53 protein-coding genes (2 of these 53 running past the window's edge) are annotated in these 56802 nt (G+C 67.4%); 34 read left to right on the top strand and 19 right to left on the bottom strand.

Features of this window, described 5'->3' with window-relative positions:
* Positions 1 to 1427 carry the 3' portion of an ABC transporter permease/substrate-binding protein gene (locus FHY06_RS29415; protein WP_184607205.1) on the top strand. 136 nt of this gene lie to the left of the window's left edge, so only the last 1427 of its 1563 coding nucleotides appear in the window; its start codon lies beyond the left edge, outside the window; its stop codon occupies positions 1425 to 1427.
* A 102-nt stretch (positions 1428 to 1529) separates the two neighbouring features.
* Here the strand turns inward: FHY06_RS29415 and FHY06_RS29410 are convergent, their stop codons facing one another.
* From FHY06_RS29410 to FHY06_RS29380, 7 genes are all read right to left on the bottom strand, one after another.
* Complete coding sequence (locus FHY06_RS29410) at positions 1530 to 2966, bottom strand: aldehyde dehydrogenase family protein (RefSeq protein WP_184607204.1); 1437 nt, start codon at positions 2964 to 2966, stop codon at positions 1530 to 1532.
* 143 nt (positions 2967 to 3109) lie between these two features.
* Positions 3110 to 4465: a glucarate dehydratase gene (gene gudD / locus FHY06_RS29405; protein ID WP_184607203.1), complete on the bottom strand. Its 1356-nt coding sequence runs from the start codon at positions 4463 to 4465 to the stop codon at positions 3110 to 3112.
* 135 nt (positions 4466 to 4600) lie between these two features.
* The gene (locus FHY06_RS29400) at positions 4601 to 5587 is read right to left on the bottom strand and encodes a Bug family tripartite tricarboxylate transporter substrate binding protein (protein ID WP_184607272.1); all 987 of its coding nucleotides are present in this window, start codon (positions 5585 to 5587) and stop codon (positions 4601 to 4603) included.
* Positions 5588 to 5600: 13 nt separating this feature from the next.
* Positions 5601 to 6050, bottom strand: coding sequence for a nuclear transport factor 2 family protein (locus tag FHY06_RS29395; protein WP_019655831.1), 450 nt, complete (start codon positions 6048 to 6050; stop codon positions 5601 to 5603).
* A gap of 47 nt (positions 6051 to 6097) precedes the next feature.
* A complete protein-coding gene (gene kdgD, locus FHY06_RS29390) occupies positions 6098 to 7009 on the bottom strand; it encodes a 5-dehydro-4-deoxyglucarate dehydratase (protein WP_019655830.1) in 912 nt (303 codons plus the stop codon).
* A 154-nt stretch (positions 7010 to 7163) separates the two neighbouring features.
* On the bottom strand, positions 7164 to 8171 hold the full coding sequence (locus FHY06_RS29385) for a Bug family tripartite tricarboxylate transporter substrate binding protein (protein WP_126185014.1): 1008 nt from the start codon (positions 8169 to 8171) through the stop codon (positions 7164 to 7166).
* 115 nt (positions 8172 to 8286) lie between these two features.
* Positions 8287 to 9156, bottom strand: coding sequence for a FadR/GntR family transcriptional regulator (locus tag FHY06_RS29380; RefSeq protein WP_184607202.1), 870 nt, complete (start codon positions 9154 to 9156; stop codon positions 8287 to 8289).
* Between the two features lie 236 nt (positions 9157 to 9392).
* On the opposite strand from FHY06_RS29380, the gene FHY06_RS29375 reads away from it, so the two are divergent.
* The 15 genes from FHY06_RS29375 to dnaJ all read left to right on the top strand — a co-directional run bounded on the left by FHY06_RS29375 (position 9393) and on the right by dnaJ (position 24745).
* Complete coding sequence (locus tag FHY06_RS29375; RefSeq protein WP_184607201.1) at positions 9393 to 10220, top strand: NAD-dependent epimerase/dehydratase family protein; 828 nt, start codon at positions 9393 to 9395, stop codon at positions 10218 to 10220.
* Positions 10210 to 11100, top strand: a complete 891-nt coding sequence (locus tag FHY06_RS29370; RefSeq protein ID WP_145758932.1) for an SMP-30/gluconolactonase/LRE family protein — start codon at positions 10210 to 10212, stop codon at positions 11098 to 11100. The genes FHY06_RS29375 and FHY06_RS29370 overlap by 11 nt, the downstream gene beginning before the upstream one ends.
* Before the next feature lie 38 nt (positions 11101 to 11138).
* A complete protein-coding gene (locus FHY06_RS29365; protein WP_184607200.1) occupies positions 11139 to 12119 on the top strand; it encodes a TRAP transporter substrate-binding protein in 981 nt (326 codons plus the stop codon).
* A 141-nt stretch (positions 12120 to 12260) separates the two neighbouring features.
* The gene (locus tag FHY06_RS29360) at positions 12261 to 12749 is read left to right on the top strand and encodes a TRAP transporter small permease (RefSeq protein WP_019655824.1); all 489 of its coding nucleotides are present in this window, start codon (positions 12261 to 12263) and stop codon (positions 12747 to 12749) included.
* Between the two features lie 8 nt (positions 12750 to 12757).
* Positions 12758 to 14053, top strand: coding sequence for a TRAP transporter large permease (locus FHY06_RS29355; RefSeq protein WP_132800486.1), 1296 nt, complete (start codon positions 12758 to 12760; stop codon positions 14051 to 14053).
* Positions 14054 to 14192: 139 nt separating this feature from the next.
* Positions 14193 to 15767: a galactarate dehydratase gene (gene garD, locus FHY06_RS29350; protein ID WP_184607199.1), complete on the top strand. Its 1575-nt coding sequence runs from the start codon at positions 14193 to 14195 to the stop codon at positions 15765 to 15767.
* An 83-nt stretch (positions 15768 to 15850) separates the two neighbouring features.
* Positions 15851 to 16615 (top strand): SDR family NAD(P)-dependent oxidoreductase, encoded by a 765-nt coding sequence (locus tag FHY06_RS29345; RefSeq protein WP_126185018.1) that lies wholly within the window; start codon positions 15851 to 15853, stop codon positions 16613 to 16615.
* Between the two features lie 58 nt (positions 16616 to 16673).
* On the top strand, positions 16674 to 17654 hold the full coding sequence (locus FHY06_RS29340) for a tripartite tricarboxylate transporter substrate binding protein (protein ID WP_126185019.1): 981 nt from the start codon (positions 16674 to 16676) through the stop codon (positions 17652 to 17654).
* Between the two features lie 12 nt (positions 17655 to 17666).
* A complete protein-coding gene (locus FHY06_RS29335) occupies positions 17667 to 18662 on the top strand; it encodes a Bug family tripartite tricarboxylate transporter substrate binding protein (RefSeq protein WP_184607198.1) in 996 nt (331 codons plus the stop codon).
* Positions 18663 to 18790: 128 nt separating this feature from the next.
* Positions 18791 to 19642: an archaetidylserine decarboxylase gene (gene asd / locus FHY06_RS29330; protein WP_019655818.1), complete on the top strand. Its 852-nt coding sequence runs from the start codon at positions 18791 to 18793 to the stop codon at positions 19640 to 19642.
* Positions 19643 to 19821: 179 nt separating this feature from the next.
* Positions 19822 to 20286, top strand: coding sequence for a winged helix-turn-helix transcriptional regulator (locus FHY06_RS29325; protein WP_184607197.1), 465 nt, complete (start codon positions 19822 to 19824; stop codon positions 20284 to 20286).
* 86 nt (positions 20287 to 20372) lie between these two features.
* Entirely contained in the window at positions 20373 to 20723 is a 351-nt protein-coding gene (locus FHY06_RS29320) for an FKBP-type peptidyl-prolyl cis-trans isomerase (protein ID WP_019655816.1), read from the top strand.
* Between the two features lie 152 nt (positions 20724 to 20875).
* Entirely contained in the window at positions 20876 to 21448 is a 573-nt protein-coding gene (gene grpE, locus FHY06_RS29315; RefSeq protein WP_080647872.1) for a nucleotide exchange factor GrpE, read from the top strand.
* Positions 21449 to 21568: 120 nt separating this feature from the next.
* A complete protein-coding gene (dnaK, locus tag FHY06_RS29310; RefSeq protein ID WP_019655814.1) occupies positions 21569 to 23506 on the top strand; it encodes a molecular chaperone DnaK in 1938 nt (645 codons plus the stop codon).
* Between the two features lie 108 nt (positions 23507 to 23614).
* A complete protein-coding gene (dnaJ, locus tag FHY06_RS29305; RefSeq protein WP_019655813.1) occupies positions 23615 to 24745 on the top strand; it encodes a molecular chaperone DnaJ in 1131 nt (376 codons plus the stop codon).
* A 348-nt stretch (positions 24746 to 25093) separates the two neighbouring features.
* Here dnaJ and FHY06_RS29300 read toward each other — a convergent pair whose 3' ends face one another.
* A complete protein-coding gene (locus FHY06_RS29300) occupies positions 25094 to 25456 on the bottom strand; it encodes a hypothetical protein (RefSeq protein WP_221404434.1) in 363 nt (120 codons plus the stop codon).
* Positions 25457 to 25530: 74 nt separating this feature from the next.
* Here FHY06_RS29300 and FHY06_RS29295 point away from each other — a divergent pair, with 74 nt between their 5' ends.
* The 3 genes from FHY06_RS29295 (at position 25531) to FHY06_RS29285 (ending at position 30441) form a co-directional block, all read left to right on the top strand.
* The gene (locus FHY06_RS29295; RefSeq protein ID WP_020723179.1) at positions 25531 to 27453 is read left to right on the top strand and encodes a PrkA family serine protein kinase; all 1923 of its coding nucleotides are present in this window, start codon (positions 25531 to 25533) and stop codon (positions 27451 to 27453) included.
* A 145-nt stretch (positions 27454 to 27598) separates the two neighbouring features.
* The gene (locus tag FHY06_RS29290) at positions 27599 to 28891 is read left to right on the top strand and encodes a YeaH/YhbH family protein (protein WP_019655811.1); all 1293 of its coding nucleotides are present in this window, start codon (positions 27599 to 27601) and stop codon (positions 28889 to 28891) included.
* Positions 28888 to 30441 carry a SpoVR family protein gene (locus FHY06_RS29285; RefSeq protein ID WP_019655810.1) on the top strand — a complete coding sequence of 518 codons (1554 nt, stop codon included), beginning with the start codon at positions 28888 to 28890 and terminating at the stop codon, positions 30439 to 30441. Before FHY06_RS29290 ends, FHY06_RS29285 begins: the two co-directional genes overlap by 4 nt.
* Positions 30442 to 30556: 115 nt before the next feature.
* On the opposite strand, the gene aroQ is transcribed toward FHY06_RS29285, so the two are convergent.
* Together aroQ and FHY06_RS29275 are read right to left on the bottom strand one after the other, a co-directional pair.
* Positions 30557 to 30997 carry a type II 3-dehydroquinate dehydratase gene (gene aroQ, locus FHY06_RS29280; RefSeq protein ID WP_019655809.1) on the bottom strand — a complete coding sequence of 147 codons (441 nt, stop codon included), beginning with the start codon at positions 30995 to 30997 and terminating at the stop codon, positions 30557 to 30559.
* A 33-nt stretch (positions 30998 to 31030) separates the two neighbouring features.
* On the bottom strand, positions 31031 to 31999 hold the full coding sequence (locus FHY06_RS29275) for a LysR family transcriptional regulator (protein ID WP_184607195.1): 969 nt from the start codon (positions 31997 to 31999) through the stop codon (positions 31031 to 31033).
* Positions 32000 to 32110: 111 nt separating this feature from the next.
* Here FHY06_RS29275 and FHY06_RS29270 point away from each other — a divergent pair, with 111 nt between their 5' ends.
* The 10 genes from FHY06_RS29270 (at position 32111) to FHY06_RS29225 (ending at position 39480) form a co-directional block, all read left to right on the top strand.
* On the top strand, positions 32111 to 32785 hold the full coding sequence (locus FHY06_RS29270) for a Rieske 2Fe-2S domain-containing protein (protein ID WP_184607194.1): 675 nt from the start codon (positions 32111 to 32113) through the stop codon (positions 32783 to 32785).
* A 14-nt stretch (positions 32786 to 32799) separates the two neighbouring features.
* A complete protein-coding gene (locus tag FHY06_RS29265) occupies positions 32800 to 33651 on the top strand; it encodes an aromatic ring-hydroxylating oxygenase subunit alpha (protein ID WP_184607193.1) in 852 nt (283 codons plus the stop codon).
* Positions 33648 to 34301, top strand: coding sequence for a glutathione S-transferase family protein (locus FHY06_RS29260; protein WP_184607192.1), 654 nt, complete (start codon positions 33648 to 33650; stop codon positions 34299 to 34301). Before FHY06_RS29265 ends, FHY06_RS29260 begins: the two co-directional genes overlap by 4 nt.
* A 39-nt stretch (positions 34302 to 34340) precedes the next feature.
* Complete coding sequence (locus FHY06_RS29255; protein WP_019655804.1) at positions 34341 to 35447, top strand: S-(hydroxymethyl)glutathione dehydrogenase/class III alcohol dehydrogenase; 1107 nt, start codon at positions 34341 to 34343, stop codon at positions 35445 to 35447.
* 140 nt (positions 35448 to 35587) lie between these two features.
* On the top strand, positions 35588 to 36508 hold the full coding sequence (locus tag FHY06_RS29250) for an alpha/beta fold hydrolase (protein WP_132751825.1): 921 nt from the start codon (positions 35588 to 35590) through the stop codon (positions 36506 to 36508).
* Complete coding sequence (fghA, locus tag FHY06_RS29245) at positions 36505 to 37383, top strand: S-formylglutathione hydrolase (protein WP_184607191.1); 879 nt, start codon at positions 36505 to 36507, stop codon at positions 37381 to 37383. The genes FHY06_RS29250 and fghA overlap by 4 nt, the downstream gene beginning before the upstream one ends.
* Positions 37384 to 37441: 58 nt before the next feature.
* Positions 37442 to 37936 (top strand): GNAT family N-acetyltransferase, encoded by a 495-nt coding sequence (locus FHY06_RS29240; RefSeq protein WP_260310758.1) that lies wholly within the window; start codon positions 37442 to 37444, stop codon positions 37934 to 37936.
* 38 nt (positions 37937 to 37974) lie between these two features.
* Positions 37975 to 38364 carry a VOC family protein gene (locus FHY06_RS29235; RefSeq protein ID WP_126185031.1) on the top strand — a complete coding sequence of 130 codons (390 nt, stop codon included), beginning with the start codon at positions 37975 to 37977 and terminating at the stop codon, positions 38362 to 38364.
* Between the two features lie 61 nt (positions 38365 to 38425).
* Positions 38426 to 38866, top strand: coding sequence for a TfoX/Sxy family protein (locus tag FHY06_RS29230; protein ID WP_019655799.1), 441 nt, complete (start codon positions 38426 to 38428; stop codon positions 38864 to 38866).
* Positions 38863 to 39480 carry a 3'-5' exonuclease gene (locus FHY06_RS29225; protein ID WP_184607189.1) on the top strand — a complete coding sequence of 206 codons (618 nt, stop codon included), beginning with the start codon at positions 38863 to 38865 and terminating at the stop codon, positions 39478 to 39480. The genes FHY06_RS29230 and FHY06_RS29225 overlap by 4 nt, the downstream gene beginning before the upstream one ends.
* Positions 39481 to 39490: 10 nt before the next feature.
* Here the strand turns inward: FHY06_RS29225 and FHY06_RS29220 are convergent, their stop codons facing one another.
* Positions 39491 to 40219, bottom strand: coding sequence for an alpha/beta fold hydrolase (locus tag FHY06_RS29220; RefSeq protein WP_184607188.1), 729 nt, complete (start codon positions 40217 to 40219; stop codon positions 39491 to 39493).
* A gap of 100 nt (positions 40220 to 40319) precedes the next feature.
* Positions 40320 to 41288, bottom strand: coding sequence for an AraC-like ligand-binding domain-containing protein (locus FHY06_RS29215; protein ID WP_019655796.1), 969 nt, complete (start codon positions 41286 to 41288; stop codon positions 40320 to 40322).
* 160 nt (positions 41289 to 41448) lie between these two features.
* Here FHY06_RS29215 and gnd point away from each other — a divergent pair, with 160 nt between their 5' ends.
* From gnd to FHY06_RS29190, 5 genes are all read left to right on the top strand, one after another.
* Positions 41449 to 42873 (top strand): decarboxylating NADP(+)-dependent phosphogluconate dehydrogenase, encoded by a 1425-nt coding sequence (gene gnd / locus FHY06_RS29210; protein WP_184607187.1) that lies wholly within the window; start codon positions 41449 to 41451, stop codon positions 42871 to 42873.
* Between the two features lie 15 nt (positions 42874 to 42888).
* Positions 42889 to 43440, top strand: a complete 552-nt coding sequence (locus FHY06_RS29205) for a GNAT family N-acetyltransferase (protein ID WP_184607186.1) — start codon at positions 42889 to 42891, stop codon at positions 43438 to 43440.
* A gap of 193 nt (positions 43441 to 43633) precedes the next feature.
* Positions 43634 to 46855 (top strand): efflux RND transporter permease subunit, encoded by a 3222-nt coding sequence (locus FHY06_RS29200; protein WP_184607185.1) that lies wholly within the window; start codon positions 43634 to 43636, stop codon positions 46853 to 46855.
* A gap of 179 nt (positions 46856 to 47034) precedes the next feature.
* Entirely contained in the window at positions 47035 to 48294 is a 1260-nt protein-coding gene (locus FHY06_RS29195) for an efflux RND transporter periplasmic adaptor subunit (RefSeq protein WP_184607184.1), read from the top strand.
* Between the two features lie 44 nt (positions 48295 to 48338).
* Positions 48339 to 49781, top strand: coding sequence for an efflux transporter outer membrane subunit (locus FHY06_RS29190; RefSeq protein WP_221404442.1), 1443 nt, complete (start codon positions 48339 to 48341; stop codon positions 49779 to 49781).
* Positions 49782 to 49799: 18 nt separating this feature from the next.
* Here the strand turns inward: FHY06_RS29190 and FHY06_RS29185 are convergent, their stop codons facing one another.
* The 7 genes from FHY06_RS29185 to FHY06_RS29155 all read right to left on the bottom strand — a co-directional run.
* Positions 49800 to 50732, bottom strand: coding sequence for a LysR family transcriptional regulator (locus FHY06_RS29185; RefSeq protein WP_019655790.1), 933 nt, complete (start codon positions 50730 to 50732; stop codon positions 49800 to 49802).
* Between the two features lie 21 nt (positions 50733 to 50753).
* Positions 50754 to 51113, bottom strand: coding sequence for a hypothetical protein (locus FHY06_RS29180; RefSeq protein WP_126185041.1), 360 nt, complete (start codon positions 51111 to 51113; stop codon positions 50754 to 50756).
* Positions 51114 to 51210: 97 nt separating this feature from the next.
* Positions 51211 to 51606, bottom strand: coding sequence for a roadblock/LC7 domain-containing protein (locus FHY06_RS29175; protein ID WP_019655788.1), 396 nt, complete (start codon positions 51604 to 51606; stop codon positions 51211 to 51213).
* Positions 51603 to 52145, bottom strand: a complete 543-nt coding sequence (locus FHY06_RS29170) for a GTP-binding protein (protein WP_132751731.1) — start codon at positions 52143 to 52145, stop codon at positions 51603 to 51605. Before FHY06_RS29170 ends, FHY06_RS29175 begins: the two co-directional genes overlap by 4 nt.
* The gene (locus FHY06_RS29165; protein ID WP_184607182.1) at positions 52142 to 52819 is read right to left on the bottom strand and encodes a hypothetical protein; all 678 of its coding nucleotides are present in this window, start codon (positions 52817 to 52819) and stop codon (positions 52142 to 52144) included. The genes FHY06_RS29170 and FHY06_RS29165 overlap by 4 nt, the downstream gene beginning before the upstream one ends.
* Positions 52820 to 52846: 27 nt before the next feature.
* Positions 52847 to 56494: a pilus assembly protein gene (locus FHY06_RS35110; RefSeq protein ID WP_221404433.1), complete on the bottom strand. Its 3648-nt coding sequence runs from the start codon at positions 56492 to 56494 to the stop codon at positions 52847 to 52849.
* 131 nt (positions 56495 to 56625) lie between these two features.
* On the bottom strand, positions 56626 to 56802 hold the 3' portion of the coding sequence (locus FHY06_RS29155) for a pilus assembly PilX family protein (RefSeq protein WP_184607180.1). It continues 423 nt past the right edge of the window; the window shows 177 of its 600 coding nt (coding positions 424–600); its start codon lies off the right edge, out of view; its stop codon occupies positions 56626 to 56628.

Here is a 56802-nt window from a genome sequence, read left to right as displayed (position 1 = left end):
ACATCCTGGCCGAGCTGCTGGCGCAGACTGCCGCACCGCACACGGCCACGCCGCCGGTGGTTCGCCAAGGGCTGGGCAACACGGCCATCGTCTACGAGGCCCTGCGCTCGGGCGCCATCGACCTCTACGCCGAATACACCGGCACCATCGCACAGGAAATCCTCAAGGGCGCGCCGGCAGGCACGCGTGAGGCGATGAACGCCGCACTCGCGCCGATGGGCCTGGGCGTTGCGATTCCGCTGGGCTTCAACGACGGCTACGCGCTCGCGGTGCGCGCCGCCGATGCCGACCGGCTGGGCCTGCGCACGCTGAGCGACCTGGCGAAGCACCCCGAGCTGAAGTTCGGCCTGTCGAACGAATTCATCGGCCGCGCCGACGGCTGGAAGGGCCTGGCCGGGCGCTACGGCTTCACGCAGGCGCCCACCGGCCTCGACCACGGCCTGGCCTACGACGCGGTGGCCGCCAAGCAGATCGACGTCATCGACATCTACACCACCGACGCCAAGATCGACCACCTGGGCCTGCGCGTGCTGGAGGACGACAGGAAGTACTTCCCGCGCTACGACGCCGTGGTGCTCTACAAGCTCGACCTGCCCAAACGGCTGCCCAAGGCCTGGGCCGCGCTGCAGGCGCTGGAGGGCAAGGTCGACGAGCACGCCATGATCGCGATGAATGCGCGCGCCGAGCTGCAAGGCGTGCCCTTCGACCAGATCGCACGCGACTTCATCGCCAGCACCTCCAGGGGCGCAGCGAATGCGCAGCCGCCGGAGGCACGCCGCGGCTTCGTCGCCAAGCTGTTCGGACCCGACCTGTGGAAGCTCGCGCGGCAGCACCTGCTGCTGGTGGCGCTGTCGGTGGGCATCGCGATCCTCGTGGGCGTGCCGATCGCGATCCTGGTGTTTCCGCACGTGCGGCTGCGTGCCGTGGTGCTGGGCTTCGCGAGCCTGCTGCAGACCGTACCCTCGCTGGCGCTGCTGGCCGTCCTGATCTCGATGCTGGGCGCCATCGGCGCGCTGCCGGCGCTGATCGCGCTCACCCTTTACTCGCTGCTGCCGATCATGCGCAACACGGTGACGGGCCTGGCCGAAGTGCCCAATGGCCTGCGCCTCGCCGGCACCGCCCTGGGCATGACCCCGCCGCAGAGCCTTCGCCTCGTGCTGCTGCCGCTCGCGCTGCCTACCCTGCTGGCGGGCGTGCGCACCGCCACCGCGATTGCCATCGGCACCGCCACGATCGCCGCCTTCATCGGCGCAGGCGGCTTCGGAGAACGCATCGTCACGGGCCTGGCCCTCAACGACCGCGAACTGCTGGTGGCAGGCGCACTGCCGGCCGCAGCTTTGGCCCTGTTGAGCGAAGGCGTCTTCGAACTCATCGAATACCTGATGCGCAGGCGCCGCCGGGCACCGCCCTCTTCATCGCCGCCTTGATGCGGGAGCGGACAGCCGAACGCAAAGGAACCCCGAAGCATCTCTTCGGGTATTCCTTCCGCGCCCTCTTCGTCCGGCAGCCCGTTACCGATACGCTGAAGCTCAGGCCAGCGTGTAGGCCGTCTTCACCGTCGTGAAGAACTCCTGCGCATAGCGGCCCTGCTCGCGCGGACCGTAGCTCGAGCCCTTGCGGCCGCCGAAAGGCACGTGGTAGTCCACACCCGCCGTCGGCAGGTTGACCATCACCATGCCGGCCTGGCTGTGGCGCTTGAAGTGCGTGGCGTACTTCAGCGAGGTGGTGGCGATGCCGGCCGATAGGCCGAACTCGGTGTCGTTGGCCGTGGCCAGTGCCTCCTCGTAGTTCTTCACGCGGATCACGCTGGCCACCGGGCCGAAGATCTCTTCCTTGTTGATGCGCATGGTGGCGGCCGATTCGCTGAAGAGGGCCGGCGACATGTAGTAGCCGTCGGTTTCCAGCTTCAGCAGCTCGCCGCCGGCCGCCAGCGTCGCGCCTTCGCTCTTGCCGATGGCGACGTATTCCATGTCCTGGTCGAGCTGCGACTTCGACGAGACCGGCCCCATGTCGGTGCCCTGCGCGAGCGCGTCACCCACCTTGATCTTCGCCATGCGTTCCTTCATGGCGTCGATGAACTTCGGATAGATGCCTTCGGTGACGATCAGCCGGCTCGACGCGGTGCAGCGCTGGCCGGTCGAGTAGAAGGCGCTCTGCACGCTCAGCTCCACGGCCTGTGCGAGGTCGGCATCGTCAAGAATCACCTGCGGGTTCTTGCCGCCCATCTCGAGCTGCACCTTCTTGTGGTTGGTGACGCACTGCACCGCGATGTTGCGGCCCACGCCCACCGAGCCGGTGAAGCTGATCGCGTGGATGCCCGGGTGGTTGACCAGCGCATTGCCGATCACGCTGCCGCGCCCCATCACCAGGTTGAACACGCCGGCCGGAATGCCCGAGCGGCTGATGATCTCCGCGATCGCCCAGGCGCTACCCGGCACGAGGTCGGCGGGCTTGAGCACTACGCAGCAGCCGTTGGCCAGCGCGGGCGCGATCTTCCAGGCCGGGATGGCGATCGGGAAGTTCCACGGCGTGATGAGACCGACCACGCCCACCGGCTCGCGCGTGATCTCCACGCCGATGTTCGGCCGCACCGAAGGCAGAACCTCGCCCGACAGGCGCAGGCACTCGCCCGCGAAGAACTTGAAGATGTAGCCCGCGCGCGCGGCCTCGCCAATGCCCTCGGCCTTGGTCTTGCCCTCTTCCCGCGAGAGCAGCGTGCCCAGTTCTTCCTTGCGCGCGAGGATCTCGTTGCCGATCTTGTCGAGCGCGTCAGAGCGCGCCTGCACGCTGCCGGTGGCCCAGGCGGGGAAGGCCGCGGTGGCGGCGGCCACGGCCGCATCGACGTGCGAGGCATCGCCCTGCGTGTACTGGCCGATCACGTCGGACAGGTTGCTCGGATTGACGTTGGGGCTGTAGCCGGCGCCTGCACGCCATTCGCCGCCGATGAGGTTGTCGAAGTTCTGCATGTTGGGTCCTTTTTCAATACGGTTCGAAGAATCGCCAGTCATTACGGGAATACCGCGGAACCGGCTTTGCCGGGCCGCAGGTATTGCCCCCTGCAAGGGGGGGTTGGCGGCCACACGAAGTGGGCAAGCCTGGGGGTGATTCTCTACCTCACCATGCAGGGCTTCTTGTTGTCGAAGGTCCACCCCGGGATGAGGTACTGCATGGCCTGCGCATCGTTGCGCGCGCCCAGTCCGTGCTTCAGGTACAGCTGGTGCGCCTTCTCGACCTCGTCCATGTCGAGTTCCACGCCCAGGCCGCCGCGCGTGGGCACCTTCACGAAGCCGTCCTCGATGCGCAGCGGCGCCTTCGTCAGGCGCTGGCCGTCCTGCCAGATCCAGTGCGTGTCGATGGCCGTCACTTTGCCGGGGGCCGCGGCGGCCACGTGGATGAACATCGCGAGCGACACGTCGAAGTGGTTGTTGGAGTGAGAACCCCAGGTCAGGCCCCAGGCCTGGCACAGCTGCGCCACGCGCACCGAGCCCTGCAAGGTCCAGAAATGCGGATCGGCCAGCGGAATGTCGACCGACTGCAGCGAGAGGCTGTGCACCATCTCGCGCCAGTCGGTGGCGACCATGTTGGTGGCGGTGGGCAGGCCGGTGGCGCGGCGGAACTCGGCCATCACCTCGCGGCCGGAGAACACGCCCTCGGCGCCGCACGGGTCCTCGGCGTAGGCCATCACGCCGTGCAGGTCGCGGCACAGGCGGATCGCGTCCTGCAGCAGCCAGCCGCCGTTGGGGTCGAGTGTGACGCGGGCCTTCGGAAAGCGCTCGTGCAGCGCACGGATCGCCTCGACCTCTTCCTCGCCGCGCAGCACGCCGCCCTTGAGCTTGAAGTCGGTGAAGCCGTAGCGCGCATGCGTGGCCTCGGCCAGGCGCACGATGGCCTCGGGCGTCATCGCCTCCTCGTGGCGCAGGCGGAACCAGTCGTTATCGGCGCCGGGGTCGCTTTCGTACGGCAGATCGGTCTTGCTGCGGTCGCCCACGTAGAAGAGGTAGCCGAGCATCTGCACCGCATCGCGCTGTTGGCCCTCGCCGAGCAGGGCCGCCACGGGCACTTCGAGGAACTGGCCCAGCAGGTCGAGCAGCGCGGCCTCGACGGCCGTGACCGCGTGGATGGTCACGCGCAGGTCGAAGGTCTGCAGGCCGCGCCCGCCGCTGTCGCGGCCGGCGAAGGCGCTGCGCATGCTGTTGAGGACCGCGTTGTGCCGGCCGATGGGCTGGCCGACGATGAGCTCGCGCGCGTCCTCCAGCGTCTGGCGGATCTTCTCGCCGCCGGGCACTTCGCCCACGCCGGTCTGGCCGGCGCTGTCGGTCAGGATCAGCAGGTTGCGCGTGAAGAACGGCCCGTGGGCGCCGCTCAGGTTCATCAGCATGCTGTCGTGGCCCGCGACCGGGACCACGCGCATGCCGGTGACGACGGGAGCGCCCGAAGGCGACGAATTGGAATCTGAAAGCGTCATCTTTTAATCAATCCAAAACCGGGCCGGTCCTTTCGGGGAACACCGAGGAACCGGCTTTGCCGGGCCTCAGGTGTTGCCCCCGGCGAGGGGGTTGGCGAAGCGACACGAAGTGCGCGAAGCCTGGGGGAGAGCCAGTTATTCAGCGGTGATGTGGCGGGCGTCGATCAATGTCTTCCAACGCGTCCATTCGCGCAACTGGAAGGCGGTGAATTCCTCGGGCGTGCTGGCGACGATCTCAAGGCCCTGGTCGAGCATGCGCTTCTTCGTCTCCGGGTCCTGCATGGCGGCGACGACCGCGTCGCTCAGCTTCTTCTTCACGGCGGGCGGCAGGCCCTTGGGCGCGGCCATGCCCTGCCACGAATAGACCTCGGCGCCCTTCACGCCGGCCTCGGCCAGCGTGGGCACGTCGGGCAGCACCGGCGAGCGCTTGTCGCCCGTGACGGCGATGGCGCGCAGCTTGCCGCCGCGGATGTGCGGCAGCACCGCATTGACGTTCTGGAACGAGAAGTCGACCTGGTTGCCCAGCAGGTCGTTGATCGCGGGCGCACCGCCCTTGTAGGGCACGTGCACGCCTTCGGTCTTCGTCTGCTGCCAGAAGAGCTCGGCCGAGAGATGGTCGGACGAGCCGTTGCCCGAGCTCGCGAACGAGACCTTGCCCGGCGTCTTGCGCAGCAGCGCCAGCACGTCGTCCACCGTGCGCTCCGGCCGCGCGACATTCGCGACGAGCACGTTGGGTGCCTGCACGGGCACGCTGATGTAGTCGAAGTCTTTCGTCGCGTCGTAGGACACGCTCTTCTGCAGGTGCGGCGTGACGACGAAGGCGCCGAGCGAGGACACCAGCAGCGTGTAGCCATCGGGCGCTGCGCGCTTCACCTGGCCGGTGCCGATGGTGCCGGTGGCGCCGGGCCGGTTGTCGACGACGAAGCTGCCGCCGAGCTTCGTCTGCAGCTGCAGCGCGATGGTGCGGGCGACCATGTCGGTGGAACCGCCGGCAGGGAACGGCACGATGATCGTCACTGGCCTCTGCTGGGGCCACGCATCCGCTTGCGCGACGGCGGCCTGGGGCAGCAGCACGGCCGAGGCGGACGCGAACGCCGCCGCAAGAAGGCTTCGCCTTTGCATGCGCGTCATCCGGTCAGATCCTCACGGCCTGCCGGGCCAGCAGCTTCCAGCTGCCGCCCTGCTTCTGCCAGACGCCGAGGATCTTCAGCGCCACCTTGCCGGGCTTGCCCGAGTCGTTGGTGTCGGCCGTGAGCGTGTGGCGCACGATGGCGGTGTTGCCGTCGACCACCTTGATGGTCTGGTCGGTGATGGCGATGGTCACGAAGTCGGACTTGCCATCGAGCAGGTCGGCGATGAAGCTGGCCTTGGTGTCGACCTTGCCGCCCGAATGGCCGTAGCTGAGGTCGTCGGCCACCAGCGCGCCCAGGGCCGGAGCGGTGGGATCGATCATCGCGATGCGCAGCCGCTCGGCGGCCGCGGCCACCTCGGGCGCTGCCGACGCGGCATTGCCCGCAGGCATCACCGAGCAGGCCGAGAAAAGGGCCGCCGAAGCGGCGATCAGGAAGAGCTTCTTGAGGAACATGGCGTCTTGTCTCCGTTGTTGTGATGGGTCTTGCGCCAGGAGCCGGCTTACTGAGGGCCGAGCGCGTCGATCAGCGCCTTGAGCTTTTCCATCTCCTCGGGCGTGAGGTCGGTGAGCGGTGCGCGCACAGGACCGGCGTCGTGGCCGACGATCCTTGCGCCGGCCTTCACGATGCTCACCGCGTAGCCCGGCACGCGGTTGCGCAGCTCGAGGTAGGGCATGAAGAAGTTCTTCAGCAGGCGGTGCTGCGTCGGCAGGTCGTCGGCGGCGACGGCCTTGTAGAAGTCCATGGCGGTCTTCGGAATGAAGTTGAAGACGGCCGACGAATACACCGGCGTGCCCATCGCCTTGTAGGCGGCGGCGTAGACCTCCGCGGTGGGCAGGCCGCCCAGGTAGGCGAAGCGGTCGCCCATCTTCTGGTAGATGGCGACCATGGCCTCGATGTCGCCCACGCCGTCCTTGAAGCCGACGAGGTTGGGGTTGCGTTCGGCCAGTGCGGCCAGCGTGTCGGGCTTGAGGCGGCTGGTGGCGCGGTTGTAGACGATCACACCGAACTTCACGCTCCTGCACACGGCCTCGACGTGCGCGGCCAGGCCTTCCTGGCCGGCTTCGGTGAGGTAGTGCGGCAGCAGCAGGATGCCGTGCGCGCCGGCCTTCTCGGCGGCCTGCGCGCACTGGATGGCGAAGCGCGTGGGGCCGCCGGCGCCCGCGATGATCGGCACCACGCCGCGGCAGGTGTCCACTGCCGTCTGGATGATTCCCGGGTACTCGTCGCCGGTCAGCGAGAAGAACTCACCGGTGCCGCCGGCCGCGAACAGCGCGCTCGCGCCGTAGGGGGCGAGCCATTCGAGGCGCTGCTGGTAGCCCTTCTTGTTGAAGTCGCCGTTGCTGTCGAAGTCGGTCAACGGGAACGAGAGCAGGCCGGAGCCCATGATGGTCTTGAGTTCTTGCGGGTTCATCGGGAAGAGTCCAGTGAAGATGAGGAAAAGGAGAAGGAAATGCTGCGGGCGATGCGGCCGCCGCCGGGCCGCCCCAAGGCGAGCCGAACCTCCCCCTCGGGGGGTGGCGAATTGCACGGAGCGCAGCGAGTGAAAAGCCGGGGGGCGGGCATGACTAGTCGAGCCTGACGTTGGCTTCCTTGATGACCTGGGCCCAGCGCGCTCGCTCCTTGGCGAAGAACTGGTCCTGTTCGGGCGCGGTCATGGTCACGACCTCGGCGCCCTGGCCGGCGAGGCGGGCGCGGATGTCGGCGGTGCGGATGATGCGCACCAGCTCGCGATTGAGCCGATTGACGATCGCGTCGGGCACGCCGCGCGCGGCGACCATGCCCTGCCAGGTGCCCGACTCGTAGCCGGGAGCGCCCTGCTCCGCAATGGTCGGCACGCTGCCGATCAGCGGCATGCGCGTGGCCTTGGACACTGCGATCAGCTTGAGCTTGCCGGCCTGCACCTGCGGGTAGGTGGCGAGCATGCCGTTCATCAGCACCTGAGTCTGGCCCGACACGGTGTCGAGCACGGCCTGCACGCCGCCCTTGTAGGGCACGTACTCCCACTTGGCGCCGATGCGGCGCTGCAGTTCGATGCCCGCGAGATGCGCGGTGCTGCCGCTGGCGGTGACGGCGAAGTTGAGATCACTTTTCTTCGAGAGCTCGACCAGCTCCTTCAGCGTGCTGGCCTGAACCGACGGGTGCACCACCAGCAGGTGCGGCGAGTAGGCCAGCATGGCCACGCTGCGCAGGTCCTTCGACGGGTCGAAAGGCAGCTTGGGATACAGCGACGGGCTGATGGCCAGCGCGCCGAGGTCGCACAGCATCAGCGTGTAGCCGTCGGCCGGCGCCTTGGCCAGCAGGTCGGCGCCGAGATTGCCGTTGGCGCCGGCCTTGTTGTCGATGACGACGGGCTGCCCGAGCGCCTCCGACAGCGGCTGGCTGATGGCGCGCGCAATGATGTCGGAAGAGCCGCCCGGCGGGTACGGAACGATGATGCGGATCGGCTTCGAGGGCCAGTTGCCTGTGCCGCCCTGCGCGCCTGCCGCGGCCTGCGCGAAGGAGCGCGCCGGCAGGCTGGCGGCCAGCGTGGTGGCGAGCGCGGCGCCGAGTGCGCCGCGTCGGGAGATGGTCATGCTGCCTCCTGTTGTTCGATGGTCGTCACTGCCTTGCGCGCAATGAGCCGCACAAGTTATCAGTCATCGTACAACTAGGCAGACGACTTGTCCAGCAGGCCGGACAAGAAAAATGTCAGTGGGAGGAGGCGCTGTCGGACGACGGCGGGGACGCATCGCCCCCAGCAGCGGCGGCGGCATCGGCCTTCGCCTTCTGCTGCGCGGCCTCCTGCGCCATGCGCAGCCGCTCGCGGCTGTTGGTCAGGTGGATGCGCATGGCGGCGCGCGCCGATTCGGCGTCGCGCCGCGCGATGGCAGCGTAGATCTCTTCGTGCTCGCGGTTGACGCGGCTCAGGTAAGGCGCCCCGCCCTCGTGCGTGCGGATGGCGCTGATGCGGGTGCGCGGGATGAGCGTGGTGCCCAGGTGCCGCATGATGTCCGCGAAGTAAGGATTGCCGGTCGACTCGGCGATCTGCAGGTGGAAGCGGAAGTCCGGCCCCACCGTGTCGCCGGCCACCACCACGTTGCGCTCGAAGTCGTCGAGCGCCTGCCGCATGGCGACCAGCTGTTCGTCGGTGCGGCGGCTGGCGGCGAGGCCGGCAGACTCGGTCTCCAGGCTGATGCGCAACTCCAGCACGGCGAGCACGTCGACGGAGGCGGCGATCTCGCCCGGATCGAGGCGGAACACCCCACCCGTTCGCGGCTGCAGCACGAAGGTGCCCACGCCGTGCAGCGTCTCGACCAGCCCCGCGGCCTGCAGCTTCGACAGCGCCTCGCGCACCACGGTGCGGCTCACGCCATAGGCCTGCATGATGGCCGACTCGGTCGGCAGCTTGTCGCCAGGGCGCAGCGCCTGGCTGCGGATCTTCTCGCCCAGGTCTTCCACCAGCCCGTGCGCGAGTCCGCGCGCACGCTGCCGCGGACGCCCCACGAAAGACGGCGCCGAAGAAGCGGCCTCCGCCGGAGCGTCCGACACCAAGGGATTACCCGCAGTCGTCTGAACCATGGCCACGATGATAATCTCCAAACTAGTTGTACGACAACCGATAACTTATCACTCAACTCCCAAGCGTCGCGGGCGAATCCGCCGGCGGCCTGCGGTTTCCACGGCACCGAAATGCAGCGCCTTTTCGACCTCACGACCGACCTTGCCTGCACGGCATCGTACCGGCCGCTCCAGCGAAACCGCCGCAACGCTCACCCCTCGGAAACCATGACTCCTGCATGCAAGGACGAGCAGCCATGACAGACAACAACAAGATGAACCGCCTCCTGCTGACCGGCGCGGCCGGCGGCCTCGGCAAGGTGCTGCGCGAACGGCTCAAGCCGTATGCGAACGTGCTGCGGCTGTCGGACATCGCCGCGCTGGCGCCGGCTGCCGATGCGCACGAGGAAGTCGTGCCCTGCGACCTCGCCGACAAGGCCGCGGTGCACGCGCTGGTGGAAGGCTGCGACGCCATCGTCCACCTGGGCGGCGTGTCGGTGGAGCGGCCGTTCGAGGAGATCCTCGAGGCCAACATCAAGGGCGTGTTCCACATCTACGAGGCCGCGCGCCGCCACGGGGTGAAGCGCGTGGTGTTCGCGAGCTCCAACCACGTGATCGGCTTCTACAAGCAGAGCGAACGCATCGATGCCCACGCTGCGCGCCGGCCCGACGGCTACTACGGCCTGTCGAAGTCCTTCGGCGAGGACGTGGCGCAGTTCTACTTCGACCGCTGGGGCATCGAGACGGTGAGCATCCGCATCGGCTCGTCTTTTCCCGAGCCGGCCAACCGCCGGATGATGAGCACCTGGCTGAGCCACCGCGACCTGACTTCGCTGATCGAGAAGTCGCTCTTCACGCCCGACGTGAAGCACACCGTGGTCTACGGCATGTCGAACAACCGCGACGTGTGGTGGGACAACAGTGCGGCCGCGCACCTGGGCTTCGTGGCGCAGGACAGCTCCGAAGTGTTCCGCGACAAGGTCGAGCAGCAGCCCCCCGTCGCGCCCACCGACCCCAACGCCATCTACCAGGGCGGCGCCTTCACGGCACAGGGTCCGTTCGGTGATTCAGGCAATGCGCGCTGAGCTCGTCCTCGACGCACGCAACGGCACCGGCGAGAGCCCGGTGTGGCATGCCGCCGAGCAGGCGCTGTACTGGGTCGACATTCCCGCGCGCACACTGAACCGCTGGCACGCGAGCGAAGGCCACGCGCAGTGGAAGGCCGACGAGATGATCGCCTGCATCGCGCCGCGCGCCGACGCGCCCGGCGAGTGGATCGCCGGCATGGAAAGCGGCCTCTTCTCGCTGAAGCCGCAGGCCGACGGCACGCTGGCCGCCGCCTCGCTCGCCCGCGTCGAACACGCGGCGCCCGCCATGCGCTTCAACGACGGACGCTGCGACCGCCAGGGCCGCTTCTGGGCCGGCACCATGCTGCTCGACATGGCCGCGGGCGCGCGCGTCGGCCGCCTCTACAGCTACGGCAAGGGCGACCGCGGTGCCGCCCTTCGCCTCGACGACCTCATCGTGCCCAACGGCCTGGCCTTCAGCCCCGACGGCCGCACCATGTACCTCTCCGATTCGCACCCCACGGTGCAGGCCGTCTGGGCCTTCGACTACGACACCGCCACCGGCACGCCGAGCAACCGGCGCCTCTTCGTCGACATGAAGCCCCTGCCTGGCCGACCCGACGGCGCCGCCATGGACACCGACGGCTGCTACTGGATCTGCGGCAACGACGCGGGCCTGGTGCACCGCTTCACGCCCGATGGCCGGCTCGACCGATCTCTCGAAGTGCCGGTGAAGAAGCCCGCGATGTGCGCCTTCGGCGGCGCGGGCCTCGACACCCTGTTCGTCACCTCGATCCGCCCCGGCGGCATCGACCTGTCGGACCAGCCGCTCGCCGGGGGCGTCTTCGCGCTGCGGCCCGGCGCGCAGGGCGTCGCGGAACCGGCCTTCGGCAGCTGAACCCCTTTCAACAACCACCAAGCAAGAGGACGAGACAAATGAAATTCGCCAAGAAGACCCTGATCGCAATTTCCGCGTGCGCAGCAGCCGCGCTGACCACCATGGCTGCACACGCCACCGAGTTCCGTTCGGCCGACATCCACCCCGACGACTACCCCACCGTGACCGCGGTGAAGTTCATGAGCGAGCGCCTGAAGGCGCTGTCGGGCGGCAAGCACAGCATCAAGGTGTTCAACAACAGTGCGCTCGGCAGCGAGAAGGACACGATCGAGCAGACCAAGATCGGCGCGCTGCAGATGGTGCGCGTGAACATCGCGCCGATGAACAACATCTGCCCCGAGACGCAGGTCCCGACCATGCCCTTCCTGTTCCGCTCGGTCGACCACCTGCACAAGGTGCTCGACGGCCCGATCGGCGAGGAGATCCTGAAGTCGTGCGAGAAGCAGGGCTTCGTCGGCCTGGCCTACTACGACAGCGGCGCGCGCTCGATGTTCACCGCCAAGAAGCCGGTGCGCAGCTTCGCGGACATGAAGGGCCTGAAGGTGCGCGTGCAGCAGTCCGACCTGTGGGTGTCGATGCTCGAGGCCATGGGCGCCAACGCCACGCCGATGCCGATGGGCGAGGTGTACACGGGCCTGAAGACCGGCCTGATCGACGCCGCCGAGAACAACTACCCCACCTATGAAAGCGCCCGCGCCTTCGAGGTGGCCAAGTACTACAGCAAGACCGAGCACTCGATGGCGCCCGAGATGCTGCTGTTCTCCAAGCGCGCGTGGGACAAGCTCTCGGCCGAGGAGCAAGGCTGGATCCGCCAGGCCGCCAAGGAGTCGGTGCCCTACATGCGCAAGCAGTGGGAAGAGCGCGAAGTGAAGTCGCTGGCCACCGTGAAGGCCGGCGGCGCCGAGATCATCGAGGTGGACAAGGGGCCGTTCCAGGCGGCGATGAAGCCGGTGTACGACAAGTTCATCACGGACGCGAAGCTGAAGGACCTGGTCAAGCGCGTCCAGGACACGAAGTAAGCGAGCCGCGCTGCTGAACCAACTCCTTCCCCCTCTGGGGGAAGGCCGGGATGGGGGCACGACGGCGCTGGCATAGGGCGCCGCTAGCCCCCACCCCTGCCCTCCCCCAGAGGGGGAGGGAGAAAACAGAGAAGAAACTTCATGTACACCAAACTTTGCCGCACCCTCGCGCGTGCTTGCATGTGGTTGGGCATCCTGGGCCTCGTCGCGGTGATCTGCGCCGTGAGCTGGCAGGTGTTCGGCCGCTATGTGCTCAACAACACCCCCACCTGGGCCGAAAGCCTCGCACTGCTGCTGGTGCTCTACGTCACCATGCTCGGCGTGGCCGTGGGCGTGCGCGACGCGGGCCACATCGGGCTCGAATCCTTCCTCGTGCTCGCGCCGGACTGGCTGCGGCTGAAGATGGAATACCTCATCCACGCGCTGATCCTGCTGTTCGGCATTGCCATGGCCTGGAACTGCGCCTCGCTCGCCGAATCGGTGTGGGACTACAGATTGCCCACGCTCTGGATCTCCGAGGGCTGGAAGTACGTGCCCGCCGCCGCATCGGGCGTCCTCATCGTGATGTTCTCCATCGAACACATCATCGCGCTCGCCCAGGGCCGCGAAGTCGAACCTGCCTGGGGCTGAACCGCACCATGACGATCCCTCTGCTCATTCTCTGCCTCTCGTTCACGCTCTTCCTCCTGCTGGGCGTGCCGGTGGCTTTCTCCATCGGCCTGTCGGCCCTGGCCACGCTGCTGTATGAAGGCCTGCCGCTGGCGGTCGGCTTCCAGCAGATGACCTCGGGCATGGGCATCTTCTCGTTCCTCGCCATCCCGTTCTTCATCTTCGCCGGCGAGCTGATGCTCTACGGCGGCATCGCGGACCGCATCGTCAACCTGGCGCGCGACCTGGTGGGCCACGTGCGCGGCGGCCTGGGCATGTCGAACGTGGTGGCCTGCACGCTGTTCGGCGGCGTATCGGGTTCGCCCGTGGCGGACGTCTCGGCCATGGGCGCCGTGATGATCCCGATGATGAAGAAGGAGGGCTATCACGCCGACTACGCGGTCAATGTGACGACCCACGCGGCTCTGGTGGGCGCCCTGATGCCGACCAGCCACAACCTGATCATCTATTCGCTCGCGGCGGGCGGAAAGGTGTCGATCGCGGCGCTGATCCTGGCTGCGCTGCTGCCGGCCGCGGTGCTCACCATCAGCAACCTCGCGGCCGCCTACCTGGTGGCGGTGAAGCGCGGCTACCCCGCGGGCACCTTCCCCGGCTGGGCCATCGTGGGCCGCTCGTTCGCGGCGGCGCTGCCGGGCCTGTTCGTGGTGCTTCTGATCCTGGGCGGCATCCTGTCGGGCATCTTCACCGCCACCGAATCGGCGGCGGTGGCAGTGCTCTACGCCCTGGCGCTCACCATCTTCGTCTACCGCACGCTGAAGTGGGAGCACTTCATCAAGGCCGCATCGAAGGCGGTGCGCACCACCGGCGTGATCCTGCTGCTGATCGGCATCTCCAGCACCTTCGGCTACCTCATCAGCCTGTACGGCGTGGCCGAGCTCACGGGCCAGATGCTGTCGCAGGTGACGAGCACGCCATGGGTGATCTTCCTGCTCATCAACATCATCCTGTTCGTGCTGGGCACCTTCCTGGACATGGCGGCCACCATCCTGCTGTGCACGCCGATCTTCCTGCCCATCGCCCAGCAATACGGCATGACCTCGGTGCAGTTCGGCATCGTGATGCTCATCAACTGTGCGCTGGGCCTGAACACGCCGCCCGTGGGCACGACGCAGTTCGTCGGCTGCGCGATCGGCGGGGTGTCGGTGGGAACGGTGATGCGCACCATCTGGCCGTTCTACGGAGCGCTGATCTTCGCGCTGGCGGTGGTCACCTTCGTACCCGCGTTCTCCACATGGCTTCCCAGCATGTTCATGGTGGTGAAGTGACGTACACCCCCAGTCTTCGCGCACTTCGTGTCGCGCGCGCCTTGCCCCTTGCAGGGGGCAACACCTGCGGCCGGCAAGTCCGGTTCCGCGGTGTTCCACGGGAAGACCGCGATCCTCTTTGCCGTCCTTGAAGCCTGATATGTCCGACGCCGCAAGACCTCCGCTCTACATCCGCATCCACGCGGCCGACAACGTGGCCATCGTCGCCAACGACGGCGGGCTGAAGGCCGGCGCGGAGTTCGCCGACGGCCTGCGGCTGGTGGACAACGTGCCCCAGGGCCACAAGGTCGCGCTGGTCGACCTGGCCGAAGGCGAGGCCATCCGCCGCTACGACGTGGTGATCGGCTACGCGCTGAAGGCGCTGCCGCGCGGCAGCTGGGTGCACGAGCGCGTGATGCGCATGCCGACCGCGCCCGAGCTCGACGGCCTGCCCATCGCCACGGTCAAGCTCCCTGCCCTGCCTCCGCTGGAGGGCTACACCTTCGAGGGCTACCGCAACGCCGACGGCTCGGTGGGCACGCGCAACATCCTGGCCATCACGCAGACGGTGCAGTGCGTGGCGGGCGTCACCGAGTTCGCCGTGCAGCGCATCAAGGCCGAGCTGCTGCCGAAGTACCCGAACGTCGACGACGTGGTGGCGCTGGAACACACCTACGGCTGCGGCGTGGCCATCGACGCGCCCGACGCCATCGTGCCGATCCGCACGCTGCGCAACATCAGCCTCAACCCCAACTTCGGCGGCGAGGTGATGGTGGTGAGCCTCGGCTGCGAGAAGCTGCAGCCCGAGCGGCTGCTGCCGCCAGGGAGCATTCCGATCGCCGACGAGCGCGCGGGCACCGCCCCCGACGCCGCGCTCGACGTGGTCTGCCTGCAGGACGACGCCCACGTCGGCTTCATGTCGATGATCGATTCGGTCATGCGCCAGGCCGAGGAGCACCTCGCCCGGCTCGACGCGCGCAAACGCGAGACCGTGCCCGCCAGCGAACTGGTGGTGGGCGTGCAGTGCGGCGGCAGCGATGCCTTCTCGGGCGTCACCGCCAACCCTGCCGTGGGCTTCTGCACCGACCTGCTGGTGCGCGCGGGCGCCACCGTGATGTTTTCCGAGACCACCGAGGTGCGCGACGGCATCGACCAGCTCACCTCGCGCGCATCCACGCCCGAGGTGGCCGAGGCCATGATCCGCGAGATGGCCTGGTACGACGCCTACCTGAAGAAGGGCATGGTCGACCGCAGCGCCAACACCACGCCGGGCAACAAGAAGGGCGGGCTCTCCAACATCGTCGAGAAGGCGATGGGCTCCATCGTCAAGTCGGGCTCCGCCCCGATCAGCGGCGTGCTCGCGCCCGGCGAGAAGGCCGCGCAGAAGGGCCTGATCTACACCGCCACCCCCGCCAGCGACTTCATCTGCGGCACGCTGCAGCTGGCCGCCGGCATCAACCTGCATGTCTTCACCACCGGCCGCGGCACGCCCTACGGACTGGCCGAGGTGCCGGTGATCAAGGTCGCCACGCGCAGCGACCTCGCGCGCCGCTGGCACGACCTGATGGACGTGAACGCAGGCCGCATCGCCGACGGCGAGGCCAGCATCGAGGACGTGGGCTGGGAACTCTTCCGGCTGATGCTCGACGTGGCCAGCGGCCGCAGGAAGACCTGGGCCGAGCACTGGAAGCTGCACAACGCGCTGGTGCTGTTCAATCCCGCGCCGGTGACCTGAGCAGGGACGAGCGCGACGCGCGGGTTCACGTCTCTATCTCTGATTCCTTTTTCAGAACAGTCTCTTCATCAATGGAGTCCCACATGGAAGACCTCAAGGACAAGACAGCCCTCGTCACAGGCGCCAGCACCGGCATAGGAGCGGCGGTGGCCATCGCCTTCGCCGCGCGCGGCATGCGCGTGGCGGTGCACTACAACAGCTCCGCCGACGCGGCGAACCAGGTGGTCGACACCATCCGCGCGGCTGGCGGCACCGCCTTTGCGCTGAAGGCCGACGTGCGCGACACGGGCGCGATCCGCGAGTGCGTGAAGCAGGCTTCGTCGCAGTTCGGCGGCCGCATCGACGTGCTGGTGAACAACGCGGGCAGCCTGGTCAGGCGCGTGCCGATCGCGGAGTTCGATGACGCGCTCTTCGACGAGGTGCTGCACATCAACGCGCGCTCGGTGCTCGCGTTCTGCCGCGAGGTGGTTCCGTTGATGCGCAAGAGCGGCGGCGGCAACATCATCAACGTGACCTCGGTCGCGGCGCGCACCGGCGGCGGGCCTTCGGCCTACCTGTACGCAGGCTCGAAGGGCTTCGTGAGCACGGCGACGCACGGGCTGGCGAAGGAGCTGGTGGGCGATCGCATCCGCGTGAACGCGGTGGCACCGGGCGTCATCCAGACCCCCTTCCAGGACCGCTTCTCCACGCCCGCGATGCTGGAGAACTTCCGCGCCAGCATTCCGATGGGCCGGCTCGGCGAGCCCGAGGAATGCGTGGGCGCGTTCCTCTATCTCGCCTCGGAACAGCTCTCGGGCTACGTCACCGGACAGGTGATCGAGGTGAATGGCGGGCAGTACATGCCCTGAGCCTCCGGCGCCCTCCCTTATTCGGCAATCAACGCAAACCACGACGGAGACAAAGAAGATGACGATCCCATTCCTGCGCAAGCTCGCGGCCCTCGCGGGCGCGGCCTGCATCGCCTTCGGTGCAGCAGCCCCCGCGGCCCATGCCGCCGGCAACGACTACCCCAACCATGTGGTCGAGCTGGTCGTTCCCTACCAGCCCGGCGGCGGCACGGACGCGCTCGCGCGCGCCTTCGCCGACGCGAGCCGCAAGTACATGTCCGAGAGCATCGTGATCGTGAACCGCCCCGGCGCGGGCGGCGCCATCGGCTGGAACGAGGTGATCCATGCCAAGCCTGACGGCTACAAGCTCGCGGTGCTCACGGTCGAGCTGCTCACGCTGCCGCACCTGGGCCTGGCGAAGTTCAACTACGACGACTTCCAGCCCATCGCGCAGCTCAACGCCGACCCGGCCGCCATCACGGTGAAGGCCGACTCGCCCTACAACACCATCGAGGAATTCGTCGCCGCCGCGAAGAAGAAGCCAGGCGAGATGGGCGTGGGCAATTCGGGCACGGGCTCGATCTGGCACCTGGCCGCCTCGGCACTCGAAGACAAGACTGGCGCCAAGTTCAACCACATTCCGTTCCAGGGCGCCAACCCCGCCGTGCTGGCGCTGCTGGGCGGCCACGTCGAGGCGGTGGCCGTGAGCCCGGCCGAGGTTTCCACCTACGTGCAGGCCGGCAAGCTCAAGATGCTGATGGTCATGGCCGACAAGCGCCTGCCCGCCTTCGACAAGGTGCCCACCGCGAAGGAGCGCGGCATCGACATCTCGATCGGCACCTGGCGCGGCCTCGGCGCGCCGAAGAACACGCCGCCCGAAGTGATGGCCAAGCTGCGCGACATCGCCGCCAAGACCGCGAAGGAGCCGGCGCTGCGCGAGGTGATGGACAAGCAGAACCTGGGCTACGTCTACACCGACGGCGCCGCCTTCAAGGAAACGCTGGCGAAGGACAACGAGTACTTCAAGCAGCTCATCACCAAGTTGGGCATCAAGCCCTGAGGGAGGCATCGCATGCAACGCCGCACACTCATCCGCACCGCCCTCGCCTCTTCGGTCGCCGCAGCGCTTCCGGCTGCCTTCGCGCAAGGCAGCGGCAACTGGCCCACCGGCAAGCCCATCACCTATCTCGTGCCCTTTCCGGCGGGCGGCACCACCGACGTGCTGGGCCGGCTGATCGGGCAGAAGCTGGGGCCGGCGCTGGGCACCACGGTGATCATCGACAACAAGGGCGGCGCCGGCGGAAGCGTGGGCTCCGAGATCGGCGCGCGGGCCGCGCCCGACGGCTTCACGCTGGTGGGCGGCACGATCAGCTCGCACGCGATCAACATCAGCCTGTATCCCAAGCTCGGCTACGACCCGCAGAAGTCGTTCGCACCGGTGACGCTGATCGGCACCAACCCGGTGGTGCTGGTGGTGAACCAGGCGAGCCCCTGCAAGACGCTGAAGGACGTGATCGAAGCCAGCAAGGCCAAGGCCGGCGGGCTCTCGTCGGCCTCGGCCGGCACGGGCACCTCGCAGCACCTGGCGCTGGAACTGCTGGCCTACAAGTCGGGCGTGAAATTCACGCACATCCCGTACAAGGGCAGCGGCCCGGCGATCCAGGACGTGATCGGAGGGCAGGTCGACATGATGTTCGACACCACCGTGGTGGCCGGCCCGCACATCCAGAGCGGCAAGCTGCGCGCGATCGCCGTCACCTCGGCGAAGCGGCTGGCCTCGATGCCCGACGTGCCGACGGTGGCGGAGTCGGGCGTGCCGGGGCTGCAGGACTTCGAGGTGGTGTCGTGGCAGGCGATCTTCGTGCCCGCGAACACGCCGGTGCCGGTGGTCGACCGGCTGCACGCCGAGATCCGCAAGATCCTCGCGACGCCCGAGATGCAGGACAAGCTCAAGGGTTTCGGCATGGAGCCGGCCGACCTGAGCACCACGCAGATCGCGGCCTTCCAGAAGGCCGAGGTCGAAAAGTGGGCGCAGGTGATCAAGGCGGCGGGCATCAAGCCCGACTGACCGGCTGATCGGCGGGGGCGGCCCGGAGGCGGCCGCGGATGGCCGGGAACCAAGGGAAGCTTCCTACGCCCCGGGCGAAAAGCCCTTTATAGAATGCCCCTCCGATCCGCTTTCCAGATCATTGCCACGTGTCCGACCGCTCCGCCGTACTGCCCCAATACCTGTTTCCCAAGCAGGCCCTGACCAATTTCGCCGGCTGGGTCGCGGGCAAGGAGCGGGGCGCCGTCACGACGTGGATCATCCGGCGCTTCGTGGCGAAGTACGGCGTGGACATGGGCGAGGCGCTCGAGTCGGACATCAGCCACTACAAGAGCTTCAACCAGTTCTTCACGCGCGAGCTCAAGCCCGGCGCCCGGCCTATCGCCCAGGCCGACCTGGTGTGCCCGGTGGACGGCGCAATCAGCCAGTTCGGCGCCATCGAGGGCGACCAGATCTTCCAGGCCAAGGGCCACAACTACACGACCACCGCGCTGGTGGGCGGCGACGCCACGCTGGCCGCCAAGTTCGCGCACGGCAGCTTCGCCACGCTCTACCTGAGCCCGCGCGACTACCACCGCATCCACATGCCCTGCGACGGGCGACTGGTGCGCATGATCCACGTGCCGGGCGACCTGTTCTCGGTGAACCCGACGACGGCGCGCGGCGTGCCCGGCCTCTTCGCGCGCAACGAGCGCGTGGTGTGCGTCTTCGAATCGGCGCGCGGGCCCTTCGTGCTGGTGCTGGTGGGCGCCACCATCGTCGGCAGCATGGCCACCGTCTGGCACGGCGTGGTCAACCCGCCGCGCGTGGGCGAGCTGCGCGAGTGGCACTACGCCGATCAGCAGATCGACATCCGCAAGGGCGACGAGATGGGCCGGTTCTTGCTGGGCTCCACCGTCGTCATGCTCTTCCCGGCGCCTGCGCTGGCCTTCAACCCGCAATGGGCGCCGGGCCGCGCGATCCGGCTGGGCGAAGCCATGGCCGACTACACCAATTTGTGAGGCTTTGTCTCACAACCCGCATCCAGCTTGTATTTACAGCTACAAAACTAGTAGCATTCTCATCGATTGCGATATAGTCGCCGGCCAACGAGACGGTTCATAACCAACCACAAGAACGCGAGGCATCGCCCTGCCCCCGCCAGGTCGACGGCCCGCCCAGCTTCGAGGAGATGATGTCGATGAGTACCAAGGAAAACGCAGCCATCAGCCAGCTGCTCGCCCTGCTCGAAGCCCGCTACGCACTGCGCGTGCTCTGGGCCCTGCGCGACGGCCACGCGCAGACCTTCCGCCTGCTGCAGGACAGCGTCGGCGGCATCACTCCCAACACGCTGAACACCCGCATCAAGGAACTGCGCGAGGCCGGCCTCGTCGGCCACGGCAGCGACGGCTACAGCCTCACGCTCAGTGGGCAGGACCTGCTCAAGCGCCTGTCCGACCTGCAGGCCTTCGCCGGCAAATGGCAGCTCGGCCAGCAGAAGAAGGCTGCGGCGACTGCGACTGCCGTGCCCGCCGCCACGGCCCCGAACGCTCCCGCCGCGCCGGTCTCGGCCCCGGCTCCCCCGGTTTCGGCTCCCTCCGCGGACCCCCTCGCATCGCCCGCTTCCGCACCCGCACCGTCCGGCGACGACACCAGCCACGGCTGACCGCGCCCCGGAGCCGCCTGCCGGGCATCGGTAAACTCCGCTCCTTCGATCCACGGATCTCACATTCGACGCAAGGAACGCTCCCCATGCCCACCACCCCCTCCGGCCTGCAATACGAAGACACCGAAGTCGGCACCGGCGCCGAAGCCAAGGCCGGCCATCACGTGCACGTGCACTACACCGGCTGGCTCTACAACGACGGCGTGCAGGGCGCCAAGTTCGACTCCAGCCGCGACCGCAACGACCCCTTCGCGTTCTCGCTGGGCGCCGGCCAGGTCATCAAGGGCTGGGACGAAGGCGTTGCCGGCATGAAGATCGGCGGCAAGCGCACGCTGATCATTCCCGCGTCGCTGGGTTACGGCGCGCGCGGCGCGGGCGGCGTGATCCCCCCGAACGCCACCCTGAAGTTCGACGTCGAACTGCTCGACGCTCACTGAGCCCTCTGCCGACGCGGCGATAAGGCCCGGTTTCGGGCCTTTTTTGTGTCCCGAAGGCCGTTTCGACCCCATTTTTTCGCTTGAAAAGCCTCTGGCCAGCCCCAAGTGGCTGGCTATCGTTTGTTTTCCGGCGCCTGCCGGTTCTTTGAAAAATGTCTGACCCGCAACAATCCGCACAGAACTCTCAAATGCTGCAAGGCGAGCCAAGTCCCGAAGAACTGGAGGCGGCGCATGCCGCCAACGAGGCCGAGGCGCTCGACGCCCTGGCCGTCGCGCAGGCCGAACTCGCCGCGCTGCAGGCCAAGAATGCCGAACTGGCCGATCAGTACCTGCGCGCCCAGGCAGACGTGCAGAACGCCCGCCGCCGCGCCGACGAGGAAGTCAGCAAGGCCCGCAAGTTCGCCGTCGAGGCCTTCGCCGAAAGCCTGCTGCCCGTGACCGACAGCCTGGAAGCCGGCCTGGCCGTCAAGGACGCCACGCCCGAGCAGATCCGCGAAGGCGCCGAGGCCACGCTGCGCCAGCTCAAGAGCGCGCTCGAACGCAACAAGGTGATCGAGGTGGCGCCCGCCCCCGGCACCAAGTTCGATCCGCACCAGCACCAGGCCATCTCGATGGTGCCCGCCGACCAGGAACCCAACACGGTGGTGAGCGTGCTGCAGAAGGGCTACACCATCAACGACCGCGTGCTGCGCCCCGCTCTGGTCACCGTCAGCGCGCCCAAGTGACGCCGGACGCTCTGCAGTACACAAGATTCCCACAGGAAATCCCCGTTTCGTCCCTTGAATCGCAACGGGTTATCCACACGTTCATAACAACATAACTTTCAGGCTTTCAGGAGTAAGAACATGGCAAAGATCATCGGCATCGACCTCGGCACCACCAACTCGTGCGTGTCGATCATGGAAGGCAACACCACGCGTGTGATCGAGAACTCGGAAGGTGCGCGCACCACGCCGTCGATCGTCGCGTACCAGGAAGACGGTGAAGTGCTGGTCGGTGCCTCGGCCAAGCGCCAGGCCGTCACCAACCCCAAGAACACGCTGTACGCGATCAAGCGCCTGATCGGCCGCAAGTTCGAGGAAAAGGAAGTCCAGAAGGACATCGACCTGATGCCCTACACCATCGCCAAGGCCGACAACGGCGACGCGTGGGTGGAAGTGCGCGGCAAGAAGATCGCCCCGCAGCAGGTCAGCGCCGACATCCTGCGCAAGATGAAGAAGACCGCCGAAGACTACCTCGGCGAAACCGTCAGCGAAGCCGTGATCACGGTGCCCGCCTACTTCAACGACGCACAGCGCCAGGCCACCAAGGACGCCGGCCGCATCGCGGGCCTCGACGTCAAGCGCATCATCAACGAGCCCACCGCCGCTGCCCTGGCCTTCGGCCTGGACAAGCAGGACAAGGCCGACCGCAAGATCGCCGTGTATGACCTCGGCGGCGGTACCTTCGACGTGTCGATCATCGAAATTGCCGACGTGGACGGCGAGAAGCAGTTCGAAGTGCTGTCGACCAACGGCGACACCTTCCTGGGCGGCGAAGACTTCGACCAGCGCATCATCGACTACATCATCGGCGAGTTCAAGAAGGAACAGGGCGTCGACCTGAGCAAGGACGTGCTGGCCCTGCAGCGCCTGAAGGAAGCCGCCGAGAAGGCCAAGATCGAGCTGTCGAACAGCGCACAGACCGACATCAACCTGCCCTACATCACGGCCGATGCATCGGGTCCGAAGCACCTGAACATCAAGCTGACCCGCGCCAAGCTGGAAAGCCTGGTCGACGAGCTGATCGAGCGCACCATCGCTCCCTGCCGCCTGGCCATCAAGGACGCCGGCATCAGCGTGGGCGACATCAACGACGTGATCCTGGTCGGCGGCATGACCCGCATGCCCAAGGTGCAGGAGAAGGTGAAGGAATTCTTCGGCAAGGATCCGCGCAAGGACGTGAACCCCGACGAGGCCGTGGCCGTCGGCGCCGCCATCCAGGGCCAGGTGCTCTCGGGCGACCGCAAGGACGTGCTGCTGCTGGACGTGACCCCGCTGTCGCTGGGCATCGAGACCATGGGCGGCGTCATGACCAAGATGATCGCCAAGAACACCACGATCCCGACCAAGTTCGCACAGACCTTCTCGACCGCCGAGGACAACCAGCCGGCCGTGACCATCAAGGTGTTCCAGGGTGAACGCGATATCGCCGCGGGCAACAAGCTGCTAGGCGAATTCAATCTCGAAGGCATTCCGCCGGCAGCGCGCGGCACGCCGCAGATCGAGGTGAGCTTCGACATCGACGCCAACGGCATCCTGCACGTCGGCGCGAAGGACAAGGGCACCGGCAAGGAGAACAAGATCACCATCAAGGCGAGCTCGGGCCTGTCGGAAGACGAGATCCAGAAGATGGTGAAGGACGCCGAGCTCAACGCCGCCGACGACAAGAAGAAGCTCGAGATCGTGCAGGCGCGCAACCAGGGCGAAGCCATGGTCCACAGCGTGAAGAAGTCGCTGGGCGAGCACGGCGCGAGCCTCGAGGCCTCGGAGAAGGACGCGATCGAGACCGCGATCAAGAACCTGGAAGAAGCCCTCAAGGGCGACGACAAGGCCGCGATCGAGGAAAAGACCAACGCCCTGATGACCGCGAGCCAGAAGCTCGGCGAGAAGATGTACGCCGAATCGCAGGCCGCGGCCGGCGCCTCGGCAGCAGCCGGCGCGGCTGGCGCGGAAGCTGCATCGCACGCACAGGCTGACGACAACGTGGTCGACGCTGAAGTGAAGGAAGTCAAGAAGGGCTGATCTCCAGCCCGCCGACCAAGGCTGGAACACCTGAGAGGGTGCTCCAGCCTTTCTCGCTTCAGTCACCCGAGCTACCGCCGCTTCTCCTGATCTCCCGATCGACCTGCCATGGCCACCAAACGCGACTATTACGAAACCCTGGGCGTCCCCAAGAACGCCAGCGAGGAAGAAATCAAGAAGGCTTATCGCAAGCTCGCGATGAAGCACCACCCGGACCGCAACCACGGCGACACCGCGAAGGAGGCCGAGGCCAAGTTCAAGGAGGTCAAGGAAGCCTATGAAATGCTTTCCGACGGCCAGAAGCGCGCGGCCTACGACCAGTACGGCCACGCCGGCGTCGACCCGAACATGCGCGGCCCGGGCGCCGAAGGCTTCGGCGGCTTCGCGGAAGCCTTCGGCGACATCTTCGGCGACGTGTTCGGAGGCGGCGGCCGCCGCGGCGGCGGCCGGCAGGTCTTTCGCGGCAGCGACCTGAGCTACGCGATGGAGATCACCCTCGAGGAAGCAGCCGAGGGCAAGACCACCGAGATCCGCATCCCGACCTGGGACGAGTGCGAGACCTGCCACGGCTCGGGCGCGAAGCCCGGCACCAAGCCCATCACATGCACCACCTGCCACGGCGCGGGCGCGGTGCAGATGCGCCAGGGCTTCTTCAGCGTGCAGCAGACGTGCCCCACCTGCCACGGCAGCGGCAAGATCATTCCCGAGCCCTGCACCGCATGCCATGGCCAGGGCAAGATCAAGCGCAACAAGACGCTCGAAGTGAAGATTCGCGCAGGCATCGACGACGGCCAGCGCATGCGCGTGACGGGCAGCGGCGAGCCTGGCGTCAACGGCGGCCCGCCGGGCGACCTGTACATCGAGATCCGCCTGAAGAAGCACGACATCTTCGAGCGCGACGGCGACAACCTGCACTGCGTGGTGCCGGTGAGCGTGACCACTGCCGCGCTCGGCGGCGAGATCAACGTGCCCACGCTCAAGGGTGCGGCGGCCATCGACATTCCCGAGGGCACGCAAAGCGGCAAGCAGTTCCGCCTGCGCGGCAAGGGCATCAAGGGCGTGAACTCGAGCTACCCGGGTGATCTGTATTGCCACGTGCGCGTCGAGACGCCGGTGAAGCTCACCGAGTACCAGCGCAAGCTGCTGAAGGACCTCGACGAGTCGCTCAAGAAGGGCGGCGAGAAGCACAGCCCCACCGACAAGGGCTGGTTCGACAAGGCGAAGGAATTCTTCAGCTGATCGTCCTGCACACGCCGGGCCTGCCGCTGCGCAGGAGACCGGCGTCGTGCTTCGGGCCGGCCGCAATGGCCGGCCTCGGCATGCTCAAGCCCTGCTGAAAGGCTGGCCCCTGTCCACTTGAGGTTGAACAGCGAACCGGGGCCGCTTCGCTGAACACGGGGGCTCGAGAGCAGCCTCCCCGCTATCCCCACCTATCTCTGGAGCAGACCGGCCACCTTGAACTGGTGCACCGGCCACTGCACCCCTGGTCGCACCGATGCGGTGCATCTGCACCAGGAGGAACACGCCGACCCCGGCCCGGGCGCGATACCGACACCGACTCACGCGAGCCACCTATCCGAAGGTGGCTCAGGGTTTGCTTTTATATTTTTTTGGGTTGAGCAATAAACCGAACTGCAGATCGCGCGTTATTGCAACAGGAACGCCTGTTTTTTGAGCCTCGCCGCTCAATAGGCGATTTTTTCCCGGAGAAAAGGCAAAAACGGACGACGGCCATTCGGCATAGGTGTTTTCACCCGGAGAGAATGAAGAAAGCGAGCCTTTGAATTTACCTGAAATCCGGAAATTTGTTCCTTGATTTTGGTGGAACTTTACTTGGCAGCGTGGTTCTGAATTAACAAATGATTTGCCGGGTTCAATCTTTGCTTTATGCTGATTGTTAGCAGATTGTTGTAGGGGAGTTTTCCACGGCATGCAGCCATGGGCAGGCACACCTTTAAATGTTGCGCAAGCCTTTGCTGCACGCTATCGGGCCAAAAGCCCAACGACCTGAAGGAGGCGTGACCATGGATGTGATCAGCAACTTTGCCGCCCGCTACGAGCGAACCCGCGAGGAAGTCATCTCGCTGCAGGATTACCTGGACATCTGCAAGCGGGATCCCATGGCCTATGCCACTGCCTCCGAGCGCATGCTCAAGGCCATCGGCGAGCCCCAGCTGGTCGACACCCGCAACGACCCCCGCCTGTCGCGGATCTTCGCGAACAAGGTCATCAAGATCTATCCGGCATTCAAGGAGTTCTATGGCATGGAAGATGCCATAGAGCAGGTGGTGTCCTATTTCCGCCACGCAGCCCAGGGGCTGGAGGAAAAGAAGCAGATCCTTTACCTGCTGGGCCCGGTGGGCGGCGGCAAGAGTTCGATCGCGGAACGCCTGAAGCAGCTCATGGAGCACGTTCCCTTCTACGCCATCCAGGGTTCGCCGGTCAACGAATCGCCGCTGGGCCTCTTCGATGCGGTCGAGGACGGCGAGATTCTTGAAAAGGAATACGGCATCCCGAGCCGCTACCTGAATCGAATTCTTTCTCCCTGGGCCGTCAAGCGGCTCGAGGAGTACGGCGGCGACATCCGCCAGTTCAAGGTCGTCAAGCGCTATCCGTCGGTACTGCGGCAGATCGCGGTCGCCAAGACCGAACCGGGCGACGAGAACAACCAGGACATCTCCTCGCTGGTCGGCAAGGTCGACATCCGCAAGCTCGAAACCTACGCCCAGGACGACCCCGACGCCTACTCCTACTCCGGCGGCCTGTGCCTGGCCAACCAGGGCCTGCTGGAGTTCGTGGAAATGTTCAAGGCGCCGATCAAGGTGCTGCACCCCCTGCTGACCGCCACGCAGGAAGGCAACTTCAAGGGCACGGAGGGCTTCGGCGCCATCCCCTTCGACGGCATCGTGCTCGCCCACAGCAACGAGAGCGAGTGGAAGGCCTTCCGCAACAACAAGAACAACGAGGCTTTCCTCGACCGGATCTACATCGTCAAGGTGCCCTACTGCCTGCGCGTCTCGGAGGAGATCAAGATCTACGAGAAGCTGGTGCGCAACTCCTCGCTGGCCCACGCCCCCTGCGCCCCCGGAACGCTGCGCATGATGGCCCAGCTCTCGGTGCTCACGCGCCTGAAGGAGCCCGAGAACTCCAGCACCTTCAGCAAGATGCAGGTCTACGACGGCGAGAACCTCAAGGACACCGACCCGAAGGCCAAGTCGATCCAGGAGTACCGCGACTACGCGGGCGTCGACGAGGGCATGAGCGGCGTTTCGACGCGCTTCGCCTTCAAGATCATCTCCAAGGTCTTCAACTTCGACAGCTCCGAGGTCGCCGCCAACCCGGTGCACCTGATGTACGTGCTCGAGCAGCAGATCGAGCGCGAGCAGTTCCAGCCGGAAGTCGAGCAGAAGTACATCAGCTACATCAAGGAGCTGCTGGCGCCGCGGTACGCCGAGTTCATCGGCAAGGAGATCCAGACCGCCTACCTAGAGAGCTACAGCGAGTACGGCCAGAACATCTTCGACCGCTACGTCACCTACGCCGACTACTGGATCCAGGACCAGGAGTTCCGCGACGTGGACACCGGCGAAGTCTTCGACCGCGCCTCGCTCAACGCCGAACTCGAGAAGATCGAGCGGCCCGCCGGCATCGGCAACCCGAAGGACTTCCGCAACGAGATCGTCAACTTCGTGCTGCGCGCTCGGGCCGGAAACGCGGGACGCAACCCGGCGTGGACCAGCTACGAGAAGCTGCGCTCGGTGATCGAGAAGAAGATGTTCTCCAACACCGAGGAGCTGCTGCCGGTGATCAGCTTCAACACCAAGAGCAGCGCCGACGAGCAGAAGAAGCACGAGGACTTCGTGACCCGCATGGTCGAGAAGGGCTATACGTCGAAGCAGGTGCGCCTGCTCTGCGAGTGGTATCTGCGTGTGCGCAAGAGCTCGTGATATGGCACACCCCCAGGCTCCGCGCACTTCGTGTCGCTTCTCCACCCCCCTTGCAGGGGGCAACGCCAGCGGCCCGGCAAGGCCGGTTCCGCGGCGTTTCACGAAGGGACGCGGCCTGATCCGTCACTAAGGGAGCAGACACATCGTGGCCATCCTGCAGCAGATCATCGACCGCCGCCTGTCGGGCAAGAACAAGTCCATCGGCAACCGCGAGCGCTTCCTCAGGCGCTACAAGGGGCAGATCCAGGAGGCGGTGAGGCGCGCCGTCAGCGGCCGCAACATTCGCGAGCTGGAGCAGGGCGAAGATGTGACGCTGCCGCGCCACGACGTGTCCGAGCCCGTGTTCGGCCACGCTCGCGGCGGCGACCGCGAGTACGTGCATCCCGGCAACCAGGAGTACCTCAAGGGCGACCGCATCAAGCGGCCCGAAGGCGGCGGTGGAAGCGGCTCCGGCAGCGGAGAGGCCAGCGACAGCGGAGAAGGCGAGGACGACTTCGTCTTCCGCCTCACGCGCGAGGAGTTCATGCGCGTCTTCTTCGACGACCTCGCGCTGCCGCACCTCATCCGCACGCAGATCGCCGACGTGCCGGAATGGAAGAGCCACCGCGCCGGCTTCACCAGCGACGGCTCCCCCAACAACCTGCACGTGGTGCGCTCGATGCGCGGGGCCCTCGCCCGCCGCATCGCGCTGGGCGGAGAGCCGCGCAAGGAACTCAAGCGCCTGGAGGCCCACCTCGAGAGCCTGCAGCGGCATCCTCAGGCCGACCAGCCCTTCATCCAGAAGGAGATCCGCGAGACTGAAGAGCGCATCGCCGAAGTGCGCCGCTCCATGCGGCACGTGCCCTACATCGATCCCATCGACCTGCGCTACCGCAACCGCGTGAAGACGCCCGTGCCCAGCGCCAAGGCGGTGATGTTCTGCCTGATGGACGTGTCGGGCTCGATGGACGAGGCGCGCAAGGACATGGCCAAGCGCTTCTTCATGCTGCTGTACATGTTCCTCACGCGGCACTACGAGAAGATCGACCTGGTCTTCCTGCGCCACCACACCCAGGCACAGGAGGTGAGCGAGGAGGAGTTCTTCCATGCCACCGAGACCGGCGGCACGGTCGTATCGAGTGCGCTGGTGCTGATGGACGAGATCATCAAGGCGCGCTACCCCAGCGGCGAATGGAACGTCTACGGCGCGCAGGCCAGCGACGGCGACAACTGGCACCAGGACAGCGGCCGCTGCCGCGAGCTGCTGGTCGAGAACATCCTGCCGGCGGTGCGCTACTACGCCTACGTGCAGGTGGCCGAGACCGAGCAGAACCTGTGGCAGGAATACCAGCAGCTCGAGGGCGTGGAGCCCAACTTCGCCATGCGCAAGGTGTCCGAGGCGCAGGACATCTACCCGGTCTTCCGCGACCTGTTCAAGAAGGAAGGTGTGACGTCATGAACAACACCATCTCCGCCCCTCCCCCCGCCACCAGCCTGCCGCGGCTGGAGCGCCTGCCCAGCCCTTCGGACTGGACCTTCGAGCTGATCGAGACCTACCACTCCGAGATCGCGAAGACCGCCCGGAGCTACGGCCTGGACGTGTACGCGAACCAGCTCGAGATCATCACCGCCGAGCAGATGATGGATGCCTACGCCAGCGTGGGCATGCCCATGATCTACCGCCACTGGTCGTACGGGAAGCAGTTCATCGCCACCGAGAAGAACTACCGCCGCGGGCACATGGGCCTGGCCTACGAGATCGTCATCAACTCCGATCCGTGCATCGCCTACCTGATGGAGGAGAACACCATGGCCATGCAGGCCCTGGTGATCGCCCACGCGGCCTACGGACACAACAGCTTCTTCAAGGGCAACTACCTGTTCCGGATGTGGACGGACGCCTCGTCCATCATCGACTACCTTGTCTACGCGCGGCACTACATCGCCGAGTGCGAGGAGCGCCACGGCCTCGATGCAGTCGAGGAGTTGCTCGATTCCTGCCATGCGCTGATGAACTACGGCGTCGACCGCTATCGCCGTCCGCAGAAGCGTTCGCTGGCGCAGGAGGCCGCCCAGCGCGCCGAGCGCGAGCGCCACATGCAGCAGCAGGTGAACGACCTCTGGCGCACGCTGCCGCGCAGGAGCGAGCAGGCGGCCGAGGCCGATGCCGCCAGGCGCTTCCCGGCGGAGCCGCAGGAGAACCTGCTCTATTTCATCGAGAAGAACGCCGCGCTGCTGGAGCCGTGGCAGCGCGAGGTGGTGCGCATCGTGCGCAAGATCGCGCAGTACTTCTACCCGCAACGCCAGACCCAGGTCATGAACGAGGGCTGGGCCACCTTCTGGCACTACACGCTGCTCAACACCATGTACGACCGCGGCCAGCTCGCCGACGGCTTCATGATGGAATGGCTGAGTTCGCACACGGGCGTGATCTTCCAGCCGCCGGTTGGCCACCGCGCCTACAGCGGCATCAACCCCTATGCGCTGGGCTTCGCGATGTACACCGACCTGCGCCGCATCTGCGAGAAGCCGACGGAGGAAGACCGCCGCTGGTTCCCCGATTTCGCAGGCACCGACTGGCTGCGCACGCTCGACTATGCGATGCGCAACTTCAAGGACGAGAGCTTCATCGGCCAGTTCCTGAGCCCGAAGACGATGCGCGACTTCCGTCTCTTCGCGATCCGCGACTTCCAGAGCGAATCGGAGCTGGAGGTGTCCGCCATCCACGACGACAGCGGCTACCACGCGCTGCGCGAGTCGCTGTCACGCCAGTACGACATGGGCAGCCGCGAGCCGGACATCCAGGTATGGAACGTGGCCATGCGCGGCGACCGCTCGCTGACGCTTCGGCACACGCAGCGCAACAATCTGCCGCTGCACGACACGGCCGAAGAGGTGCTCAAGCACGTCGCGCGGCTCTGGGGCTTCGACGTGCATCTGGAGAGCATCGACAGCCAGGGCCGCATCAGCCGCAGCTGGAAGGCCTCGGCGCCGAAGCAGCTGTATTAGGCCAACCCCCAGGCTTCGCGCACTTCGTGTCGCGCGCGCCTTCCCCCTTGCAGGGGGCAGCAACACCTGCGGCCCGGCAAAGCCGGTTCAGCGGTGTTCCACGAAAAATTCGCTTTCAGGAGACCAACGCCGCAATAGCGAGGGTGTAGCCCTTCACGCCGAGCCCCACGATGATGCCCTTGGCTGCGGGCGAGATGTACGAGTGGTGGCGGAATTCCTCGCGCGCATGCACGTTCGAGATGTGCAGTTCGATCAGCGGCACGCTCGCGCCCTTGATGGCGTCGTGCAGCGCGATCGAGGTGTGGGTGTAGGCGCCGGGGTTCATCACCACGCCGATCATGTTGCCTGCCGCAACCTCGCGGCCGGCCTCCTGGATCCAGTCGATCAGCACGCCTTCGTGGTTCGACTGGCGGCATTCGATCTCCACGCCGTGCTTCGCACCCGTTTCCTTGCACAAGCGCTCGACGTCGGCCAGCGTGTCGCGTCCGTACTGTTCGGGCTCGCGCGTGCCGAGCAGGTTGAGGTTGGGGCCGTTGAGGACGAGGATTTTCTTCATGATGGTTGACGGAATCTGGCAAACGGACGCCGATTATGTTCTCGCGGCCGTCCTGCGCCCGCGCGCGGCGGTCGAGCCGACGTAGTAGTTGTACGAATCGATGTCGACCACGCAGCGCGCCATCAGCTCGACGAAGGAGCGCAGCTTCTGCCCCATGTAGCGCTGCCGCTGGTAGGCGCAGTAGATGCGCCGCGGCTCCGGCTGCCACTGCGGCAGCACCGGCGCGAGCACGCCCTGCTCCAGCTCGGGCCGCACGAAGAAGGCCGGCAGCAGCGCGATGCCCAGGCCGTCGATGCAGAAGGTCTTCATCACCCAGTGGTCGTTGGTTTCGAAGGCCGGCTCTGGCCTGAAGGCGAAGCTGGCCGTGCCCGAGACCAGCAGCACCTGCGAGCGTCCGGCCGATTCCTTCATCACGATGGACTGGTGCGCCGCCAGCTCGTCGGGCGACGACGGCATGCCGTGCCGCCCGAGGTACTGAGGACTCGCGTACAGCCCGTAGTTCAGCCGCCCCAGCAACCGCGCCACGAGGTTCGGCGCATCGGGCGGCTCGGAGCACACGTAGCAATCGACGTCGGCGATGCGCGGTGCGTGGAAGCCGTTGGCCACGTCGAGCTGGCAGCGCACGTCCGGATGCGCCTCCAGGAACAGCTTGACCACGTGGCAGACGAAGGAGGTGCTGAACTGCGTGTCCGACAGCAGCGAGAGGCTGCCCGACACGCCCGTCGTCAGCGCATGGATCTCGGTGCTGGCCTCTTCGAGCCGGCCCTTCACCTCGTCGAGCAGCCCTTCGCCGCGTGCGAGAAAGGCGTGCCCGGCCTCGGTGAGCGAGATGCGGCGAGGGCTGCGCAGCAGCAGCTGCGCGCCCAGCAGCTCCTCCAGCCGCGTGAGCTGCCGGCTCAGGGTGGCCTTGGAGACGCCGGAGAGGCTCTCCGCCTTCGTCAGGCTGCCGCTGCGGGCGATCAGCACGAAAGCCTCGACCAGGGCGAGATCGATACGGCTCATGCGGTCCAGCGTTGCAGGAATGAAAAGCAGCGTCTCTTCATGTGACTTTCATCGGTGCGGCGGAAACGGTACGGTATCACCGGCGAACAGTTCGCTCCCCACGATCCATCCATGAACACTCCACAAGACACGGCCGCGTGGCACCCCGTCGCGCGCTCGGCCGACCTGCGCCCGGGCGCCAACATCGTCGCCGGCTTCGCCGAAGGCCAGGTACTCGCCCTCTGGCGCGCGGCCGACGGCACCGCCCAGGCCTGGGAGAACCGCTGCCCCCACCGCAGCGTGCGCTTCACGCTCGGGCAGGTCGTCGACAACCGACTGGCCTGCGCGTACCACGGCTGGCAATACCAGGCGGGCAGCGGGCAGTGCACCAGCATTCCGGCGCACCCCGCCATGCAGGCGCCGCGCAACGTCTGCGCGAAGACCTTCGGCACGGCTGAGGCGGCCGGGATGCTGTGGGTGAACCTTTCGCCCGAGGCTCCCCCGGTTCCAGACGAACTGCGCGATGCCGTCCCTGGCGGCTGGCATTTCTGCCGCACGCTGACCGTGCGCGCGCCCGCCGCCACTGCGCGGGCGGCGCTCGTGCAGTACGGCATGGCGGCCTCCTCGCCAGGCTGGCGCGGCCGGCTCGGCGGCGCGGAAACCCTCGCGCTCGTCCTCGACGCCCAGCCCGGCCTCGCCTTCATCCACCTGTGGACCGAGGCGGCGCCCGGCTCGGCCGCCATGAAGGCCCTGCACACAGCAGCCCGCCAGTTGCGCACCGACATCGAAGCCCTGCCCCGCGGCTGAAGAAAGAGAGATCCATGCCCTTCGCCACCGACGATCCCAACATGCTCGACGACTGGCTGGTCGTCGGCCCCGCGCCGGCGCCATCGGCCTCGCGCACCACCCGCCTGCTCGGCGAGACCGTGCAGTTGTCGACCGGCGCCGACGGCACGCCAAGCTGCAGGCTCGGTGACATGCCGCTCACTGTGCAGGGACGCTACGGCTATCTCTGGGTCTGCCCGAGCGGCCGCCCGGCCCGGCCGCTCTTCGACTTTCCCGAACACGACGAACCGGGCCGCCGCCGCGTCGACTGCGGCGGCATCGGCGTGGCGGTGTCAGGCCTGCGCGTGATCGAGAATTTCCTGGACATGGCGCACTTTCCGTTCGTGCATGCCGACTACCTCGGCAAGGTGCCGCACACCGAGGTGGCGCAGTACCAGGTGCAGGTGGAACCGGCCACCGGCGAGATCTGGGCCACCGACTGCCGCTTCTGGCAGCCGCGCGCCTCGGCCGCCCACGATTCTTCGGGCAGCGAGGTCATCTACAAGTACCGCGTGATGCAGCCCTTCTCGGCCATGCTCTACAAGAGCAGCTTCCGCGCGGGGGAGCTCGATGCGATAGGCATCTTCCTGCAGCCCGTCGACGAGGAACACGTGGTCGCCCACACCCTGCTGGCCTGCTACGACGACCACTCCACCGACGCCGAGCTCATCGCCTTCCAGCACACCATCTTCGGGCAGGACAAGCCCATCCTGGAGAACCACGCCTTCAAGCGCATGCCGCTCGAAGGCCGCGCCGAGACGCCCACACGCGGCGACACCTCCTCCGTCACCTACCGGCGATGGCTGCGCGAGCGCGGCATGCGCTTCGGCGTGAGGGCCGCGGCATGACGACGGCGACGCTGAAGCTCTACGACTACCCGCTCTCGGGCAACTGCTTCAAGGTGCGGCAGATGCTGGCCTGGCTTGGCCTGGCGTACCAGACGGTGCCGGTCGATTTCTTTCCAGGCCGCGAGCACAAGTCGGCAGCGTTCGTCGCCGACGTCAATCCGCTGGGCCAGCTGCCGGTGATCGACGACGCCGGCTTCATGCTGCGCGACGCGCAGGCCATCCTGGTCTATCTCGCGAGCCGCTACGACGCAGGAGGCCGCTGGTACCCCGACAAGCCGAGCCTGCGCGGCGAAGTCGCCCAGTGGCTCGCCACCGCCGACGAGATCACCCGCACCGCCTCGGCCGCGCGGCTGCACGACGCCCTGGGCTATCACCACCTCGACATCGATGCCTGCCGCGCGGGCGCGCGCGCCGTCTTCCGCGTGCTGGACGACCACCTCGCCGAACGCGCCACCGAAGGCCTGCGCTGGCTCGCGTCGGCGCCCGATGCGACCATTGCCGACCTCGCCTGCTTTCCCTACGTGGCGCTCGCGGGCGAAGGCGGCATCTCGCTCGACGAGTTTCCCGCGTTGCGAAACTGGGTCTGGGATTTCCGCCACCTGCCCGGGTTCATCGGCATGTCGGGTATCTTCCCTGCTGGACCTGCCTGAGAATCCTCTTCCATCCCCCCGCTTCCGAGATCGAACATCATGAAGACCAAAGCCGCCGTCGCCTGGAAATCCGGCGCCCCGCTCACTATCGAAACAGTGGACCTCGAGGGCCCGAAATTCGGCGAAGTGCTCGTCGAGATCAAGGCCACCGGCATCTGCCACACCGACTACTACACCCTCTCGGGCGCCGACCCCGAGGGCATCTTCCCCGCCATCCTGGGCCATGAGGGCGCAGGCATCGTGGTGGACGTCGGCCCCGGCGTCACCACCCTGAAGAAGGGCGACCACGTCATTCCGCTGTACACGCCCGAATGCCGCCAGTGCAAGTTCTGCCTGAGCCGCAAGACCAACCTGTGCCAGCTCATCCGCGGCACCCAGGGCAAGGGCCTGATGCCCGACGGCACCAGCCGCTTCAGCCTCGACGGCAAGCCCATCGCCCACTACATGGGCACCAGCACCTTCAGCAACTACACCGTCGCGCCCGAGATCTCGCTGGCCAAGATCCGCGAGGACGCACCCTTCGACAAGGTCTGCTACATCGGCTGCGGCGTGACCACCGGCATCGGCGCGGTGATCTTCACCGCCAAGGTGGAAGCCGGCGCCAACGTGGTGGTGTTCGGCCTCGGCGGCATCGGCCTGAACGTGATCCAGGGCGCCAAGATGGTGGGCGCCGACAAGATCATCGGCATCGACCTGAACCCCGCTCGCGAGGAGATGGCGCGCAAGTTCGGCATGACGCACTTCCTGAACCCGAAGGACCACGAGAACATCGTCGACGCGATCGTGCAGCTGACCGACGGCGGCGCGGACTACAGCTTCGAGTGCATCGGCAACACCAAGGTGATGCGCCAGGCGCTGGAGTGCACGCACAAGGGCTGGGGCCGCAGCATCATCATCGGCGTGGCCGAGGCCGGCGCCGAGATCAGCACCCGCCCGTTCCAGCTGGTCACCGGCCGCAAGTGGGAAGGCTCGGCCTTCGGCGGCGCGCGCGGACGCACCGACGTGCCGAAGATCGTCGACTGGTACATGGAAGGAAAGATCGACATCGACAGCCTGATCACGCACACCATGCCGCTGGAGAAGATCAACGACGGCTTCGACCTCATGAAGCGCGGCGAGTCGATCCGCGGCGTGGTGATCTACTAACCCCCAGGCTTCGCGCACTTCGTGTCGCTGCGCCAACCCCCTTGCAGGGGGCAACACCTGCGGCTCGGCGAAGCCGGTTCCGCGGTGTTCCTGGCAAAGGCATCTACTCATTCACTGGAGATGATCTCGTGACGGAAAGAATGGAACCCCTGCGCAGGATCGAGGCGGGCGTCCTCGAAGTGGCCTACTACGAAGCCGGCCCCGCCGACGGTCCGCCTGTGCTGCTGATGCACGGCTTTCCGTACGACATCCACACCTATGCCGAGGTCGCGCCGATGCTGGCCGACGCGGGCTGCCGGGTGATCGTGCCGTACCTGCGCGGCTACGGTCCCACGCGCTTCCTGAGCGAGGCGACACCGCGCTCGGGCGAGCAGGCTGCGCTGGGCGCCGACCTGCTTGCGCTGCTCGACGCGCTGAAGATCGAGCGTGCCGTGCTCGCCGGCTACGACTGGGGCGGCCGTGCGGCCTGCGTGGTCGCGGCGCTGTGGCCCGAGCGCTGCGCGGGGCTGGTGTCCCTCAACAGCTACAACATCCAGAACATCGCCAAGGCGATGGAGCCCGACACGCCCGAGAACGAGCATAGCCTCTGGTACCAGTACTACTTCCACAGCGAGCGCGGGCGCGCCGGCCTGCAGAAGGACCGCAGGGCGTTCACGAAGCTGCTGTGGAAGCTTTGGTCGCCCACCTGGAAGTTCGACGACGCCACCTTCGAGCGCAGCGCCGCCGCCTTCGACCATCCCGACTTCGTGGACGTGGTGATCCAGTCGTACCGGCATCGCTTCGGCCTGGTGCCGGGCGATCCGGCGTACGCCGACATCGAGCGCCGCCTCGCGGCCCAGCCCACGATCACCGCGCCCGCCATCACCTTCGACGGCATCGACGACGGCGTGCGCCCGCCGGCCGATGCCTCCGCCCACGCCCACCGCTTCGGCGGCCCGCGCTCGCACCGGCTCGTGCCGGGCGCCGGCCACAACCTGCCGCAGGAAGCGCCCCGCACCTTCGCCGACGCCGTGCTCGAGCTCGTGCCGGCGCTGCGCGCCAACGACAAGAAACCTCAATGACCGACAACACCCCCAAGCTGCTCTCCGAGCACCGCGCCTTCGGCGGCCTGCAGCGCTTCGTCGAGCACCGTTCGCTCGAGATCGGCCTGCCGATGCGCTTCTCGGTCTACCTGCCGCCGCAGGCCGCGCACGAGCGCGTGCCGGCCCTGCTCTACCTCGCGGGCCTGACCTGCAACGAGGAGACCTTCGCCATCAAGGCCGGCGCGCAGCGCATGGCGGCCAGCCTGGGCATCGCGCTGATCGCACCCGACACCAGCCCGCGCGGCCCGGAAGTGGAAGGCATCCCGGGCGCCAAGGACAACTGGGACTTCGGCATCGGCGCCGGCTTCTATCTCGACGCGCTGGCCGAACCATGGGCCACGCACTGGCGCATGGAAAGCTGGATCGTGCAGGAGCTGCTGCCGCTGGTGGCCCGGCACTTTCCGATCGACGGCGAGCGCATCGGCATCTTCGGCCACTCGATGGGCGGCCACGGGGCGCTGACGCTGGCGCTGCGGCATCCGGGGCGCTTCAGGTCGCTGTCGGCCTTCGCGCCGATCTGCGCGCCCACCCAGTGCCCATGGGGCGAGAAGGCCTTCGCGGGCTACCTGGGCGAGCCCGGCGCCGACCGCGCGCAGTGGCTGGCGCACGATGCCAGCGCGCTCATGAAGTCGCAGGTCACGGCGCCCTACCCGCAGGGCATCCTCATCGACCAGGGGCTGGACGACAAATTCCTGGCCGAGCAGCTGCACCCCGAGATCTTCGAGGCCGCCTGCTTCGCCGCCGGCCAGCCGCTCACGCTGCGCCGCCACGCGGGCTACGACCACGGCTACTACTTCATCCAGAGCTTCATGGCCGACCACATCGCCCACCACGCGCAGACCTTGCGCGCCTGAGCGTTCGCAGGCCGCCTCATCGACCGCGGCGCCACCGCGCCGTATGATGAAACGCATCATGTCCGCCGCCCAGATTCCGGCTTTCCACCTGCGGTCGCGCAAAGGCGGCGCCGAGGAGAACATGGTGCTGGCAGGCATCTGGCGCCGCGCATGGATCGCGGCCAACCGCGACGTCGCGCACGTCGAGCCCATCGCCCACTGGCTGCATCGCGTGCACACCGAGTTCGGCCCGCCCGCCGAAGTGGTGGTGGCCGAGCGCGAAGGCCAGGTGCTGGCCTTCATGGTGCTGCTGGCTCGGCGCGAGTACGTGGCCCAGCTCTTCGTCGAGCCCCACCTGCGCAGCCAGGGCCTGGGCAAGGCGCTGCTCGACGAAGCCTGCGTGCGCATTCCCAACGGCTGGCGGCTGCACGTGGCGGCCACCAACACATCGGCCCAGCGCTTCTACGAACGCTACGGGCTGGAGCGCGGCGCAGCCGACCGCCACCCCACCAGCGGGCGCGAACGCATCGCCTACCATTGGTCGCCCTCGCGCCCGCCATGGCGCATCGGCTGACGACAGGCCTCGGCCCCTCTCTCATTCCTCGCAGCACCATGCGCATCGACCACATCGCACTCTGGACCAACGATCTCGAACGCTGCAAGCGCTTCTACGTCGACTACTTCGGCGCCACCGCCGGCGCCGGCTACGTCAACCCGGCCAAGGGCTTCGCCTCCTGCTTCCTGAGCCTGGGCGACGGCGCGCGCATCGAGGCCATGACCACCAGCACGCTCGCGCCCGTGCCGGCCGAACCCGGCGCCCAGCGCATGGGCTGGACGCACCTCGCGATCAGCGTGGGCTCCGACGCCGCCGTGGACGCGCTCACGCAACGCCTGAAGGCCGACGGCTACCCGCTGCTCGACGGCCCGCGCCGCACCGGCGACGGCTACTACGAGAGCGTGGTGCTCGACCCGGACGGCAACCGCATCGAGATCACCGCATGAGCGCCGCGCCGTGCCGTCCCAGGCAAGCTCGCGCCATGGTGCGAAGCACGGGGGTACTCCGATGAGCGAGTTCGTCCAGAGCCTGCACGAGGTCTTCGAGCGCCTCGGCCGCATCGAGACGAAGCGCATGTTCGGCGGCCACGGCGTCTGGCACGAGGGCCGGATGATCGCGCTGGTCGCCGACGAGACGCTCTACCTCAAGTCCGACGCGGAAAGCGCCGTGCATTTCGACAGGCTGAACCTGCAGCCCTTCACCTACATGCGCCAGGGCAAGGCGATGCCGATGTCCTACCGGCTCGCCCCGGCCGATCTCTTCGAGGATCGCGAGGAGGCTGCGCGCTGGGGCCGGCTGGCCTACGAGGCGGCGCTGCGCTCGGGCCAGCCACCCAAGCCGAAAAAGCCCCGCAAGCCGGCTGCAAGGAAGGCCGCGGCCAAGAAGACAGCAGCGAAGAAAGCCCCCGTGAAGAAAAAGAAACCGACGGCGAAAGCGGCCTCCCGGTGAACGAGCGCCGCACCTATCCCACGCTCCCGCCCCTGCTCGAGCGCGAACAGATCGCGCTGCTCGATCCCTTCGAAAGCCTGGCCACGGCGAACATCGTGGTCGTCTCCACGCTGCAGGAAGCCGAGCGCGCCGCCGCCACGCTGCTGGCGGCCGGCATCGCGGGCTTCGACACCGAATCGAAACCCACCTTCGCGAAGAACGAGGTGTCGGGCGGGCCGCACGTGGTGCAGTTCGCCACGCGCGATGCGGCCTGGCTGTTCCAGCTGCACCGCACCGAGTGCAACCCGGTGGTGGCCGCGCTGATCGCCTCGACCGAACTGCGCAAGGTCGGCTTCGGCCTGTCGGGCGACCTCACGCTGATCCGCAACCGGCTGAACCTCGAGCCGAAGGCCGTGTTCGACATCGACGACGAGTTCCGCCGCCGCGGCTACCGCAGGTCGGTGGGCGTGAAGGCGGCGGTGGCGCTGGTGTTCGGCCGCCGCTTCGTCAAGTCGCGCAAGGCGACCACCTCGAACTGGGCCAACCGGCAGCTCACCGAGGCACAGGTCCGCTATGCGGCGAACGACGCCTGGGCGTCGATCCGCGTGTACGACGCGCTCTTCGGCGGCGGCTGATCCGGAGGGCTCAGTCGCGCCCGGCCTCGATGATCGCCTGCGCCAGCCGCTTGGGGTTCGAGAAGAACATCTCGTGGCTGCCCGGGCACTCCACCAGACGGAACAGGCCCAGCCGCTCCGACAGGCGCGGATGCCACGGCAGGCCGTGCGGCATCGCGGTGTCCTGCTGGCAGTTCAGGTACGACTTGCCCAGCGCCAGCGCCGCCAGCGGCTGGCTCAGGCGGATCTTGTCCGTGAAGGTGCGATACGGATGGGGGTTGAGCTTCTCGTAGGCGGCCTGCGCGGTCGCGAAGTCGGCGTCGTTGATGAAGGCCTCGCGCCAGATCTCGAAGGGCAGCGTCACCGCGTTGCCGTTGCCCGCGGCGACGGCGTCGAACAGCGTCACGTAGTGCGGCGGCACCATGTCGTTGAGCGATTCGCCGTCCAGCGGCACGAAGGCGTTGATGTAGACCAGCCGCTTGAGCCTGTGCGCGATGCGGTCGGCCACGCCCGAGATCACCATGCCGCCGTAGCTGTGGCCCACGAGGCGCACCTGCGTGAGGCCCTTTTCCTCGATGTAGCGCACGGCGGAGGCGATGGCGTCTTCGAGGCCGGTGCTGGAGCGGTCGTCGCCGGGGTTGTTGCCCGCCAGCGTGGGGCAGTACACGGTGTGGCCGGCCGCGCGCACGCCGTCGGCCACGGCTTCGATCTCGGCGCCGGTGTGCCACGCGCCGTGGACCAGGACATAGGTATCGGACATGGGAAGTCTCTTTCGTTGTTTCGATGCAGAGGGACTTTAGGAACGGGGCGATGCCGCGAATGGCCGATGCCTGCCACGCGGGTGGCCGGTTCGCGCCAGTTCAGCGCCGGCGCCGCAGTTCGCCGGGTGTGGCGCCCAGGTGCGCACGGCATTGGCGAACAAAGTGTGAGGCATCGGCCAGTCCCACGCGATACCCGATTTGGGCGATGCCCAGACGGTCGAAACGTGCATCGGCCAGCATGCGGCGCGCGGCCGCCATGCGGAAACCCGCGAGCGCGGCGGCGAAGGTGGTGGGGCCCTCCTCGCTGCCCTCGCCGGCGGCCAGGCAGCGGTGCAGGCTGCGTTCGGAAATGCCCAGCCCGCGCGCCACGCTCGCCGCGGTGAGCCCGCACTCGGCGTGCCGCTCGCGCGTGGCGTCGAGCACGCGGCGGCGCAGCGCCGCCCTGCCCTTGTCCGGTGCATCCGCGCAGCCGCTGCCGGTGGCCAGGGCCAGCAGGCTGCCGAGCTGGTCGCTCAGCAGCTCGGCGGGCATCGGGGGCTTCGCCGCCAGCTCGGGCGTCAGCTGCCGAACGAAGCCGCTCAGCACGCCGCCCCAGCCCGATTGCCCGTCGATGCGCCGCGCCACCTGGTCGCCGGCATCGGGAATCCACGAGTCGACCCAGGCGGTCGGCAGCTCGATGGAGATGGTGTCGGCCGACTGCAGCAGGTGGAATTCGTAGAGCCGGCGCGAATCGACCAGCACCGCGTCGCCCGGGAGCAGCCGCGCCGAGCGGCCGTCCTGCACCGCCACCCAGGCCGAATCGGCCTTGCACAGCAGGTAGAAGTAGTTGCTGCGGCTGTGGGCGATGGCCCGGCGCGTGCGGTAGACGTCCTGCGCGCTGCCGCGCACCTGGTTGACCACGATGGGCCCCAGCGGTGCCGATTCGAGCGTGGCGCCGAAGCTGCCGGCCACGGGGCTGGTCACGTCCATCTCCAGGAAGCCCTCGCAGACGGCGCCCACCCAGTAGTCGAGCCGCTGCGGGGGCGGCACGGCGTCGGTGGACCAGCGGTGGATGGCGTCGTGGCTCATGGGGGCATGAACATAGCCAAGGCGGACCCGCTTGCCAATCGGGTTTAGACCACCTCCGACGCCCCACCGGGCGCCACATCGGCACAATGGCCCTCGAATCAAACCGGTGCGCCGGGCGCCGCCCCGCCCGCACACACACCAAGGAAGGACAACACAGGCCATGAGCAACAAGCAAAGCGACTTCGGACTGATCGGCCTGGCCGTGATGGGCCAGAACCTCGTTCTGAACGTGGAAAGCCGCGGCTTCCAGGTCAGCGTCTACAACCGCACCGAGGCCACCACCGAGGCCTTCATCGCCGCCAACCCAGGCAAGAAGCTGGTCGGCGCGAAGACGCTGGAAGAGTTCGTGCAGAGCCTGGCGAGGCCGCGCAAGATCCAGATCATGGTGAAGGCCGGCGCGCCGGTCGACCAGGTGATCGAGCAGCTCATTCCCCTGCTGGACAAGGACGACATCGTCATCGACGGCGGCAACAGCCTCTACACCGACACCGAGCGCCGCGACGCATACCTCGCGTCGAAGGGCCTGCGCTTCATCGGCGCGGGCGTATCGGGCGGCGAGGAAGGCGCGCGCAAGGGTCCGTCGATCATGCCGGGCGGCCCGCTTTCCACCTGGGAGGTGATGAAGCCGATCTTCGAGAGCATCTCGGCCAAGGTGGACGGCGAGCCCTGCGTGATCCACATCGGCCCCGGCGGCGCGGGCCACTACGTGAAGATGGTGCACAACGGCATCGAATACGGCGACATGCAGCTCATCTGCGAGGCCTACAGCCTGTTCAAGGCGGCCGGCTTCACCACCGACGAGATGGCCGCCATCTTCAACGAATGGAACGAGGGCGAGCTGCAGAGCTACCTGATCCAGATCACCGCCAAGGCGCTCGAGCAGAAAGACCCGGAGACGGGCAAGCCGATCGTCGACGTCATCCTCGACAAGGCCGGCCAGAAGGGCACGGGCCAGTGGACGCTGATCAACGCGGCCGAGAACGCGGTGGTCATCAGCACCATCAACGTCGCCGTGGAAGCGCGCGTGCTCTCGTCGCAGAAGAAGGCGCGCGTGGCGGCCAGCAAGCAGCTGCAGGGGCCCAAGATCGAACTGTCGGTCGAGAAGAAGGCGCTGGTGGCCAAGGTGCACGACGCGCTCTACGCCTCGAAGGTCATCAGCTACACGCAGGGCTTCGACCTCATCAAGACCATGGGCGACAAGAAGAACTGGGGCCTCGACCTGGGCGGCATCGCCTCGATCTGGCGCGGCGGCTGCATCATCCGCGCGCGCTTCCTCAACCGCATCACCGACGCCTTCCGCACCGACCCGGCGCTGGCCAACCTGATGCTGGACCCGTTCTTCAAGGACCTGCTCAACCGCACCCAGCAGAACTGGCGCGAGGTGGTGGCGCTGGCCGTGAGCAACGGCATCCCGGTGCCGGCCTTCAGCGCCTCGCTGGCCTACTACGACAGCTACCGCACCGAGCGCCTGCCGGCGAACCTGCTGCAGGCGCAGCGCGACTTCTTCGGCGCCCACACCTACGAACGCGTGGACAAGCCCGAAGGCCAGTTCTTCCACACCGACTGGCCCGAAGTGATCGGTTGAACCCCGTGTGATGCCATGCCGGCCCTCGACTATCCAAGCCACCTGGTCGAGGACTGGCAACTGCCCGACGGCACGCCGGTGCGCATCCGCCCGATCCGAGCCGAGGATCTGGCGATGCACACCGCCTTCGTGAACGGCCTCTCGAAGGAAACCGGCTACCGGCGCCTGCTCTCGCCGCGAACGCCGCAGCCCGACGAGCTGTGGCGCATGACGCACATCGACTACGACCGGGAACTGGCGCTGATCGCGACGACCGTGGTCGACGGCGCCGAACGGCAGATGGGCGTGGCGCGCTACGTTCGCGGCGACACGCCCGGCATGGCGCAGGTCGCCGAATTCGCCATCGTCATCGGCGACGCATGGCAGCACCATGGACTGGCGTCCAAGCTCATGCGCAAGCTGATCGACGCCGCCAGGGCGGCCGGCGTGAGGCAGCTCGCCGACATCACCCTCTACGACAACACCGCCATGCTGGCGCTGGCGCGCAAGCTGGGCTTCAGCGTGCAGCGCGATCCGGGCAACCCCAACGTGACGCGGCTGCGGCTCGCCCTGGCCCCGGCCGCCTGAGCTTCGGCCGGCCGGCGGCCGAACCGCTGCGCCCTTCTTCCTTCACCCGGCGCGCCGGCCCGTGGCCTCCCGCCGCCGGCACGCACGCAGTCTTTTGGTAAAGCACCACACCTCGTTCGAAGGCGCCTGCAAACCTAAATCTACTTCCTTATGATGCAAAACCTTTTTCCGCCGGAAGCAGAGAGCCTTCGCCATGGTCCAGCTCGCATTGCGTCGTCCGTACACATTCATCGTCATGGCGATGCTGATCGTGCTGGCCACGCCCTTCGTGCTGGCGCGAATGGCGACCGACATCTTCCCGGAGATCAACATCCCAGTGGTCAGCATCATCTGGAACTACACCGGCCTGCCGGCACAGGAGATGGGCCAGCGCATCTCGGGCCAGGTGGAGCGCGGGCTGACCACCACGGTGAGCGACATCGAGCACATCGAATCGCAGTCGCTGGCGGGCGTGGCCATCATCAAGGTGTTCTTCCAGCCCACGGCCAACATCGAGATGGCCATCTCGCAGGTGGTGGCCTCGATGCAGGCGCAGGTGCGGCAGCTGCCGCCGGGCATCACGCCGCCGCTGGTCATCAAGTACTCGGCCTCCAGCGTGCCGGTGATCCAGCTGGCGCTGTCGAGCCCCACGCGCTCGGAGAACTCCCTCTTCGACGCCACCGTCAACCAGCTGCGCCCGCAGCTCATCACGGTGCCGGGCGCTGCCATTCCCTTTCCCTACGGCGGCAAGAACCGGCTGATCTCGGTCGACCTCGACACCCAGGCGCTGCAGGCGCGCGGCCTATCGCCGGCCGACGTGGTGAACGCGGTGAACACGCAGAACCTGATCCTTCCCTCGGGCACGGCCAAGTTCGGCGCCACCGAATACAACGTGAAGATGAACGGCTCGCCCGATGCCATCGCGGGCCTGAACGACCTGCCGATCCGCACGGTGAACGGCGCCACCACCTACCTGCGCGACGTGGCCTACGTGCGCGACGGCTTCTCCCCGCAGACCAACGTGGTGCGCCAGGACGGCGTGCGCGGCGTGCTGCTGTCGGTGCTGAAGAACGGCGGCGCCTCCACGCTGGACATCGTCTCGAACATCCGCGCGATGCTGCCCATCGCCGCCCAGACGATGCCGGAAGACATCAAGATCACGCCGCTGTTCGACCAGTCGGTGTTCGTGAAGGCTGCCGTCAAGGGCGTGGTGTTCGAGGCCATCCTGGCGGCCGCCCTCACGGCCGCGATGGTGCTGATCTTCCTGGGCAACTGGCGCAGCACGCTCATCATCGGGCTGACCATTCCGCTGTCGATCCTGGCGTCCATCCTGGTGCTTTACGCGCTGGGAGAGACGCTCAACCTCATGACGCTGGGCGGCCTGGCGCTGTCGGTGGGCATCCTGGTCGACCAGGCGATCGTGACGATCGAGAACATCGAGCGGCACCTGCACATGGGCACGCCGCTGAAGGAGGCCATCGAGATCGGCGCGGGCGAGATCGGCTCGGCGGCGTTCGTATCCACGCTGTGCATCTGCATCGTGTTCGTGCCGATGTTCTTCCTCTCGGGCGTGGCGCGCTTCCTTTTCGTGCCGCTGGCCGAGGCGGTGGTGTTCGCCATGATCGCGTCCTACCTGCTGTCGCGCACGCTGGTGCCGACGCTGGTGATGCTGCTGATGGGCGGTTCGCATTCGGCGCAGCCGGCTCAACAGGTAGAGGGCGCGAAGCAGAGCGCCCTGCAGCGCCTGTACCGCGCCTTCGATCGCCGCTTCGAGCGCGTGCGCCGCGCCTACACGCTGGTGCTGTCGGCGGTGCTGTCGAAGCGCGCCGGCTTCATCGGCCTCTTCCTCGGCTTCTGCCTGCTGTCGTGCCTGCTCTACCCCGCGCTGGGCCGTGACTTCTTCCCGACGGTGGATGCCGGCCAGATCCGCCTGCACCTGCGCGCGCCCACCGGCACGCGCATCGAGGAAACCGCCCGCCTCACCGACCGGGTGGAGGCCGCCATCCGCGAGCTGGTGCCGCCCGACCAGCTGGAGACCATCCTCGACAACCTGGGCGTGCCCAACAGCGGCATCAACCTGTCTTACAGCAACGCCGGCACCATCGGCACCTTCGACGGCGAGCTGCTGCTGTCGCTGAAGGAGGGCCACAAGCCCACCGAACAGTTCGTGTCGCTGCTGCGGGCCGAGCTGCCCAAGCGCTTTCCGGGCACGGAATTCTTCTTCCAGCCCGCGGACATCGTCACGCAGATCCTGAACTTCGGCCTGCCGGCGGCCATCGACGTGCAGTTCAGCGGCAACGACATGGCTGGCAACGCGGCGCGCGCGGCCGAGCTGACCAAGGCGATCCGCCAGATTCCCGGCGCGGTCGACGCCCACGTACACCAGCGCCTGGACGGCCCCGCGCTGAGCCTGCAGATGGACCGCACGCGGTTGCAGCAGTACGGCCTGACCGCCTCCAACGTGGGGCAGAACGTGCTCATCGCGCTGTCGGGCAGCTCGCAGACGGCGCCAGCCTTCTGGCTGAACCCGGCCAACGGCGTGGTCTACAGCATCGCGGTGCAGTCGCCGCAGTACGTTGTCGACTCGCTGGATTCGCTGCTCAACATCCCGGTGGGCGCCAGCGGCACGCCGGCGGCGGCAGGCGGAGGCTCGCAGCAGCTGCTGGGCAACCTGGTCGACGCGCAGGCCGCGCGCCAGCCGGCCGTGATGTCGCGCTACAACATCGCGCCGGTGATCGACGTCTACGTGAGCGTGCAGGGCACCGACCTCGCCAGCGTGGCCTCGAAGGTGCAGAAGCTGGTCGACGAGATGCGGCCCACGCTGCCGCGCGGCAGCCGCGTCGACATCCGCGGGCAGGTGCAGACGATGCAGTCGTCGTTCATCGGCCTGGGCGTGGGGCTGGCGATGGCGATCGTGCTGGTCTACCTGCTGATCGTGGTCACCTTCCAGTCGTGGCTGGACGCGGCCATCATCATCACCGCCCTGCCTGCGGCGCTCGCGGGCATCGCATGGATGCTGTTCATCACCGGCACCACGCTGAGCGTGCCGGCGCTCACGGGCGCGATCATGACGATGGGCGTTGCCACGGCCAACTCCATCCTGCTGGTGTCCTTCGCGCGCGAGCGGCTGGCCGCGGGCATTCCGCCGCTGTCGGCCGCACTGGAAGCCGGCGCCACCCGCATCCGGCCGGTGCTGATGACGGCGCTGGCGATGATCATCGGCATGATCCCGATGGCGCTGGGCCTGGGCGAAGGCGCCGAGCAGAACGCGCCGCTGGGCCGCGCGGTGATCGGCGGCCTGGTCTTCGCCACGGTGTCGACATTGTTTTTCGTGCCTGCCGTGTTCGCGGGCGTGCACAGTCGGCTTGCGCACCGCCGTGCGGCGCGCGAGGCGCAGCATCAACCCCTCGCAGGCCCCGCGCCTCAGGAGAACTGAAACCTGATGACCCCCACGCTCATTCACTTCGTGTATTCGCTGCCCCCCGAGGGGGCCGCAGCTCGCCTTGGGAGCGGCCCGGCGCCGATGATGGCCCCCACGCTCATTCACTTCGTGTATTCGCTGCCCCCCCGGGGGGCCGCAGCTCGCCTTGGGAGCGGCCCGGCGCCGAGCTGGCCATGACGGAGCAACGCCATTCGGCATTGGCCATCCACCCCATCGCCGCCGAGGAAGGCGACGGCGAGCAGTTGCTGCGCCGCCGGCAGATCGTGCGGCGCACGCGCTGGCTGGTGCTGATCGTCCTGGTGCTGCTGGCGCTGGGCGCGGCGCGCACGGTGTTCGTGCGCATCGCCAACGCCCGCGCGCTGGAAGCCGGCACCGCCGAGCGCGCGAAGCAGTACGTGCAGACCGCCCTGCCCCGCGTGCCCACGGCGGGCCAGACGCTGTCGCTGCCGGGCACGCTGCAGGGCTTCGTGCAGTCGCCCATCTCGGCGCGCGCCAGCGGCTACCTCAAGCGCTGGACCAGGGACATCGGCAGCCGCGTCGAGAAGGGCGAGCTGCTCGCCGAGATCGAGACGCCCGAGATCGACCAGCAGCTCTCGCAGGCCGTGGCCGCGCGCGCGCAGGCCGCCTCGGGGCTGGAGCTGGCGCGCAGCACCGCCGAGCGCTGGGAGGCGCTGCGCAAGAAGGACGTGGTTTCGCAGCAGGACCTGGACGAGCGCCGCAGCGCCGTCGCGCAGGCCACCTCCAACGTGGCCGCGGCCGATGCCAACGTGCAGCGGCTCAGGCAGACCGAGGGCTTCAAGCGCGTGGTGGCGCCGTTCGCGGGCGTGATCACGCGGCGCAACGTCGACGTGGGCGACCTGATCGACGCCGGCGCGGGCGGCGGCGCCGGGCGTGCGCTCTTCATGCTGGCGCAGACCGATCCGCTGCGCGTGTACATCAATGTGCCGCAGGCCTACGCGCAGCTGGTGAAGGCCGGCCAGCCGGTGGTGGTGACGCAGGCCGAGCTGCGCGGCCAGACCTTCAAGGGCGAGGTGGCGCGCACCTCGGGCGCCATCGACACGACCACGCGGATGATGCAGGTCGAAGTCTCGCTGCCCAACAAGGACGGCGCGCTGCTGCCCGGCGCCTACGTGCAGGTGTCGCTGCCGCTGGCCGCGAGCCGCACGCTCACCGTGCCGGCGAACGCGCTGCTGTTCCGCGCCGAGGGCACGCGCATCGCGGTGGTCGATGCGCAAGGCCGTGTCGCCCTGCGCGCGGTGACCCTGGGGCGCAACTACGGCGAGAACGTGGAAGTGATCGACGGGCTCGAGGCCACCGACCGCATGGTGCTCAACCCCTCCGACTCGCTGGCCGATGGCGACATCGTGGCGGTCGCGCCTGACCAGCCACCTGCCAAGGCGGCGCCTGCCGGGGCGAAGAAGGAGCCGGCGTGACGCTGGCGCGACTGCCCTGCGCGGCCGCCTGCGCCGCACTGCTCATGCTCGCAGCCGGCTGCGCCGTCGGCCCCGACTACAGGAAGCCCGACGCCCCCCTGCCCGTGAGCTGGAAGCTCGAGGAGCCCTGGCGCCTGAGCACGCCCAGCGACAGCGCCGACAAGGGCCCGTGGTGGAAGCGCTTCGACGACGCCACGCTCGACACCCTGCAGGCGCAGGCCATGGCCGGCAGCCCCACGCTGGCCATCGCCAACGCGCGGCTGGCGCAGGCGCGCGCCACGCTGGCGGCCACGTCGGCGAGCCGCTATCCGCAGCTGGGCCTGGGCGCGCGCGCCTCGCGCCTGAAGATCTCGGCCAACCGTCCGCTCACCAACTACGCCACCGCCAATTCATCGACGGTGCAGAACGACTTCGCCCTCTCGCTGAACGCGAGCTACGAGATCGACCTCGCGGGCCGCGTGCAGCGTACCGTCGAGGGTGCGGCCGCCTCCGCCGAGCAATCGGCCGCCGATCTCGCCAACAGCCGGCTGCTGCTGAGCGCCGAACTCGCCAGCAACTACTTCAACCTGCGCTCCACCGACATCGAGCTCGACGTGCTCTCGCGCTCCATCGGCCTGCAGCGCCGCGCGCTGGAGCTGGTCACGGCGCGTCACGACCTGGGCGCGGTGTCGGGCCTCGACGTCGCGCAGCAGCAGGCGCTGCTCGAAACCACGCTCACGCAGGTCGACGTGCTGAAGAAGCAGCGCGCGCAGTACGAACACGCGCTGGCCACGCTCACGGGCACGCCGGCACCCAGCTTCTCGCTGCCGGTGGACCTGCGCGAGATCAGGCCGCCCGCGGTGCCGCTGGGCGTGCCTTCGGAAATTCTCCAGCGCCGCCCCGACGTGGCCTCGGCCGAACGCGCCATGGCCGCGGCCAACGCGCAGATCGGCGTGGCGACGGCCGCCTTCTACCCGAGCTTCGTCATCTCGCCCACGGTGGGCGTGGACAGCCGCATGATCGAGACGCTCTTCAACGGCCCCAGCCTGCTGTGGTCGGTGGGCGTGTCGGCCACGCAGGTGCTGTTCGACGGCGGGCGCATCCGCGCGAACGTCGACTTCGCCAAGGCCGGCTACGACGCCACCGTCGGCAACTACCGCCGCACCGTGCTGACGGCGATGCAAGAAGTGGAAGACGGCATCACAGGCCTCTCGGCGCTCGACAGCGCCACCACGCAGGCCCAGTCGGCGGTGGCGGCGGCGCGGCGCGTGCTCGACATGGCGACGAGCCGCTACGAAGGCGGCGCATCGACGTATCTCGACGTGATCACCGCGCAGCAGTCGCTGCTGACGGTGGAGCGGCAGGCCGCGCAGCTGCAGGGGCAGCGGCTGCTGACGTCGGTGTTCCTGGTGAAGGCGCTGGGCGGCGACTGGTGCGGCGCCGACGTGGCCGGTGCGCCCGCGAACTGCCCTGCGCCCGCGGCCGACCGTACCGCCAAGGCCGACTGACCGCCGCCGGCCGGCGTTTCAGCCGGCAGGCCTCCCCGGAGAAGCCGAACCCCAGTCCTGGCTGGCGGCAAGCTTCTCCATCGCCATCTCGACGAAGGCCGAGACCGCGTGCGGAATGTGGTGGCGGCTGGCATAGGTCACGCTCAGCCCGCGTCCGGCGCGCCTGTACTGCGGCAGCACGCGCACCAGCCGGCCGGCGGCCAGGTCGGAGGCCACCACGATCGACGGCAGCGCCGCGATGCCCAGGCCGGCGCATGCGGCCTTGCGCCGCACGTCCTCCATGTTGCTCACGAAGCGGCCGCGCACCTGCACGTCGTGCTCCACGCCTTCGGCGTCCAGCAGGAGCCAGGTCGACAGGCGGCCGGTGTCCGGCGGCGGCGTCACGCAATGGTGTTCGCCCAGCTCCTCCAGGCTGGCAGGCTGACCGTGCGCAGCCACGTAGCCGGGGCTCGCGAAGAGGCCGCCGTAGCTGGCGAATATCCTGCGTGTCGCGCCGCTCGCATCCCGCAGCGGGCCACCGCGGAAAGCCACATCGACGCGCTCCGCGATCATGTCGGCCACCGCGTCGCTGAGGACGAAGTCGAGCCGCACGTGCGGGTTCGCAGAGAGAAAGGCGGACACCCACTCGATCGGGAAGAAGTCGAAGAAATTGGCCGGGGCGGCCACCCGCACCAGGCCCCTCGGCTCCTGGCCTCCGGCGAGCTGCAGCTTGCCGGCACCCATGAGCTCCTCGACCGCGGGCAGGCAGCGGTCGAGAAAGCCCTGGCCCGCGCTGGTCAGCGCCAGCTTGCGGGTCGAGCGCTGCAGCAGGCGGGTGCCCAGGTGCGCCTCCAGCTGCCGCACTCGACGGCTCAGGGTGGCGGAAGGCATGCGCAGGTGCCTCGCGGCTTCGGCAAAACTGCCCAGCCGCGCCACCTGCACGAACATGGCGACTTCGTTGAGATCCAGCACCGGGAATTGCCTGCCGCTTTCTCAGAAGTCCATCAGCTTGTCGACTTCCTGCGTCTTGCGGCGCGCGAGCGCGAGGTTGGCGCGCTGCTTGTCGAGCACCACGTAGAGGAAGAGCCCTTCCTTCACCGACGAGGGCCGAAGGATGTGGTACTGCCTGCCGAGCGTGATGAGCATGTCCTCGATCACGTCGCTCAGGCCCAGCGCACGCATGGTCTTGAGCTTGGCGCGCACCACTTCCGTGTTGCCGGCCGCGGCGATCTCCATGTCCACGCCCGACCCTGCGCTGCCGAGGATCATGCCGCTGCCGGCGTCGACGACGGCCGCGCACATGGCGCCGTCGATGGTGAGGATGTCTTCGAGCGTCTGCTTGATGGAAGCCAAGTTTCTCTCCAGGGAAATCGTTGAAGTTGAATGAAGGGATTGCTGCGTACGGGAAGAGACCCGCGCGCCACGCAGACGCGCGCGGGGGAATCGGTGGTCACACCTCGGCGAGGGTCCTGGCGAGCTGGGCGGCGCGGTACGCCACCATCGCGGGCACGGCGCTGTCTCGCGCCAGCACGTTGATCACGAGATCGGCATCGCGGCGATGAACGCTGTGGAACACCGCGAAGCCAGAGTCCGTGAGCACCATCACGCTCTCGCGGCGGCCGAGGCGAGCCTCCTGCGAGACCACGTCGCCGATCGCCACGATGGAACTGCCCATGGCGGCCACGCGCGCCGGGTCCGTGTCGCTGACGCAGGCGGAGGCGACGTCGAAGCCGTCCGCCGTGGCGACCACCACCGCCGTCACCCCGGTCAGCTCTTCGACCAGCTTTCGCACTTCGCGCTGCGCGTGCGCCGTGGCAGTCTTTGACAGGCCGTGTGTGGAACTCACGCTTCGTCTCCCCGCATGTCGGCTTCGAGTTGCATGAGCAGCGTGTCGATGAGCAGAAGCACGTCGCTCCTGCGGCGCACGTCCACGTCGAGAATCGGAAACACCCGGCCGGAGGATGCGAGCCGCTCGGCGTAGTCGTCGAGGGTGGGCACGGGATGGGAGTGCATCCGCCCCACGCCCACGACGCAGGGCAGCGTCCGCAGGTGCTCGGCGAATGCGTCCAGGTACATGGACAGGTCGGCCAGCGGATCGGCCCGCGAGTTGTCCATCAGCACGATCAGGCCCAGCGCGTTGCGCGCGAGGATCTTCCAGAGAAAGTCGAAGCGGGCCTGCCCCGGCGTGCCGAACAGGCGGACGATGTCGCCGTTGTCCAGCGTGAGCTGGCCGTAGTCCAGCCCGACGGTGGTGCGGGCCTTGTCGATGGACGCGTCGGAATTGCGCACGTCGGTCACGACGGGCGCGACCTCGCTCACGAGGCCGATGGCCGTCGTCTTGCCAGCACCGACGGTGCCCGTGACGAGGATCTTGTGCTCCCTCATGGCACGCGCAGGCCCAGCCGGCGGCGGATGCCATCGATGAAGCTGCGCGCGATATCGCGACTGCGCAGCGCCTTGTCGCTCCGGGGCGCGACAGGCGGCAGCGGCTGCGCCACGTGCAGCTCCAGCACGCCGGCCCGGCGCAGTTCGAGCAGGAAGGCCACGCACTGCGAGAAAGGAAGCTGGCTGATGTCCGACAGCTCGCTCGCGTTCAACGCGCGGCGCGACAGCAGGCTCGCCATGCGGATGTTGTCGGGGTCGTTGCGAAGCAGCATGGACGGCGGCCAGCGGCGCAGCATGAAGCGCTCCGCGTCGGAGACCTCGACTTCCAGCGCCGTCTGCTCGTGCAGCATGAGGCCGCCGGGCTGCGCCTCGCGCAACGCCTGCTCGATGCTGCAAAGCCACTGCTGCAGCCTGTCGGCGCGGATCGGCCGCTCCATGGTGCCGGGCTGCCAGCCCGCGTTCATGCGCGTGAGCCTGAGCACGGCCGCGGCCATGCTGCCGACCACCCCGGGATATTCATGCTCCGCCGAGGAGCCGTCGACCAGCAGCGCGTCGTAGGGCGGCGCATCGACCAGCTGCCAGGCAAAGCCGGGCTGGCCCGCCGAGAGCCGCATGATCGTGCGGATCAGGGCCACCTCTGCCATGGGCAGCTTGTGGACGCCGAGCCTCAGCATGGCAAGTTCCCTTCTGCCCGGCGCATCTCAGTTCATCGTCGGTACTTCGCGCCAGTTCAGCAGGCGCAGCGAGATGCCGCTTGTGAGGTCTGCATCGACCTTCTTCGTCTCGCCCTTGGTGGTGCCCGCGACGATGCGGGTGGTGCCGTCCACGCTGACGAATCGCAGATCGATGACTGAATTGGAAACGCTCAAGAAACCGGAGTTCGCGGGCAGCAGTACCGATCTGCCGGTTCCGTAGTTGACGGCGTAGACCCGGCTCTGCCCGGAAGGGCTGCAGGCATCACCCGTCGTCAGCAAGCTGGAGAAGCCCACGACGCCGTTGAAGGCAATGGGGTTGATCACCATGCGCCAGCCCACGCCGCCGCTGGCGCCAAGATCCAGGTACCAGCCCTTGGAAGTGTTCGACAGGGTGATGCCCGCTGTCACGTCGCTCACCTGAGTGAGTTGGCTGCGCGTGACGGGCGCACTCACGGTGCTGAAGGCACCCGCCGTGCCGTCGAGGATGGCGTAGAAGGTCTGTGCCGCTGTCGAGTTCACATCGGAGGAATCGAGCAGCTTGCCGGTGCCCAGCAGCACGAAGCGCTTTCGCGAGACGGGGTGTATCTCGATCAGCGGTGCAGTAGTGACGGGCTGAGCGTTGGTAGAAGCGTCGGTCAGCGTGGCCAGCAGGGTCGGTGCCGGATAGGAACCGGTGCTGCCCTTGTCGGCCGTAAGGTCGAAGCGCCAGAGCTGGCCATCCAGGTCTCCCGCGTACACCGAGTCGGTCGTGTTGTCCCCGAAATCCGCCACGTAGGCCGAGGCCTGCGTCAGCCCGTTGGAAGAAGTCGGTGTGGCGATCTTCTCCAGCAGCGCGCCAGTCTTAGGGTTGACGATGTAAAGGTAGCCCTTGCCATCGCTGTTGTTGTAGCCAGAGGTGAGCATCACGACCCAGCCGTACTTCCTGGTCTTCACCACGATGGGCGTGCCATAGCTGTAGCCCATGGTGCTGTCCGTGAACTCCCACTTCACCTTGGCTGCGACTGCGGCCTCGGTGCTCATGCCGGCGGGGTCGGTCACGTCGATGGCGTAGTAGCTCTTGCCGCCCTTGCCCAGCCCGCCGATGAGAAGCGAGTGCCAGTCCGCGTTCTTGCCATCGCTGGTGGTCGTGAACGCGCCTCCGGCGGCACCGAGGTCGACGTCGAAAGCCAGCGGTGTCGCGTCCACGTAATAGTGGTGAACGTAGCTGGGGTTGCCAAGCTGTGCAAGGCCGTCGACCTGCGGCGTACCGCTGGGCCCCTGGAAGAGCGCACTGGGCACGTAGGCGAACTGCTCCGTCCCGGCCGTGCTCCCGGCGAGTGCGCCGTTGAACGCGTGCAACATGCCGTCGTTGGCACCCACGTAGACCATGGTGGAGCGCGCGTTCCACTTCGTCTTGAAAGCTGCGTAGCCGGGATTGCTGTTCTCTGCATAGGTGGAGGAAGGCGGGCCGACCGGCGTCACTTTGGCGTTGACGATGTCGCCCAGCAGCAAGGTCCGGCTGCGCAGTGCCTTGCTGCTGCCGGAGGCAGTCGAGGTGCTCTCGTTGGTGCGGTCGCCCCGCAGGTAGTTGAGATAGTCGGTGGCGGTATTGCTCTTCGCGTAGGAAGGTGCCAGCGCAGCCAGCTGCGCGCTGGTCACGCTGGAGGCGCGGAACGCCACGCCCTGGGTTCCGTTCCAGGTGACCACGCGCCGGGCGGTGTCCCAGCCGCTGCTGGCGAGTTGCGCCTCGAGCGTGGTGCTGCTGGTCCACGCAGTTGCGGTGGACGGCGTTCCATCGCTAGCGAAGCTGAGGGTGCTTGCCGTAAGCACCCCTGTCCATCCCTTGGAGTCGTACTGCGACGCGTACGAGGCGCTGCCGGTGGATGACACCTGCGCACTGGAAAGGGAGAACGAGGTGGTGAACGCCTGGATGGCATTGGCGATGTCGGTGAAGGCGGCTTTCAGGCCGCTCACCATCTGCCCCGCATTGCCCGCAAGGAAGTAGTTGTCGGGCCTCAGGTGAGTGCTGCCGTTCATGTTGATGCTGTCACCCGAGGTGTTCCACCAGCTCTGCGTCAGCGCCGTCTTGGTGTTGGCGGGGTCGTAGTTCGAAGGAACGCTGAAACCGCCGTACTTGGCTGCCAGGTAGTAAGGATTGAGGTTCTCGGCCCGCTGGTATTCCATGACGTCCATCCAATAGGTGGAGATGTTCTGGACGCCCGCCAGGTCTGGGCGGATATCGTTGACATGCACGCCATAGGCAAGGCCCGCGATGTAGTAGGTCGAGTCGGTGCCGCCTACCCGCCACCACGGCGTGGGCGTGGAGAAGCCTTCCAGGGTCTGCAGGTTCTTTGTCCAGGTGTCGGCCTTGTTGAAGGTGTCCGACGCGACGGCCGACGGAGCGGCTCGCCCGCTCATCGTGATCGAGCTGCCGCCCACGTTGTAGTCGTAGTGGGTATGGTCGTCGCCGATGCCCAGGATGAAGTTCTTCTGGCACGAATAGGCGATCGGGTCCTTGCCGCTCCAGTCGATGACGGCAGGAAAGCCATCGAGCTTGGCGCCCCTGCCCGCCACGCCGGTGGCGACCGAATTGGTCCACTCCGGCACGTTGCCCAGGTTTTCGAAGTAGCGCACCGTCGCGTAATAGAGCTCACTGACGTTGTCGTACGTCATGTAGGTCTTGGCCGCCTGCCCGAACTTGTTCAGGTAGTTCATCACCCCGCTCTGCGAAACCCCGCTCGCGGTGGCGGAGGCGGTGTCGGGGTTGGTGTTCATGATGCCGGTGGCCGCATCCCACTCGCCGCGCGTGTTGGTAACGACAGAGGTGGAGAGAGGCTGCGGGTAAGTCGGTCCGATGAAGCCCATGGGCGCGCGCATCACACCGCCCTGCTGGGTGATGCCGCCAGCATTCAGATACGAAAAGGCGCCGTAGCGGATCTTGTTCGCGTTCTGCTGCAGCAAGCCTTCGGGTTTGTAGTTGGTTCCGTACCTGACGCAGTTGGCTTCGACGCCGCCAGCGGTCGAGGAGGAGTCGCAGACCTTCACACGCACGTAGACCTGGTAGACGGACTTGGCGCTGCCGTTCTTGTTCGCGGAACCGAGATCGCTGAGATCGGTAGCAGCGCCCGTGGAGTCGCCCGTGCTGGTGAACGCCATGGCGTTACCGCGCGACCAGATGCTCGAATTGAACTTGCTCCAGTTGCTGAAAGGCGTGACGGACGACACCAGCGACGTGGGCAGTCTGTGCCCGGAGTTCTGGTCGGTACCGCGCAGGGGGAAGTTGCTCAGCCCGCCCTGTGCCGAGCCCCAGGCTTTTTCGAGAATGGTCAGAGTGGTGGTGTCGACGCTGCGGTACCCGCCCGACAGCGCCCAGCGGAACGGGTCGATGGTCTGCATCGTGGCCCAGTTCATGAAGTTGCCGCTCCATTGGCCCGAGCAGCTGTGCTTGTTGGTGCCGGTGGCGGCGCCCGCTGGCTGGAAGTAGCTGTCCGAGGCTGGATTGCCCGAGACGGCCGGCGCTACGTACTGGTACGTGTAGCACTTCTTCGGATCGAAATAGCCGAGGTACTCGGAAGCGTCGGCATAGTCGCCGAGATTGGCCACGCTGATCGCGGTGGGATATTCCACAGACAACGCAAGCGCCAGGTTGCCCGGTACGTCGGATGTCGCAAACACCGGCTGATCCGCCAGCTTGGAAGCGGCCGCTGCGGCCGTGCCATGCCAGGCAAGCGATGTCAGGAAGAGCGCAAGCACGGGGAGAGTCGTACGACGAAGAGCGCGTGTCATGGCAATGCGGTACTTGTTTCTCAATCTGGCTTGGTGAAGGTCGATTGCAGGAACACCTGCGTATCGCGCGGGCCGCTGACCCGCATGCTCAGTCGGTAGACGGTGGCCGTCGGCGGAGGCGGAGGCGGCACGGGGCTCGCGGTGCCGCCGCCAGGCGCCGCGGAAGACTGAACGCAATTGGTGCTGGTGGCCGCACC

Origin of the sequence: Variovorax atrisoli (assembly GCF_014195185.1) — a bacterium.
In the GTDB taxonomy this organism is placed as follows: domain Bacteria; phylum Pseudomonadota; class Gammaproteobacteria; order Burkholderiales; family Burkholderiaceae_C; genus Variovorax; species Variovorax atrisoli.
The sequence above is the reverse complement of the archived record's forward strand: the minus strand, read 5'-3'. Positions and strand labels throughout refer to the sequence as shown.

Bases quoted from the DNA above. Each gene is read 5' to 3' on its own strand.
- FHY06_RS29170 (WP_132751731.1), bottom strand. From the start codon at position 52,145: ATGAGGGAGCACAAGATCCTCGTCACGGGCACCGTCGGTGCTGGCAAG.
- FHY06_RS29400 (WP_184607272.1), bottom strand. From the start codon at position 5,587: ATGCAAAGGCGAAGCCTTCTTGCGGCGGCGTTCGCGTCCGCCTCGGCC.
- FHY06_RS29255 (WP_019655804.1), top strand. From the start codon at position 34,341: ATGAAGACCAAAGCCGCCGTCGCCTGGAAATCCGGCGCCCCGCTCACT.
- FHY06_RS29345 (WP_126185018.1), top strand. From the start codon at position 15,851: ATGGAAGACCTCAAGGACAAGACAGCCCTCGTCACAGGCGCCAGCACC.
- FHY06_RS29205 (WP_184607186.1), top strand. From the start codon at position 42,889: ATGCCGGCCCTCGACTATCCAAGCCACCTGGTCGAGGACTGGCAACTG.
- garD (WP_184607199.1), top strand. From the start codon at position 14,193: ATGTCCGACGCCGCAAGACCTCCGCTCTACATCCGCATCCACGCGGCC.
- FHY06_RS29275 (WP_184607195.1), bottom strand. From the start codon at position 31,999: ATGAGCCGTATCGATCTCGCCCTGGTCGAGGCTTTCGTGCTGATCGCC.
- FHY06_RS29215 (WP_019655796.1), bottom strand. From the start codon at position 41,288: ATGAGCCACGACGCCATCCACCGCTGGTCCACCGACGCCGTGCCGCCC.
- dnaJ (WP_019655813.1), top strand. From the start codon at position 23,615: ATGGCCACCAAACGCGACTATTACGAAACCCTGGGCGTCCCCAAGAAC.
- FHY06_RS29285 (WP_019655810.1), top strand. From the start codon at position 28,888: ATGAACAACACCATCTCCGCCCCTCCCCCCGCCACCAGCCTGCCGCGG.
- FHY06_RS29325 (WP_184607197.1), top strand. From the start codon at position 19,822: ATGAGTACCAAGGAAAACGCAGCCATCAGCCAGCTGCTCGCCCTGCTC.
- FHY06_RS29265 (WP_184607193.1), top strand. From the start codon at position 32,800: ATGCCCTTCGCCACCGACGATCCCAACATGCTCGACGACTGGCTGGTC.
- FHY06_RS29220 (WP_184607188.1), bottom strand. From the start codon at position 40,219: ATGTCCGATACCTATGTCCTGGTCCACGGCGCGTGGCACACCGGCGCC.
- FHY06_RS29380 (WP_184607202.1), bottom strand. From the start codon at position 9,156: ATGGTTCAGACGACTGCGGGTAATCCCTTGGTGTCGGACGCTCCGGCG.
- FHY06_RS29190 (WP_221404442.1), top strand. From the start codon at position 48,339: ATGCTCGCAGCCGGCTGCGCCGTCGGCCCCGACTACAGGAAGCCCGAC.
- FHY06_RS29250 (WP_132751825.1), top strand. From the start codon at position 35,588: ATGGAACCCCTGCGCAGGATCGAGGCGGGCGTCCTCGAAGTGGCCTAC.
- kdgD (WP_019655830.1), bottom strand. From the start codon at position 7,009: ATGAACCCGCAAGAACTCAAGACCATCATGGGCTCCGGCCTGCTCTCG.
- FHY06_RS29410 (WP_184607204.1), bottom strand. From the start codon at position 2,966: ATGCAGAACTTCGACAACCTCATCGGCGGCGAATGGCGTGCAGGCGCC.
- FHY06_RS29360 (WP_019655824.1), top strand. From the start codon at position 12,261: ATGTACACCAAACTTTGCCGCACCCTCGCGCGTGCTTGCATGTGGTTG.
- grpE (WP_080647872.1), top strand. From the start codon at position 20,876: ATGTCTGACCCGCAACAATCCGCACAGAACTCTCAAATGCTGCAAGGC.
- FHY06_RS29375 (WP_184607201.1), top strand. From the start codon at position 9,393: ATGACAGACAACAACAAGATGAACCGCCTCCTGCTGACCGGCGCGGCC.
- FHY06_RS29195 (WP_184607184.1), top strand. From the start codon at position 47,035: ATGACGGAGCAACGCCATTCGGCATTGGCCATCCACCCCATCGCCGCC.
- FHY06_RS29385 (WP_126185014.1), bottom strand. From the start codon at position 8,171: ATGACCATCTCCCGACGCGGCGCACTCGGCGCCGCGCTCGCCACCACG.
- FHY06_RS29240 (WP_260310758.1), top strand. From the start codon at position 37,442: ATGTCCGCCGCCCAGATTCCGGCTTTCCACCTGCGGTCGCGCAAAGGC.
- FHY06_RS29230 (WP_019655799.1), top strand. From the start codon at position 38,426: ATGAGCGAGTTCGTCCAGAGCCTGCACGAGGTCTTCGAGCGCCTCGGC.
- FHY06_RS29370 (WP_145758932.1), top strand. From the start codon at position 10,210: ATGCGCGCTGAGCTCGTCCTCGACGCACGCAACGGCACCGGCGAGAGC.
- FHY06_RS29270 (WP_184607194.1), top strand. From the start codon at position 32,111: ATGAACACTCCACAAGACACGGCCGCGTGGCACCCCGTCGCGCGCTCG.
- FHY06_RS29260 (WP_184607192.1), top strand. From the start codon at position 33,648: ATGACGACGGCGACGCTGAAGCTCTACGACTACCCGCTCTCGGGCAAC.
- FHY06_RS29200 (WP_184607185.1), top strand. From the start codon at position 43,634: ATGGTCCAGCTCGCATTGCGTCGTCCGTACACATTCATCGTCATGGCG.
- FHY06_RS29395 (WP_019655831.1), bottom strand. From the start codon at position 6,050: ATGTTCCTCAAGAAGCTCTTCCTGATCGCCGCTTCGGCGGCCCTTTTC.
- gnd (WP_184607187.1), top strand. From the start codon at position 41,449: ATGAGCAACAAGCAAAGCGACTTCGGACTGATCGGCCTGGCCGTGATG.
- FHY06_RS29355 (WP_132800486.1), top strand. From the start codon at position 12,758: ATGACGATCCCTCTGCTCATTCTCTGCCTCTCGTTCACGCTCTTCCTC.
- FHY06_RS29165 (WP_184607182.1), bottom strand. From the start codon at position 52,819: ATGCTGAGGCTCGGCGTCCACAAGCTGCCCATGGCAGAGGTGGCCCTG.
- FHY06_RS29320 (WP_019655816.1), top strand. From the start codon at position 20,373: ATGCCCACCACCCCCTCCGGCCTGCAATACGAAGACACCGAAGTCGGC.
- dnaK (WP_019655814.1), top strand. From the start codon at position 21,569: ATGGCAAAGATCATCGGCATCGACCTCGGCACCACCAACTCGTGCGTG.
- FHY06_RS29295 (WP_020723179.1), top strand. From the start codon at position 25,531: ATGGATGTGATCAGCAACTTTGCCGCCCGCTACGAGCGAACCCGCGAG.
- gudD (WP_184607203.1), bottom strand. From the start codon at position 4,465: ATGACGCTTTCAGATTCCAATTCGTCGCCTTCGGGCGCTCCCGTCGTC.
- FHY06_RS29335 (WP_184607198.1), top strand. From the start codon at position 17,667: ATGCAACGCCGCACACTCATCCGCACCGCCCTCGCCTCTTCGGTCGCC.
- FHY06_RS29340 (WP_126185019.1), top strand. From the start codon at position 16,674: ATGACGATCCCATTCCTGCGCAAGCTCGCGGCCCTCGCGGGCGCGGCC.
- fghA (WP_184607191.1), top strand. From the start codon at position 36,505: ATGACCGACAACACCCCCAAGCTGCTCTCCGAGCACCGCGCCTTCGGC.
- aroQ (WP_019655809.1), bottom strand. From the start codon at position 30,997: ATGAAGAAAATCCTCGTCCTCAACGGCCCCAACCTCAACCTGCTCGGC.
- FHY06_RS29235 (WP_126185031.1), top strand. From the start codon at position 37,975: ATGCGCATCGACCACATCGCACTCTGGACCAACGATCTCGAACGCTGC.
- FHY06_RS29365 (WP_184607200.1), top strand. From the start codon at position 11,139: ATGAAATTCGCCAAGAAGACCCTGATCGCAATTTCCGCGTGCGCAGCA.